Here is a 55,165-nt window from a genome sequence, read left to right as displayed (position 1 = left end):
AGCTTGGCCGAGGTCCGGTACATCGCCTCGGTGTACCAGGTGCCGTGGCCGGCGAAACCCTCGTGCTCGATGCCGATCGACTTGGCGTTGACGTACCAGTTGCCGGCGTGCCAGCCGACGTTCTTCGCCTTGATGTGCTGGGCGATGTAGCCGTCCACCGAGCGCAGCGTGTAGTGCCAGCCGAGGTAGTCGGCCCGCTTGACGAGGTCGACGCTGGGACCGAAGTAGCCCTCGGTGTCGTGGATGATGATGTACTCGATCTTCTGCTGGGCCGGCCGGTTGCCGACGTCGTAGTTGCCGTAGTCGCCCGGGTCCGCGCTGAGCTTCGCGTACGGCGCGGGGATCCACTCGCAGGCCAGCCGGACCGGGCACTCCAGGCCGTCCGGCCGCTCGGCGCGGCGCAGCCCGAGCTTGTGCAGCCCGGACTCGTCCGGCTTCACCGTCGTGGCGGCGAGGGTTACCCGCTGGCCGTCGTCGGTGGTCCGGCTGGCACCCTGGCCGAGCTGGTCGTACACCTCGTCGGCGAAGGCCGCCGCGGCGTCCTCGGTGTCCGCGCCGGAATACCGGGCCACCGCGCCGTACCAGGCCGCCGGGTCGCTGCCCGCGCCGACCGGCCCACCCAGCTCCCGCTGGTACGACGCGAGCAGCGCCGCCCCGCCCCGGATGTTGGCGTCGGCGTCGGTGCGCAGCGTCTCCTTCGACTCGCCGGTGAGGTCGGCGGCGGCGTCGAGGGTCTGCAGCGACGCCTGCGGCAGTGCGTCGCCGCTCGGCTGGGCCGCAATCGCCGGGTCGAGGGAGAGCGGCCGGGACTCGTCGCCCCGGGGGTCCTCGTTTTCGTCGACGTGGGAACTGGACGGCGTCGAGGCGACCTGCGCGGCGTCGGTCAGGTGCATCGGGCCGTAGCCGCCGCTGGTGCTGGGCTGGCCCGGGTGGGTGTCCCAACGGGATTCCAGGTACGAGACGCCGAGCAGCACGCCCTGCGGCACGCCGTACTCGGCTGCCGCTGCGGCGTACTGCTGCTGGCGGTTCTGGCTGTCGCTGTTTCCACCGGCGGGGGGCGCCGCCGCGGTGGGACCGCTGGTCGCGAGAGCGGTGGCCGCCGCGACGGCGGCGGCCAGCAGCATCCGTCTGCGCGACGGCAGGGCTGTGAGGTGCATCGAACCTCCAGATAGAGATCGGGGTCACTGCTGGTTCACCCTCACTCCGTACCTGGGTTCTGGTCAACACCTTTCCGAATAACGATGCGACCCGAAGGAAACCTTCACCGCATCCGATCGTGGTTGGAAATTCGCGTACGGTGTGTCACGGCGTCGCGGGTTGCGGATCGATAACGACGGTCCCTACTCTGGTCAGTCGTCGACCGTAGGTCCACCGTCCAACCCGGGCGGTGACGGTCCGACACCGCCGAGTCGCCTCCGGGCGAGCCGGGGAACCAGGTACCTGGGGTGAATCCGCACCGCGGTGCGGTAGGGCGACTCCCTTCCCGCCCGAACCCGTCAGCTAACCCGGTAGGCGGTCAGGGAAGAAGGAGTACGGAGCCCGGTGGCACACCATGCCCCGCGGCCACCGTCGGTCCGGTCGGTCGACCGGTCGGCGGCTGCGCCGCGTTCACGCTGGTCCCGCTTAACCACCGCCCTCGCCGCACTGGCCGGCACCGCCGTCGTCTTGACCGGTGGCGCCACGGCGGCACACGCCGAACCATCCGTCACCGAGATCGAGCGCCAGATCGACCAGGACTGGAACAAGCTCGAACCGATCATCGAGCAGGTCAACGCCACCCGCGAGGACCTCGCCGCCAAGCGCAAGCAGGCCGCCACGCTGGCCAAGCAGATCGCCCCGTTGCAGGCCCAGGTCGACCAGGCCCTCCGGCAGGTCGGCGGTCTCGCCGCCGACGCGTACAAGGGCGACACCATCTCCACCGTCAACGCGCTGCTGGGCAGCCGGTCGCCCGGTGAGCTGGTCGACAGCCTGGAACTGCTCGACCGCTTCGCGTACCGCCAGCAGCAGCAGGTGCAGGCCGTGGCCGACCTGCGCGACCAGTTGGCCGCGAAGAAGAAGTCGCTGGACGACATGATCGCCCAGCTGGCCCGGACCGAGGCCCAGCTCGCGGCCCGGAAGAAGCAGATCGACGCGGAGATCGCCCGGCTGCAGAAGCTACGGCTCAAGGTGTACGGCAACGGTGGCGGCGGCCCGCTGCGCCCGGCGCCCTGCCCCGCCGGTTACCCGGGTGGCCCCGCCGGGGTGGCGGTCAAGTTCGCCTGCGCCCAGATCGGCAAGATCTACGTCTGGGGGGCCGCCGGCCCCGACCACTACGACTGCTCCGGTCTGACGATGGCGGCCTGGGCCAAGGCCGGCGTCTCACTGCCGCACAACGCCCGGCAGCAGCACGACGTCACCCAGCGGGTCAGCCGCGCCGAGCTGCGCCCCGGTGACCTGGTCTTCTACTACAGCGACATACACCACGTCGCGATGTACGTCGGCGACGGCTGGGTGGTGCACGCCTCCGAGTCGGGCAAACCGATCACGATGAAACGCGTCGACGACGGCCAGATCAACAGCTACGGCCGCCCGGGCTGACCGGTTTGCAGGGGCTCCCGCGTCGCGGGGGCCCCTGCTCGGTGTTCAGCGGGTCGGCCAGGTCCGCCAGTTCTGCCAGGACCGGCTCGGGGTCGGGCCACGCTGCCCCTGGTAGCGCGAGCCGTAGACCGCCGAGCCGTACGGGTGCTCGGCCGGCGAGGAGAGCCGGAAGATGCAGAGCTGGCCGATCTTCATGCCGGGCCAGAGGGTGATCGGCAGGTTCGCCACGTTGGAGAGCTCCAGCGTGACGTGCCCGGAGAAGCCCGGGTCGATGAAGCCGGCGGTCGAGTGGGTGAGCAGCCCGAGCCGCCCGAGCGACGACTTGCCTTCCAGGCGCCCGGCGAGTTGGTCGCCGAGCGAGATCACCTCAAGCGTGGAGGCGAGCACGAACTCGCCCGGGTGCAGCACGAACGGCTCGCCCTCGGGCACCTCCACCATCGAGGTGAGGTCGTCCTGCTGCGCGGCCGGGTCGATATGGGTGTAGAGATGGTTGTTGAAGACCCGGAAGAGCCGGTCCAGGCGTACGTCGATGCTGGACGGCTGCACCAGCGCGGGCTCGAAGGGCTCCAGCGCGAGCGTGCCCGACTCGATCTCGGAGACCAGGTCGCGGTCGGAGAGCAGCATCGGAACACCATAGCGACCGGTACGAGTGACCTGCGTGTCGGACTGCATCCTCGTACACGTGTTCGATAGAATGTCCGCATGGCTTCCTGGTCCGAATTCGCCGCCGACGAGCCCCGACTCGCCGACGAGATCCGCCTTCTCCTGCAGCAGTACGGGCCGGGTTTCGGCTACCTCGCCACGGTCCGCGCCGACGGCGGCCCCCGGGTCCACCCGATCTCCCCGGTCATCACCGACGACGGGCTCTACTGCTTCGTCATCGATTCGCCCAAGCGCCGCGACCTCGAACGCGACGGCCGCTACGCGCTCCACTCGTTCCCGCCCGAGGAGAGCGACGACGAGGCGTACGTCGCTGGCCGCGCCCGGCCGGTGACTGACCCGGCCACCGTGGCCCGGGTGGCCGCGCTCGGTCGGGCCGCGCCCCAGGTCGACTGGCGGCTGTTCGAGTTCAACGTCGACGTGGCGATGCTGACCCGGCGCGACCAGGCGGCCTACCTCGGCGCCGGCCGGCCGCAGGTGCGGGTCTGGCTCGACCCGCAGGCGACCGACCCCGCCCGGCAGGCCGTCACTGTCGTACCTGAGGCCCGGCATGGTCGTCACGGCCTCGACACCCGCCGCCCGGCCGCCTGAGCCCCGCAAGGCCCGGTGCCGGTCCCGTCGGCAAACGGGACCGGCACCGGCACGGGGCAAAAGGCTCGCCGGGGTACCTGGATGCACGACAGCGGTGACCTCAGGTACAGTGGTGCCGCCTGCGGGTGTAGTTCAATGGCAGAACATCAGCTTCCCAAGCTGACAGTGCGGGTTCGATTCCCGTCACCCGCTCCAACGCACAAAAGCCCTGGTCAGGACGAGAGTCCCAACCAGGGCTTCCGCGTTGTCAGGGGAGCTGAAACAGGCCGTGGGCCATTAGCGGGCCATTAGCTCGCCTCGGCGGCCGGCCCGCCACCCTCGGCGGCCCGCCTCGGATTGCGCTTGCTCGGCTTGCGCCTGGCCGCCTTCACCGCCTTGTCGATCGCATCGGCGATCCCTTGATCGGCCTCGCGGTGGCGTGCTGATAGATCAACGCGGCCCGTGGGCTGTCGTGGCCCATCCGGGCCATGATGTCCCGCAGGCTCGCACCCGGTGCCCGCGATGCGAGCGTGTTGCTGGTATGCCGCAGGTCGTGGAAGTGCAGGCCGGGCACGCCCACGTCGGCCACCGCCTCGGACCACTTCACCAGCTTGTTGAAGTTGCCGCGCGAGAGGTTCCGGCCGCTCTCGCCGGTGAACACGAACGCCTTTCCGCCGAGTACACGCTCCTACCGAGCAACGGCTACGCATGTGCCAAGGGACCACCGCAAGATCGATCTGGGTGTACTGTCCGCATCGGATAGACGATCATGCGATGCCCGTCTCGCGTCCACCCCGGTTCAACAGCAAGATCTCAAACGGCGGCTGCCGTACCAAAAAGTTCCGGGGCGGTCACCAACGGGCGTCCAGGAGGGAGCAGGAAAGCATGAATCTCACCCGCAAGGTGCTAGCGTCGGTCGCCGCGCTGGCCGCGTCGTTCGCCACGGTGCAGGTGATCACCGAGGCGCCGTCGCAGGCCGCCATCTCATGTTCGGGGACGATCACCTACCGCAAGGCGTTGCCAGCGAGTAACCCGGTGATGGAGTTGGTCATCTACTACAACAGCACGAACGGCGGCACCAACAGCGCCTGCGTCAACCACCTCGGTGCGACGTATGGGAAGACCGCCCATACCTGGGTGCAGCTAGTCCGTTGCTATGAGACCGTTAAGAATGGGACCTGCACGGGCGCCGCGTCGTCCAAGGTGGACGACAATGACTACTCGTACTACGCCGGCCCGGTCGGCCTCACCGGCACCGCGAACAGCTGCGTGGGGGCGGACGGCGGGCTTGTCTGGAACGGCACTCAGTACCGGATCTACACCAGCGCCCAGGGCTGCTGAGCGGCCGCGGTGACCGCTAAGGGCGGGCACCGCGCGCCGGTGCGGGCGGACGACCCACGGGACGCCGCCCGCACCCGTCAGCTCTTCCCGAGCCGCTGCAGGGGACCCGCCGGAAGGGCTAGCCTGCGACGTGAGGTCGTGTCGACCTGATCGGGACGCGGGTCCGGTCAGGGCCTTCGGTGCTCCCACGGGCTTGACCTTGTATGGACGTACGCCCAGATGAGAAAGCCGCTCGCTTTCCCGGAACGGTGCTCGCCATCATGTCCGGGTGAACTCTCCCGCAGTCACCCTGCGCCCGATGCGTGAAGACGAGTACGAGGACTACACGACGCGACAGGAGGTGGAGTACGTCCAAGCCCTCGCCGAGATCATGCCGGCCGAGGCCGCGACGGAGAAGGCGCGACAGGATCGAGCCCAGTTTCTGCCCGACGGCTTGGCGACGGAACGCCACCGCCTTCTGGTAGCCGAGAACGCCACGGGCCAAGTCGTCGGCTACGCGTGGGTCGGGCTGGACGAGCCACGAACCAGGGCAACCGACACTGCGTGGCTCTACGACATCAGCGTGGAAGAGCGCTACCGGCGATCCGGCTACGGGAGAGCGATCCTCGCGGCCGTAGAGGCGGTGGCACGGGAGGCGGGTGCTACGCGGCTCGGGCTTAACGTATTCGGCCGCAACGATGCTGCGATCTCGCTGTACCAGACCTGCGGCTACGAGGTCATGACCCAACAGATGGCGAAACGCCTGTAGTGAGTTGATCTCGGTCTCAAGGAGGGTGCCCCTCGCCCGCGACACGCCCCGCGCCCGTGGACGTTCAGGTATCCCCAAAGCCTCGGAACACGCCGGAGGCGTCGACGGAGTCTGCGTACTCGGCGAAGTCCATGTTCGCGATGCAGAGATTGGCCGAGACCTCGGCGTACCAGCGGGGTGGTAGCCGGAAGGTGCGGCCCGGCTCGTCGTGCAGGTCGACGGCGAGCAGCAGATGTTCGTCGTCAACCATCGTGGTGGCATCGGCGAGGAACAGGTAGAACACCTTGTCGTCGTCGGCCGCGTTGGCATCCGCCTCGACCAGGGACTGGGTACTCACCCCGTCGTAGCGCGGGTCGCTGACGAAAACCGCGTTGTCGTAAGGGTCGCCCGCGATAATGGCAGCCTTCAGCGCCTCCCAGGCCGCGCCTTCGGCGAAGTCGACACGCAGGACCAGCGACGTCAGGTCGTCGGGTTTGGGCAGAGGGGCCATGTAGCGGGATCCTGCCAGTCGGTGCCGACGCCTTCACCGTTCACGGCCGCCAGGTCACGGACGTGCCGTAGGCCGGGCTGTCCGTCGAGCAACACCTCGCCGACGGGTACGAACCCGGTGCGCCGCAGCACCGCGAGCGAGCCTCGGTTCGCCAGCGCCGCCGACGCGACCAACTGGCGCAGCCTGTACTCGTCGCGGGCCAGGTCGCAGACTCGGCGTACGCCGTCCTGCGCCAAGCCCCGCCCGGTCGCCCGCTCGGCGACCCGATAGCCCAGATCGGCGCTGCCGTCGGCGACGTCGACCAGGTTGAACCGCCCCAGCACGGCACCGTCGTCGTCGATCAGGACATGGAAGTGGCACCCGCCGGCAGCCTGCTCCGCGAGCAGTTCCGCATGGCGGGCGGCGAACCCAGCGAAGTAGCCGTCGCCACGGTCCGGCACGAATCGCGCGAAGTACGCCCGGTTCTCCCGCTCGAAGCGCAGCAGCGCGGGCGCGTGACGGGCGTCGAGCCGCTGCAGTTCGGGCATCACGCCACGCTAGCAACGCCCCCGCCCGCTACGCGTCCTCGGGATACCAGCGCAGCTCGACGGTATTGCCGTCCGGGTCGCGTACGTAGATCGAGGTGGCGTTGCCCCGCGCGCCGAAGCGCGGCACCGGCCCGGTCAACACGGTGAACACCCCGGAGTCGATCACCTGCTGCCAGTCGAGCGGCTCCACCACCAGGCAGAAGTGGTCGACGTTCGATCCGCCCGGCTCGCCGCATACCAGGTCGATGATGGTCTCCGGGCTCACGCGTACCGATGGGAAGGGCGCCTCGCCGGCCCGCCAACGGTCGACCCGCACCGGCGGCAGGCCCAGGGTGCCGCAGTAGAAGTCGAGGGACCGTTCCACGTCGGTGACGGTGAGGACCAGGTGGTCGAAGCCCGTTACCCGCACCGCGCTCATCGCGCCTCCAGGTTGTACGCCTGCCGGAGCCAGCGGGTGAACAGGTCCGGGTCGATCTCGTCGACGGCGCGCAGCTTGACCGAGGCCATCCGCCGCGCGCCCGCTACGAGCCGGCCGGAGGCGTCGTCGACATCCTGCCCCCGCCACAGCCCGAAGGTGACGTACGAGGTGTACGCCTTGACCAGGCAGACCGGCGTGCGCCCGGGGCGGTCCCCAAGGCCCCACACCGGGTGGCCGTGCCACATCGCGGAAGCGGCCTCCGGCAGTGCGGCGTCGATGACGGTGCGGAGTTTCTCGCCGACCTCGCGCAGTGGGGCGTCGAGGCCAGCGAGGTAGTCGGTGACGGCGTCCATCGGGTTCCTTTCCTCAAGGGAGTCGCCTTCCACCCTGGCCTCGGCGCCGCCGCCGACCAAGCCACGATCGGACTACGATCGTTGACCCGGATTCAACGATGGGGGTCGGCGTGCTGGAGCGGTACGAGGTCGAGACGTTCCTGACCCTGGTCGAGGAGCTGCACTTCGGGCGTACCGCCGAACGGTTGCGGGCGACCACCGGGCGGATCAGTCACGTGGTACGCAAGCTGGAACGTCGGATAGGTGCGCCGCTGTTCGAGCGCACCAGCCGGGTCGTCCGGCTCACCCCGATCGGCGTACGCCTCGCCGACGACCTGCGTCCGCTGGTGGCCGGGATGGAGGACGCCGTTCGGCGTGCCGTGGAGGCTGGGCGGGGGCTCGCCGGGGAGTTGCGGGTGGCGTTCGTCGGTGAGTGGACCGTGCCGGTGTTGCTCCGCGCCGTCACCCTGTTTTCCGAGCGCCATCCGGAGTGCGTGGTGCACGTCCAGGAGGCGCCGCTGGCCACCACCCGGTCGAGCCTGCGGGACGGCACGATCGACGTGCTCATCGCGTCGTACCCGTTCGACGGCATGGCGAACGGCCCGGCGCTGCTGAGCGAGCAGCGCGTCCTCGCGGTGGCCGCGGACCATCCGTTGGCCGGCGAGGAGTCGGTGTCGCTGGAGGTGCTGGCCGAGCATCCGGTGGTGCAGTACCCGGCGGTGACCTCGGCGGAGTTCAAACGGGACCGCACTCCGGAGCGGACCCCGTCGGGTCGGCCGGTGCCGAAGGGCCCGGTAGGCAACACGTTCCCCGAGTTGCTGGCACTGGTGGCGCTGGGCCGGGGGGTGCTGCCGGTGGGCGAGCAGACCCGGCGCTACCACCCCCGGCCCGACCTGGCGTACGTGCCGATCCACGACGCGCCGCCGATCCATCGTGGGCCGGTTTGGCTGGCCAGCAACACCACCGCCCGGGTACGCGAGTTCGTCCGCGCCGCGGTCGACGCCAACGGCTCCCCGGCGGCCTGACGCAGCCGTGAACCGCCTTGACCCTGCCCCTGGGACAGGGCCGAGCGTGGTCCGTGCCGGTCGCGGTGACCGGCACGAGGAGCGTGACCGGCACGAGGAGGACGCGTCCGTGGAGCTGCTGACCATCGGGGTGTTCGCCCGCGCGGCGCGACTCACGCCAAAGGCGCTACGGCTCTACGCCGAGCTGGGGTTGCTGTCGCCCGCCGCCGTCGACCCGCACTCGGGCTACCGGTACTACGAGCCGGGTCAGCTCGACCGGGCCCGGCTGATCGCCACGCTGCGCCGGGCCGGGATGCCGCTTGCGGAGATCCGGGCCGTCTGCGGCCTGCCGCCGGGCGCGGCAGCCGAGGCGGTCGATGCCTGGTGGCACCGGGTCAGCGCGGACACGGCGGCCCGTGGTCGCGTCGTCGCGCTCCTCGTCGACCAGCTCGCCGAGAGGAAGTGCACCATGTCCGAGACCATTTTCCGCTACGCCGTCCGCTGCGAGACCGGTGCCGTACGGGACACCAACGAGGACACCGCGTACGCCAGCGCGAACCTGCTCGCCGTGGCCGACGGCATGCGCGGCCCGGGTGGCGCCGCCGCCAGTGCCGCCGCCGTCGAGGCGCTCCGGCCGCTGGAGCTGGCCGACGCGCCGGCCGCCGAGCTGCTCGCCACGCTGGCCGGGGCGGTGACGTCGGCCGACCGCACGGTACGCGCCGCCGCCACCGAGGGGCACCAGCCGGTGACCACTCTCACCGCGATCCTGCGCCGAGGGTCGCAGCTGGCCCTGCTGCACGTCGGGGACACCCGGGCGTACCTGCTGCGTGGGGGCGAGCTGTTCCGGCTGACCCAGGACCACACGTACGTGCAGTCGCTGGTCGACCAGGGCCGGCTCAGCCCGGCCGAGGCGGCCACCCATCCACGGCGAGCCCTGCTGGTGCGGGCGCTCGGGGGCGGTGCCCAGGTCGAGGCCGACCTGGCGCTGCGTACCGCCCTGGTCGGCGACCGCTACCTGCTCTGCTCCGACGGGCTCTCCGCCGTGGTCGGGCAGGAGGCGCTGCACGCCGCGCTCGCCGCCGCCGACCCGGAGACCGCCGTCGGGCGCCTGGTCGACCTCGCGTACGCCGAGGGCGCGCCGGACAATCTCGCCTGTGTGGTGGCCGACGTGGTGTCGGCGTAGCGCGCCGGCCCGGGCCGGCGCGACCGGTCCGGGCCGTACGCTGGCGATCATGCGGATTGGCATCGTGATCCTTCCCGATCAGCGTTGGTCGGACTCGCGGCGGCGCTGGCGGCAGGCGGAAGACTGGGGCTTCGACCACGCCTGGACGTACGACCACCTGGGCTGGCGTGACCTGGTCGACGGTCCCTGGTTCGACTCGATGACCACGTTGACCGCCGCCGCCACGGTCACCTCGCGGATTCGCCTGGGCACGCTGGTCGCCTCGCCCAACTTCCGGCACCCGGCGGCGTTCGCCCGGCAGGTGACCGCGTTGGACGACGTCTCCGACGGCCGGGTGCTGCTCGGCCTCGGCGCGGGCGGCATCGGCTTCGACGCCACGGTGCTGGGCGGGGAGACCCTGCCGCCGAGGCAGCGGGTCGACCGGTTCGCCGAGTTCACCGAGTTGCTGGACCTGATTTTGCGCGAGGACGGGACCACCTGGCGGGGTGAATGGTTCGCCACGGTGGACGCCCGGAACAACCCCGGCTGCGTACAGCGGCCTCGGGTGCCGTTCGTGATGGCCGCGAACGGGCCTCGGTCGATGCGGCTGGCGGCCCGGTTCGGGCAGGGGTGGGTGACTACCGGCCTCGGCGGCGACGACCTGGAGACCTGGTGGTCGTCCGTCGAGGATCTCGCCGCCCGGATGGAGGTGGTCCTGGACCGGGCGGGCCGCGATCCGGCCACCCTGGACCGCTACCTGTCGCTCGACTCAGCGCCGATTTTCTCGCTCACCAGCGTGGACTTCTTCGCCGAGCAGGTCGCGCGGGCCGCCCGGCTCGGCTTCACCGACGTGGTCACGCACTGGCCCCGGGCCAGTAGCTGGTACGCCGGCGACGAGGCGGTGCTGGCGACGGCGGTGGACCTGCTGCCCGAGCTGCGGCGGCTCTGATCCTTAACCTCAGGTGCCGAGGTCGCCGGTGCTGATGCCGCCGTCCCCGGCGGAGACCAGCCGGAACCGGATGCAGACCACCTGCGAGTCGTCGTCGACCGCGAAGCCCACCCGGGCCCAGTAGCTGCGGTGCCCCTCCCGCCACTCCTCGACGGACCGGTCCCCCTCCCCTTCGGAACGGGCGAAGTCCCAGGACACGTCGGCGAGGCGGACCACCTCGACGCCGGTGACCTCGACGACGCCCACCAGCGCGTCGTGGTCGTCGACCAGGACCAGCCGTTCGCCGACGTGCTCCAGCTCCTCGTTCTCCTCGGCGTACTCGTCCGTCAGCAGGCCGGCGGTGGCGGTCTTCACGCCGGCCAGTACGAGGGTGTTGAGGCTGGCGCGCAGCTCGCCGGGCGTGCCGAGGGCGAGGGTGCGCAGTCCTCCGATGCGGGGCCACATCCTGCCGAGGCTAAGCGCCGGCCGCCGTCCCGGCGCGGGATTTCGCCCGCCCCCACACGCTAGGCGTTCCCGCACCGCCACCGGCCTGCGATCCTTCCTCCTTTCACCTGAGTTGGGGTCGGACAATCGGCTACACGTATCAGGGTAAATGCGGGCATAGCACCGTGATCACGTTGACTTCGGAAGTGCTTCTCTCGTTACGGTCCGACCCGGTTTGTTCAGCCGACGAAAGGACCGGGCGGTGGCTAAGCACTTCCGTACCCGCAAGTTCTCCTCGCCCGCCGGCATCGCCGCGACCGCGGCCGTCGGCGTGCTGCTCGCCGTCGGCGGCACCGTTGGCGCGGTTCACCTCACCTCGGGTGAGCCCGCCGCCGAGTCCGCCCTCGCGGAACCCGCCGTCGCGGACTCCCCGCCCGAGACCCTCGCCCCCGAGTTGGCCGCCCCGTCCGCCTCGCCCAGCGCGTCTGTCTCGCCGAGCCTCAGCCCCTCGCCGACGGCCACCCCCAGCCCGAAGGCGACCCGTACCCAGGCGGCGTCCCGCAGCAAGACCCGCACCGCCAGCCCGAAGCCGACCGCGACGGCGACGAAGGCCCCGGCGACGAAGAGCACCCCCGCCCCGAAGGTCGTCGACAGCGGCTCCTGCGGCGCGTCCTTCTACGACGAGGGCCAGATGACCGCGAACGGGGAGAACTTCAACCCCAACGCGCTGACCGCCGCGCACAAGACCCTGCCGTTCAACACCATGGTCCGGGTGACCAACCCGGCCAACGGCAAGTCGGTCGTCGTCCGGATCAACGACCGGGGCCCGTTCATCAGCGGCCGGTGCCTGGACCTCTCCCGGGCCGCCTTCGCGGCGATCGCCTCGACCTCCCTCGGCGCGGTGACCGTCCGGTACGAGGTGCTCGGCTGATCCCGTGACGTGCGGCGATCGGGCCCGTGGAGCGGTCCGGCCGGGCAGAACATGCTCAGACGACGGGCCAGGTTCATTCACCCGTTCACCTCCATCAGGCATGCTGTCCGGTATACGCACACAACCCTTCCAGTTGGGCCGCGGCCCACTGAGCCCCGGATCCCGCGCCGGACTCGGCGCGGCCCTCGCCCTGCTCGCACTCGTGTCCGCGATGGAGCTGGCGGGGCGGGCGTCGTCGCACCGAGCAGGTTCCGACGGCCCGACCTCGCACTACCTCGCACTGATGGCGGCCGCCCCGATTCTGGCCGCCGCGTTGGCCTCCTGGTGGGTCGTGCTGGGGGTGGGTGTCCTCGCCACGGCCGTCGGGGCGGCCTTCGCCCTGGCCGAGCCGGCCACGGCCCTGGTCTCCGCCGTCAACGTCGCCGCCGTCGCGCTGGCCACCGCGATCGCCAGCGCCGTGGCAGCGGTACGCCAGCGCCAGGCCGAGAAGATCGCCGAGCTGTCCCGGCTCGCCTCGGTCGCCCAGCAGGCGGTGCTTCGACCGATCGGGCCGCAGGTGGGCACCCTCGCGGTGGCCGCCCGCTACATCTCCTCGACCGCCCGGGCCGAGATCGGCGGCGACCTGTACGAGGCGATGGACACCCCGTACGGCGTCCGCATGATCATCGGCGACGTGCGGGGCAAGGGGCTGGACGCGGTCCGGCTGGCCAGCATCGTGCTCGGCTCGTACCGGCATGTCGCGTACGAGCGGGCGGACCTGCGCGCGGTGGTGACCGATCTGGACCGGGCGGTGGCCCGCAACGTGGGCGACGAGGACTTCGTCACCGCCGCGTTGGTCGAGGAGCGGGGCGGCACCCTCACCATCGTCAGCTGCGGCCACCCGTCGCCGCTGCTGCTGCGCCGGGGCGCGGTGATCCCGCTGGAACCTCCCGCGCCCGCGCCCCCGTTGGGCTTCATGCCGGTGGTCCGTCCCCGGGTGGAACGGCTCGAACCGGGCGATCGGCTGCTGCTCTTCACCGACGGGCTCGGGGAGGCGCGCCGGGACGGCGAATTCTTCCCGACGGCCGACCGGGCCTGGCGGCTGCTCGGCCACGGCACGGTCGCGGACGGCCTCGCCTCGCTGGAGACCGCCCTGGTCGAGTGGGTGCACGGCCGGCTCGACGACGACATCGCGCTGGTCCTGATGGAGTACGCCGGCCCGCGTACCGGGGTGGCGGCGGCCGTGCCGAGCTGGGAGGTCGGCGCGACGGAGAGTTGACGCTCTCCGGGCGGCTCAGCCGTCCCGCAGGTGTGTAATCGCTGTCACTTTCGCGTCCGGCTTGTCGATGGCTACCGACGGGTAATACAGTCTCAGTTACTGATCGGTAACACCTGTCGGGAAGCGGGGCCAGCGAGCATGACCCACTACAAGAGCAATCTTCGGGACCTTGAGTTCAACCTGTTCGAGGTCTTCGGGGCGGACCGGATGTTCGGCCAGGCGCCGTACACGGATCTGGATGTCGACACCGCCCGCAGCTTCCTTTCCGAGGTCGACCGCCTGGCCCGCGAGGACCTGGCCGCCAGCTACGTGGACAGCGACCGCAATCCGCCGACCTTCGACCCGGCGACGCATACCGCACCGCTGCCCGAGTCGTTCAAGAAGTCGTACCAGGCCTTCATGGATTCGGAGTTCTGGCGGCTGGACCTCCCGGAGGCCCTCGGCGGCACCAGCGCCCCGCGCGCCCTCTGGTGGTCGCTCGCCGAGCTGGTGCTCGGCGCGAACGCCCCGATCTGGATGTACGCCTCCGGCCCGTCCTTCGCGCACGTGGTGCACGTCGAGGGCACCGAGCGGCAGAAGAAGTGGGCCAAGCTCTTCATCGACAAGCAGTGGACCTCGACCATGGTGCTGACCGAGCCGGACGCCGGCTCGGACGTGGGTGCCGGCCGTGCCCGGGCCATTCGGCAGCCGGACGGCTCCTGGCACATCGAGGGCGTCAAGCGCTTCATCACCTCGGGTGAGCACGACCTCGCCGACAACATCGTCCACTACGTCCTGGCCCGCCCGGTCGGCGTCGAGGGCGCCGGCGGCCCGGGCACCAAGGGCCTGTCCCTCTTCGTCGTGCCGAAGTACCACTTCGACGAGGAGGCCGGCGAGCTGGGCGAGCGTAACGGCGTCTTCGCCACCAACGTCGAGCACAAGATGGGCCTGAAGGTCTCCAACACCTGCGAGCTGACCTTCGGCGAGCACGGCGTCCCGGCCAAGGGCTGGCTGCTGGGCGACCGGCACGACGGCATCCGGCAGATGTTCATGATCATCGAGTACGCCCGGATGATGGTCGGCACCAAGGCGATCGCCACCCTCTCCACCGGCTATCTCAACGCGCTGGAATACGCGAAGAACCGGGTGCAGGGGGCCGACCTGATCCAGCAGGCCGACAAGAGTGCCCCCCGGGTCACCATCACCCACCACCCGGACGTACGCCGCTCGCTGCTCATGCAGAAGTCGTACGCCGAGGGCCTGCGCGCGCTCGTCTGCTACACGGCGACCTGGCAGGACAAGGTCGCGATCGCCGAGGCGGCGGGGGATGAGCAGGCCACCAGGCTGGCCAAGCGGGTCAACGACCTGCTGCTGCCGCTGGTCAAGGGCGTCGGCTCGGAGCGGGCGTACGAGCTGCTCGGCCACGAGTCGCTGCAGACCTTCGGCGGCTCCGGCTTCCTGCAGGACTACCCGCTGGAGCAGTACGTCCGGGATGCCAAGATCGATACCCTGTACGAGGGCACCACGGCGATCCAGAGCCTCGACCTGATCTTCCGAAAGATCGTCCGGGACAACGGCAAGGCCCTGCTGGCGGTCGCCGGTGAGATCCAGGAGTTCATCACCTCCGAGGCCGGCAACGGCCAGCTCAAGGAGGAGCGGCAGGCGCTCGGCAAGGCGCTCGCCGAGATCCAGAACATCCTCGGCGTGCTGACCGGCTGGCTCGGCGAGGCCCAGTCCGGCGACGCGCGGGCCCTGTACAAGGTCGGCCTCAGCAGCCGGCGGTTCCTGTTGGCGATCGGCGACCTGGTCGTCGGCTGGCTGCTGCAGAAGCAGGCGGACGTGGCGTTGAAGGCGCTGGCCGGCGAGGTCTCCGGCACCGACCGGGCGTTCTACACCGGCAAGGTGGCCGCTGCCCGGTTCTTCGCCCGCGAGGTGCTGCCCCGCATCGGCGCGGACCGGCGGATCATCGAGGGCGTCGACCTGGAGATCATGGACCTCCCGGAGGAGGCGTTCTGACGCTGCCTGGGGTGATCCGAACGGTTCGACCTTGACGAACGGCGGCCGGCGAGCTAACCGCTCGCCGGCCGCCGTTGTTTCGCCGCCCTGGCCGGTAGGCCGGCCGCCTGACGGGTACCCAGACGGACCACGACAGGACACGCCCAAGAGCCACCGCACGGGGGAGTGCAGCGCACATGGGCATCGGTAGCGGAATCTTTCTCATCGCGCTCGGCGCGATCATGACCTTTGCCGTCCGGGCCAACGTCTGGTGGATCGACCTGCGCGCGGTCGGCTGGGTGTTCATCCTGGCCGGGCTGGCCGTACTGCTCACCACGGTCTGGTTCTGGCAGGACCGGCGCAAGCGGGCACGCACGCTGATCGTGGAGGAGAACCGGCTCTCCCACCCGACGGCGATGATGCCTCCGCCGCCCGACCCCCCACCGCCGACGGCCCCACCGTCCTGACGTCCTTTAGGGGGTGTGGCGGGCGGTGATGGGGGCGGCGGCGGGCGCGAGGGCGGCCCAGCCGGTGGTCGGGCGGTGTACGACCAGGTCGGCGGTGCGCAGCCCGTCCGGATCCGCCCGCTGCGGGTCGAGCAGCCCGGAGAGCAGCGAGATGCCCGGGTTGTGGGCGATCAGCAGCACGGTGCCGGTGTCCGGGGCGACACCCCGGACCAGTTCCAGCAGATCGTCCGGTTGCGCCTCGTACACGGCCGCCTCGTAGCGCACCACCGGCACGGGCCCCGCCGGTCCACCCTCCGGCGGGGATCCCGTCATGCCCAGCGCCACCCCGTGCCAGGTCTGCCGGGTGCGTTCGGCGGTCGAGCAGAGCACCAGGTCGGGCAGGAGGGCGTGCCGGGCCAGCCACGCGCCGGCCGTCGCTGCGTCGGCGTGCCCGCGCGCGGTCAACGGGCGCTCCACGTCCGGTACGTCCTGGGACTGCTCGGCCTTGGCGTGCCGGAGCAGCACCAGAGTCCGCTGCTGGTTCCTGCTGTCCGCCATGGCCACAGTTTGCCTGATTGGCGATCAGAGCGCCTGGGTAAGTCGATGGCTGCCGCTACCTCATCCATGGCCGCGGTGAGTAGGAAACGCCAGCAGACCGCCAAGGAGGCGACGTCATGGGCATCGGTGCCAGCATCTTCCTCATCGCGCTGGGCGCGATCTTCGCGTTCGCCGTCGACGCCAACCTGGGATGGTTGAATGTGAACGTTGTCGGCTGGGTGCTCATGCTCGCCGGCGTGGTCGGCCTGATCATGACGCTCTACTTCTGGAACAGCCGCCGTCGTACGCTGGTCGCCGCCCCGGCGCCCGAGCGGGTCGTCGCCGAGCCCGTGGTGCCGGCCCAGGACGACCGGGTCGTCCGCGAGGAGTACCGCGAGGTGCGCCGGCCGGGCTACCCGGCCTGATCCAACTGTGGTCAGGCGAACAGCGCGAAGTAGATCGCGATGTGGTGGCAGATCGCCGCGACCAGGGTGCAGGCATGGAAGAACTCGTGGTGGCCGAAGACGGTGGGCCACGGGTTCGGCCGGCGCAGCGCGTAGAAGACCGCGCCCACGGTGTAGATCGCACCGCCGACGGTCAGCAGCACCAGGGCGGTGACCCCGCCGGAGCGCAGGATCTGCGGCAGCATCGCCACCGCGACCCAGCCGAGGGCCAGGTAGAGCGGTGCGGAGACCCAGCGCGGCGCGTGCGGCCAGATGAGCTTGAGCGCCACGCCGGCCAGCGCCCCGCCCCACACCAGGCCGAGCATGACGGTCGCGTGCCGGGTGGTCAGCAGCAGCGTGCAGAACGGGGTGTACGTGCCGGCGATGAACACGAAGATCATCGAGTGGTCCAGCCGGCGCATGATCTGGTAGCCGCGCTGCGACCAGACCCGGCGATGGTAGAGCGCGCTGGTGCCGAAGAGGCCGCAGACGGTCAGGCTGTAGACCAGGCAGCTGACCAGGGGTGCCCAGCCGGGCCGGGCGGCCGCGATCGAACAGAGCACGATGCCGCAGACGAGCGCGACGAAGAACGCGTAGGCGTGCAGCCAGCCGCGCATCCGGGGCTTACCGATGTCGACCGGCTTGAGTCGAAGCGGTGCGGAGGTCGTCACACAGATAGGTTACGGCACCGTAGGTTACTTTCAGGTAGGGCGGGTGGCCGCCGGGGTGGTGGACGACGTTTGCCCGCTCGCCCAGGCCGGTCCAGGCACTACGGTGAGGTTTTATGGACCTCAACGCTGACCTCGGCGAGGGATTCGGCAGCTGGCGACTCGGTGACGACGAGGCACTGCTGGACCTGGTCACCTCCGCCAACGTCGCCTGCGGATTCCACGGCGGCGACCCGTCCACGATGCACCGGGTCTGCGCCGGCGCCGCCGCCCGCGGAGTCGCGGTCGGCGCCCAGGTCGGCTATCGCGACCTCGCCGGCTTCGGCCGCCGGCACATCGCGTACGACTTCGCCGAGCTGCGCGACGAGACGATCTACCAGCTCGGCGCGCTCGACGCGTTCTGCCGGCTGTTCCGCGGCCGGGTCCGGTACCTGAAGCCGCACGGCGCGCTCTACCACGCGGCGGCCTGCGACGAGGCCCAGGCCGCCGCGCTGGTCGCCGCCGTCAGCGCGTACGACCACGAGCTGCCCCTGCTCTGCCCGCCCGGTTCCGTGCTCGCCCAGCTCGCCGTCGGCGCCGGGCTGCGGGTGGTCGCCGAGGGCTTCGCCGACCGCAACTACCTGCCCAACGGCTCGCTGGTGCCCCGCAGCGCCGCGAACGCGCTGGTCACCGACCCGGAGGAGGTGGCCGCCCGGGCCGTCCGGATAGCCACCGAGCGGACCATCGTCGCGGTCGACGGCAGCGTCGTCCCGTGCGTGGTCGAGTCGATCTGCCTGCACGGGGACACCCCGGGCGCGGTGCGCTGCGCCGAGCTGGTGCGGGCCGCCCTCATCGACGCCGGCGTAACCCCCGCCCCCTTCACCTGAGCTCCCGCGCCGAGGTTTACGGGGCGATGCGAGGTCAGGCCTCGTCGAGGCCGCGGAGGATCAGGGGGAGCCGGGTGGCGCCGCCGTTGACCACCCGGATCGGGACGCCCCAGTCCTGCCGGGTCAGGTGGCAGGCCGCGTGCTCGACGTCGGCGTCGCAGGTGGCCGCCTGGGCGGTCACCTGGAGCACGCCTTGGGCCACCGCCCCGTCGATCACCAGGCGGCGGGACAGCTCCGTGCCCGTCCCGGCCCCCTCGACCAGCAGCTCGGGCGGAGACGCCGAGACCACCAGCCGGGTCGACGGCCCGTACGTGTCATCCAGCTTCTGCCCCGGCGCCGGCGTGAAGATCACGTCGAGGGTCAGCTCGCCCGCCGCCACGTCGGTCGGCTTGCGCTCCAGCTTGTGTCGGGGGCCGTCCACCGTGCTCGCCCCCGCTGCGGTGAGCGCGCCCGGGGCTAACCGGGTCAGCCGGTGGGCGGCCGACTCGACCACCAACACCTCGCCCTCGGGGGTGAGCACCACGTCGCTCGGCTCGGCCAGCCCGTCCGCCACCGTGGCGACCTGGTCGGTCGCCGGGTCGAAGCGGCGCACCGCCCCGTTGTACGTGTCGGCGATCAGCACCGAGCCGTCGGGCAGCGCGCACACCCCCAGCGGGTGCTGGAGCAGCGCCCGTTTGGCCGAGCCGTCGACGTGACCGAAGTCGAAGAGGCCCTGCCCGACGGCGGTGTGCATCACCCCGGCCTCGACGTACCGGATCGCGCTGGTCTCGCTGTCGGCCACCCAGAGTCGGGTGCCGTCGGCCGAGACGGAGAGGCCGGAGGGCTGGGCCATCCAGACCTCCGCCAGCGGGCCGTCACGCAGCGCCTCGACGGTCGTACCGGCGTACATGCCGGCGGTCCGCTTGATCGGGTCGAACCACCAGAGCTGGTGGATGCCGGCCATGGCGACGACGACCTTGTCGTCGTACCAGGCGACGTCCCACGGGGAGGAGAGGTCGACCGAGCGGGCGTCGTGCGCGTGGTCGTCGACGGTCGAGCGCCATTGCCGCCCGGTTCCGGCCACCGTGACCACCTCGCCGGTGGCGAGCTTCACGCCACGCAGCAGGTGGTTGACGGTGTCCGCGACGATCAGGTCGTACCCGGCCACCTCGGCCACGTGCGCGGGCAGCAGGCAGAGCCCCTGCGGCTCGGAGAAGGTGGCACCTTCCGCCGGGCCGTCCGCGCCGCCGCGGGTGCCCGCGCCGATCCGACGAAGCACCTTCTCGCCGTCGGGGGCCAGCTCGACCAGGGAGTGCCGGGCCGAGTCGGAGACCAGCAGGTTGCCGCCGTCGAGCACCACGGCCTTGCCGGGGAAGCGCAGCGTGGTCTCGGGTTCTGCCGGCGGGACGTACGGGCCGTCACCCCGGTGCAGGGTGCCCTTCGCCTCGTGGGTGGCGATCAGCTCGTCGATCAGCCGGGCCAGCCCCTCGGCGTGCCCCTCGCCGGCCATCGTGGCGACCACGTAGCTCTCGGGATCGATCACCGACAGGGTCGGCCACGCCTTCGCCGCGTACTGCTGCCACATGTCCAGCTCGGGGTCGTCGAGCACCGGGTGGTGCACGCCGTACCGCTCGACGGCCGCCGCCAGCGCGTCCGGGTCCTTCTCGTGCTCGAACTTGGGCGAGTGCACGCCGATGACCACGAGTACGTCGCCGTACTTCTCCTCGAGCGGGCGCAGCTCGTCGAGCACGTGCAGACAGTTGATGCAGCAAAAAGTCCAAAAGTCCAAAATGGCAATTTTGCCCCGCAGGTCGGCCAGGGTGACGGCCTTTCCGCCGGTGTTCAGCCAGCCCCGGCCGCGCAGCTCAGGTGCCCGTACTCGTGCGCTCATGACCCCATCGTGCCGTACCCGTCGGCCGCCGGTCCGGGCGGACCGTCACCGCCGTCCTGGTCGGCCGCCAAGATGCGTGGGTACGCCCGACGGCGCGGCCAGAAGCTCGCCGACGAAGAGCCCGCCTGAACGCGCCGCGACGACGGCGGGGCCACGGATAACCGTGGCCCCGCCGCTGCGAACTGCTACTTTTCGGCCGGCTTGAGACAGAGCAGCCGGTCTCCCTCGACGCCGCTGAGCTCCACGGTCGGCTGCGTCGTGTCGGCGCACTTGTCCTTGCTGTCGACCTTCGAGACGACCGTGAACGCGTCCGGCTCGCCGCAGTCGGCGGCCACCGCGGACGCGCCGGACTGCTTGACGCAGGAGCCCACCGCCGGGTCGAACGCGGCCGGCGTGTTGCCGCCACCGCCGATCTTGCCGAGCAGCGTGAGCAGACCGAGCGGAACGGCCAGGATCAGCACCGCCACGACCAGCACGGCGGCCAGCACCCGACCGTTGCGTACCTTCGGGGTGGGTGCCTCGGCCTGCGGCTCGGCCTCCGGCTTGAACGCGTCGAAGCGGCCCTGTTCCGACTCGCTGGCCGGGCCCTGCGACCAGGCTGGCGGCGCCGGCGGCGGGAACGCGGGTGGGAACGCGGGCGGGACGTTGCCCTGGCCCGGCTCGCCCATCGCGCCCTGCCCAGGTACGGCAACGGACGCGCGACCGCCGGCCGGCCCGCCGAACGGATCCGGACGAGTGCCGGGCGCGCCGAACTGGTCCGGGTGGCCGCCGGGCGGGCCAAACTGGTCCGGGTGGCCGCCGGGCGGGCCGAACGGGTCCGGACGAGTGCCGGGCGTGCCGAACGGATCGCCGGGGCGCTCGTCGCTCGGCGGGTGCACCCCGTTGACCGGCCGGTTGCTGCCTACGGGGTCCACGAAGGTCGGCACGCCGGGCGGGAACGGCGGCGGGCCGGCGGGCGAGGACGGCGCCGGTGGCGCCTCGGCGAAGGCGTTCGGGGCCGCCGAGCGGTCCGGCTCGTCGAACCGGGGCTGCGGGGCGGGCTCGTCAAAGCGTGGACCCTGCTCGGGAAAGCCGTTCGGAGCGTCCTGGCCGGGGAAATCCTCGGATTCGGGGCGGGCTGGCCGGCCGTAGACCCGGGGCTGCGGCGCCGGTACGCCGCCGGCCGGCAGGGACTGGTCGGCCGGCGGCGTCAGCCGGCTGGTCATCGGCACGGAGGCGCTGGCCGAGACGGCACCGGCCGCGCTGGACTCCGGGGAGGTACGCGGGCCGGGCACCATCGGGCCGGCCGGTGACTGCGGTTCCTCATGGGCCGGCTCCACCGCGCCCCAGGCCGCCTGCTCCGGCTCGTACGCCCGGTCGGCGGGCTCGGCGGCGGGGGCGAACTGCGCCGGTGGCAGGTAGTCGGCGGGCAGTGAGGCGGCCAGGGCAGCGCCCGGCACCCGCTGCTCCTGCGGGGGCAGCGGCACAGCATTGGCCGGGGAGATACCCGGGCCCGGGGCGGGCTGGTAGAGCGGCGTCTCCTCGGCCCTGGCCGGCCCCCTGCCGTTCGACGCCGACTCGCCCGGCTCGGTCTCGGCGGGCTGGCCCCACGCCTCGCCCGGCGCCCACGGCTCGGCCTCTGGGAGGGCGGGGTGCTCGGGCGCCCACTGCCCGGAGCTGTCCTGGTTGTCACCCCACGCCGTCGATGATTCGGGGGTCGGCATCGAGACGCTGGCGCGCGCGGGATTCCAGGCACCGGACTCCGGCCGGTCGCCGGCCGTCGGGACGGCGGCGTGGCCTGGGCCGGCCTGCACCGGGGCTTCGGCCTGGCCGGCGGCTCGCCCGGCGGCCCAGCCGCCGGAACGGTCGGGGTTGTCCTGCGCCGGCCAGTTGTCGGCCGGCGGGCCTGGCACGGACACCTTGGCGGAGGCGCGAGCGGTCGCTTCGGCCGGCGCCCACGCCGGCGCGCTCGCCGCGCCCTGTTGGCCCCAGGCCGGCTGGTCGTCGATCTGCTGGCCGTTCTGCCAGCCGCCGGCGGGGTCGGCCCCGTCCTGCTGGCCGGTGGCCCATGACTCGTTCGGCACGACGGCGGGCGCGGGGACGGGTGCGGCGGCGCGGGCGCTCGACTCACCGGGCTGCGCCCAGGCGGGCTGCTCGCCGTGCCCGGTGTTCCACCCGGGGCCGTTCTGCTCGGTGGGTGCCGGCCAGGCGGGCGGGCCCGGTTCGGCGGAAACGTTGGTCGGGGCGGCGGCCCACGCGGGCGGCGCCGGCTCCCCGAACGATGCCGGTGGGGCGGCGGCCCAGGCGGGTGCCTCCTGCTCCGGCGCGCCCCAGGCTGCTCCGGCCTGCTCGGGCGGGGTCCATGCGGGCTGCGGGGAACCGCCCCAGGCACCCGGATCGCCAGGCGGCACCTGCGCGGCGGCTCGTCCGGCGACGGGCTGGTCGCCCGGCTGACCCCATGCGGGGGCCGGCTGAGTGGGCGCGCCGGCCGGCGGCGGCGGGGCCCAGCCGAGGTCGGCAGCGCCGGGGTACCCGTTGTCCTGCTGCGCCGGGCGGTCGCCGTACGGCGCCGGTCCGCCGGCTCCCGGTGACACCTCGCCCGGCTCGTGGCCAGGGCGGTGCGGGGCCTCGGACGTCATGGGTGCGCCTCCTCCATCACATGTCGGCCGCCGATGCCGATCGGGACCGTCGGCCTGCTGGCCGGCGACGCCGGCAAGTACCGGCCTGCGGGCTCCCCGCACCGTATCGGGTGGCCGCCGGGAGGCGTCCGGGGGAGCACCGGCCGTCACTCGCCGTCACCAGATGCTGCCGATCGGTTTTGAGTGGGGGCGATCGGTCCGGAGGCGGGCGGGTGGCGACCGAGCCCCACCGTACCGGGCGGCGCGGCGAGGTGGAATCCCGGTGTCAATCGACGCGGAACGCCGAAGACCCGCCCGGTTGCACCGGGCGGGTCTTCGGACTGGAGGAGGTGAAGAAGGTAGGGGGGCGTCAGCTGAGGTGACGCTGGGCGATGGCGAGGAGCTCCTCGCGGACCGCGGGGGAGTTGGCGGAACGCAACGCGTGCTCGATGGCGCGGGCGCGGCGGTTGGCGTCGCGGCGGTTGCGGATTCGCTCGATCATGCTCATCTGGGTCTTCTCCTGGCTATTCGGTTGTCAGCCCCTTGATGTCTCTATTGAAGCGCACCGCGCGCCGAACGTCCATCGATTATTAGGTGAGCTGAACCACGTACCTAAGGATCGTAAGTTGCCGCCCTTGTCGCGCCGAAGATTTCTTCCACCAATGGCAACGGCCGGTGTGCCGGGCGTTCACCCGTGGCACACCGGCCGTCGCCGGATTCGTGACCCGTCAGGTCCAGGCGAGCAGCGCCGCCTCCGGATCGGCCAGGAAGTCCCCCACGTCGCGGAGGAACTTCGAGCCGAGCTCACCGTCGATGATCCGGTGGTCGAAGGAGAGGCCCAGGGTGGTGACCAGGCGGGGCTTGACCTTGCCCTTGTGCACCCACGGCATCTCCCGGACCGCGCCGAAGGCCAGGATCGCGGACTCGCCCGGGGGCAGGATCGGCGTACCGGTGTCGACGCCGAAGACCCCGACGTTGGTGATCGTCAGCGTGCCGCCGGACATGTCCGCCGGGGAGGTGCGGCCGGTCTTCGCCGTCTGCACCAGCTCGGTCATCGCGTCCGCCAGCTCGCGCAGCGAGAGCCGGCCGGCGTCCTTGATGTTCGGCACGATCAGGCCGCGCTCGGTGGCCGCCGCGATGCCCAGGTTGACGTAGTCCTTGACCACGATCTCGTCGCCGGCCCAGGTCGAGTTGACCATCGGGTGGCGCTTGACCGCCAGCAGCACCGCCTTGGCGACCAGCAGCAGCGGGGAGACGCGTACCTCACGCCACTCGCGCCGCCCGCGGAGCCGATCCAGGGCCTTCATCGCCCGGGTCACGTCGACGGTCAGGAACTCCGTCACGTGCGGGGCGGTGAACGCCGAGCGGACCATGTTCTCGGCGGTGAGCTTGCGTACCCCCTTGACCGGGATGCGCTGCTCGCGGTCCGCGCCGAAGCTCGCGGGCGCCGCGGCCAGCGTCGCGACCGTCAGCGGCTCGGCCGCCGCCGGCGCCGAGGCCGCCCGCTGTACGTCCTCCCTGGTGATCGAGCCCAGCGGACCCGAGCCGGTCAGCGCGGTCAGGTCGACGCCGAGGTCCCTGGCGAGCTTGCGGACCGGCGGCTTGGCCAGTACGAGCCCACCGGACCGGCCGTTCACCGCCGGCGCGGGCGACACCGGGGCGACCGGCGTGGCCTGTACCGGCACGGCCGGAGCGACCGGGGTGGCCTGTACCGGCACGGCCGGAGCGACCGGGGTGGCCTGTACCGGCACGGCCGGCGCGGCCGGTGCCGGGGTGCCGCCCTTGCGCGGGCGACGCTTGGCCGCCGTGGTCCGCGGGCCGTAGCCGACCAGCACGGCGGTACGCCCACCCGGGGCGGGACCGCCGATCAGGCCCGGCTCGACCGCGCCCTCCTCGGGCGCGACCTCGACGGCGGCCAGCGCGGCCGCCGACGGGGTGGGCCGGGAGGCCTCCTCGATCGGCCCGGCCCCCGGGTCGGTGTCGATCGCGATGATCGGGGTGCCGACCTCGACGGTGGTGCCCTCCGGGTGGAAGATTGCCTGCACCTGGCCGGCCCACTTCGCCGGGATCTCGACCGCCGCCTTGGCGGTCTCCACCTCGACGATCGGCTGGTTCAGCTCGATGACGTCACCGACCTTGACCAGCCAGGCGAGGATCTCGCCCTCGGTCAGGCCCTCGCCCAGGTCGGGGAGGTTGAACTCCTTGATCCGCGACATGCCGGTCACCAGCCGAAGGTGCGGTCGACGGCGTCGAGCACCCGGTCGAGGTCGGGCAGGTACTCCTCCTCGACCCGGGCGGCCGGGTAGGGGGTGTCGTAGCCGGTGACCCGGAGCACCGGGGACTCCAGGGAGTAGAAGCACTCCTCGGTGATCCGGGCCGCGATCTCGGAGCCGAGGCCCAGGTTGCCCGGGGCCTCGTGGACGACCACGCAGCGGCCGGTGCGCCGCACCGACTCGTACGCGGCGGACAGGTCCAGCGGGGAGAGCGTACGCAGGTCGATGACCTCCAGCTCCCGGCCGTCCTCGGCGGCGGCGGTGGCCGCGTCCAGGGCGGTCCGCACCATCGGGCCGTACGCCAGCACGGTGGCGTCGGCACCCGGCCGGGCGACCCGGGCGGTGTGCAGCGGGTGCGCCGCGGACAGCGGGGCGTCCAGCTCGACCGGGCCCTTCTCCCAGTAGCGCCGCTTGGGCTCCAGGAACACGATCGGGTCGTCCGAGGCGATGGCCTGCTGGATCATGGTGTACGCGTCCTGCGGGTTCGCGCAGGTCACCACCTTCAGGCCGGCGGTGTGCGCGAAGTACGCCTCGGGCGACTCCGAGTGGTGCTCGACCGCGCCGATGCCGCCGCCGTACGGAATCCGAATGACCATCGGGATCCGCACCTTGCCCTGCGAGCGGTAGTGCATCTTCGCCACCTGCGACACGATCTGGTCGTACGCCGGGTAGACGAAGCCGTCGAACTGGATCTCGCAGACCGGCCGGTAGCCCCGGATGGCCAGGCCGACCGCGGTGCCGATGATGCCGGACTCGGCGAGCGGGGTGTCGATCACCCGCTGTTCGCCGAAGTCCTTCTGGAGGCCGTCGGTGATCCGGAACACGCCGCCGAGCTTGCCGACGTCCTCGCCCATGATGACGACCTTCGGGTCGTTCTCCATGGCCTTGCGCAGACCGGTGTTGAGGGCCTTGCCGAGGGTAAGCGTCTCCGTGGCCATCAGTGCGCGCTCCCCTCGAACGATGCCAGGTACTTGTTGAACTGCTCCCGCTGCTCGTCGAGCTCGGGCGACCCGTTCGGGTAGACGTGGTCGAACATCGTCACCGGCGCGGGGTCGGGCATGGCGAGCACGCGCTCGCGCAGGTGCACCGACTCGGTGCGGGCCTGCTCGTCGACCTCGGCGAAGAAGTCCGTGTCGACGATCTGCTGCTTCTCCAGGAACGCCTTCATGCGGGCGATCGGGTCCTTGGCCTGCCAGGCCTCGACCTCGCTGGCGATCCGGTAGCGGGTGGGGTCGTCGGAGGTGGTGTGCGCACCCATCCGGTAGGTGTACGCCTCGATCATGCTCGGCCCCTGGCCGTGCCGGGCGTTGTCCAGCGCGTGCCGGGTCACCGCGTACGACGCGAGCACGTCGTTGCCGTCCACCCGGACGCCGGGGAAGCCGAAGCCGCCCGCCCGCTTGTACAGCGGGACCCGGGTCTGCCGCTCCAGCGGCTCCGAGATGGCGTACTGGTTGTTCTGGCAGAAGAAGACCAGCGGGGCGTTGAAGACGCTGGCCCAGACGAACGACTCGTTGACGTCGCCCTGGCTGGTGGCGCCGTCACCGAAGAAGGCGATCACCGCCTCGCCGTCGTCACCACCGGTCTTGCCGTCCATGGCGACACCCATGGCGTACCCGGCCGCGTGCAGGGTCTGCGCCCCGATGACGATCGTGTACATGTTGAACTTGAACTCGTTCGGGTCCCAGCCGCCCTGGTCGACGCCGCGGAACAGGCCGAGCGGCATGATCGGGTCGATGCCCCGGCAGTAGAGGACGCCGTGCTCCCGGTAGGTCGGGAAGGCCATGTCCTGGGCGCGCAGCGCCCGGCCGGCACCGACCTGCGCCGCCTCCTGGCCCAGCAGGCTGGCCCAGAGGCCCAGTTCGCCCTGGCGCTGCAGCGCCGTGGCCTCGGCGTCGAGCTTGCGGACCAGCACGAGGTCGCGGTAGAGCCCGCGGTACTCCTCGTCGGTGAAGTCGACGCGGTACTCGGTCCCGTCCGGGCCGAGCGCCGTCTCGATCCGCTCGCCCTCCGGCGTGAGCAGCTGTACGAGTTCCGGCTCGCCTGCTTCGGCGGCACGCTTGGAACGGGGTGCGGCCCGCCGGCCGCGGGTGGTGACCCCAGGGTCGCCCTTTGCCATCCGTCTCTCCCTGTCTGGTCTGCGCCGGCGCCGGGGGGTGACCCGTGCCGCGCACATCCTGCGCCGCCCGGCTCGAGCCGGGCTGGTTTCTGGCGGCCGCGCCTAGCCCCGGTGGGGGTTGCTGCGCGGCGTGAGCCGGGTTGTGGAGCAACCCGGCCCCGGAGCGCCGGCGCCCTTCCGCACCAGCCGCAGGATGTGCGGAGGTGGCGGCTGCACTGCCGTCGTGCCTGAATGATTGCAGAGGAGGTGAGGGGTCCCACAATATGGTCTCCATCCCCCGCGAACTTCGGCGTGGTTCACCGCGCATCGAGGGCTTTGTCGCGCTTGGGTCGCGGCCAGCCGACGGACAACTGGTGTGTCGACACGCTGTGGCGCCTGGTGAACTGAGGGTCACTGGGTCAAGCTGACTGGGTGTCCGACTAAGCGGTCTCCGTCCCGCTTCGCGGCAAATGCCAGGGCAGCCGTCGTCGACGTACGAGGAGCGTGTGCCGGTGTCCGAGCCAGCAGGAGGTCCCGGCGCGCCCTTCCTCCGTCGCCCCCATGCGGCATCCGGAAGCGACTACCGCCGGGTGATCGGCACCCACCGGGCACCCGCCTCGGGCGGCCCGAGCCGCGGTTACCTCCTCACGGTCGCGCTGCTCGCCGGCACCGCGTCCATGCCGATCCTGGCCGCGATCAGCGCCGGGTCGGCCACCATGGGCAACAGCGCCCCACCGGACGCCAGCACCCGGTTCATTCCGACCCCCTCGGTCGGCCCGGTGGTGCTGCCACTGCCCGACGGGACCCAGCCCCCCGCCCTGCCCAGCCGGACCCCCGCCACCACCGACCCGCCGGGGCCCGCGCTGGCACCGGCAGTCCCGGCGCTACCCGACGACTGGGACCTCGGTTCGCACCGACGGTCCCGGCCGGCGGTGTCGGCGCCCACCATCAACCCCGTACGCCCCACACCGCCCGCGTCGCCGAGCCCGCCCCGGCCCCCCACGCCGTCACCGCCGGCCACCGAACCGGCCACGCCGGACCCGTGGCCGAGCCCTCCGGTCGAGCCGACCAGCACGTTCTCCGAGCCGGCAACCGACCCCCCGGTCACCTCCCACCCGGAGCCCACCGCGACCGACTCCGCCGGCCCATCGCCGCCAGCCGGCGTGCCGACAGAGCCGCCCGCGTCGACCTGCAGCCCGACCGCCGGCCGGGAGCCGAGCGCCACCATGCCGGCCGCCGCGGCCCTTGGGTGAGGCGGGCTCAGGCCGGGTCGTCGGTGAGGCGGTGCCGGTTGGCCTCGATCCAGGCGTCCAGCGCGGCCGGGTCGTCCGGGTCGACGCCGTCAGCCATCAACTGGGCGACCGCCGCCGTAGCCGGGCTGCGCCGCTCGCCCGTGCTGTAGAGCCGGGCGAACTCGGGGACCATCTCCTCGATCGCCTCGTCCGTCCGGCGGGCGGCCGCCGCCGGCAGCCCCCGCTGGCGGGCCGCGTACGCCACCCAGCCGCGCAGCGCCCGGGGCAGCAGCGCGGCGTCGTCCATGTCGAGCACGGCCCGACGGTGCACCCAGTCGAGCAGGAACAACTCGGCGACCGTCGGGCTCCAGCGCATCGGGTCGGCGTCCGGGAAGCTCGCCGCGTGGTCGAGCAGCAGGCCAAGGCAGAAGTGCAGCGAGGCCAGTTCCGCGTCGGGCACGCTGTCCAGGCCGAACCGGGCCGCCTCCGGCGAACCGAGGAACGCCCGGACCAGCCGGGTCCGCTCCTCGTCCGTCGGCGGTGGGACGTCCCGGGCCCCGGCGGCGACGGCCCGGCCGGGCAGCACGGCCAGCCGCGCGCCGACCAACGCCCGGTCGGTGGCCAGTGAACCCTGGGCGGGCAGCTCACCGAGGTCGTCGGTGACCCCCAGGTGGCGGCTCACCTCCGCGTGCATCCGGGCCGGATTCTCGGCCCGGAACCAGGTGAACTCGTCCTCGGTGCAGATCTGGCGGGCCTGCTCGACGATCCGTTCGGCCGGCCCGCCGACGAAGACGTCCTTGGTGATGCCGATGTTGTGGTCGACCAGGGCCACCACGGCGTGCTCCGGCCCACCCTCGGCGTCGTCGTAGGCGAAGGTAGCCAGGTAGGAGGTCTGGTCGCCGTAGACGTCCCCGTACGCCCAGGCGCCGGTGAGGTGCACCCGCCCGAGCTGCCCGGCCCAGGCCGGGGCGTACGCGCCGGGGCGGACCCGGGCGGCGCCCTCGGCGTCCGGGACCAGCGCGGCGAAGACGGCGCGGATGGTGGTCGCGGCGGCGCTACGTCGGCGGGACGTGGCGGCGAGGAACCCGGCCACGAACTCGCGGACGGCGTTCTCCCGGTCGGTCTCCGCGACGGCGTAGACGCTGCCCAACAGCGCGGCGCCGAGCATCTCCGCGTCGAGGGCGGAGTCGAGCCTCGTCACGTCGCGAGCGGCGTGCAGCACCGCCTCGTACGGGGTCTGTGGCGTGGCCATGCCCCGACCCTACGCCGCTCGATCCGCCCCGGCACCGGTCGGCACCCCCGGCTCAGCGCGCGGCGTCCCGCAGCGCCTCCCGGGCCTCGGCGTAGCGGGCCAGCACCGCCCAGACCGGATCCAGCACGTACGTATCGCCGACGCTGCCCACCGAGGCCGTCAGCCGGCGTTCGGCCCGCTGCCCGGCGCGCCGGGCAGCCCAGCGGGTCACCGGCCGGGTCAGCGCCGCGACCAGCAGCCCGGCGAGCAGGCCGCCGAGGAGCAGCACGGTCGGCCAGGGCACCTCGCCGAGCCGCGGATTCTCCAGCGCCGGCAGACCGAGCGCGCGCAGCACGTAGCCGAGCACCAGCCAGCCCAGCCCGGCCGCCGCGGCGACCGTGACCAGCCACTGGAGGACGCCGACCACCCGCCACCACGCCGGCCGCCGCGTCATGCCCAGGTCAGTGGTGGCCACCGCGTGGTCCAGCGCGTCCGGCAGGTCGGCCAGCCGGGACCGGGCCGCGGCGGCCACCGCGACCGGCCAGGGCGCCGGCAGGTCGGCGGCGCAGCGGTCGGCCACCGTGCGGATGGCCAGGTTGAGCGCCGAACGCTGCGCGGCGGTGGGATCGGGTACGGAGGTCGCCGCGACCAGGCTCTCCGCCGACGCGTCGGCGCCCCCACCGGGCAGGTGCAGCCGGCGCAGCGGATCCGGTCGGAGTTTCCGCCAGCCCCGGACCACCGGCCAGCCGGTCGTCCCGCCGGCCCGGTGCCGGTACGCGGCCTCGACCGCCTCGACCACAGCCGGCACCCCGGCCGCCCCGGCCAGGGCCGTGGTGAGTTCCCGTGCCGACGCGTCATCCGGCCCGGTGCCGGCGGCCTCCGGCCCGACCAGGGGCGTCAGCCCGGCCACCACGGCGTCCACGTCGCCGGCCAGCCGGCGCACGGCGGCCTGCCGCTCGGTGACCGTACGCTCCAGCTCGGCGCGGAGCCCGTCCAGCCCGGCCGGGTCCACCGCGACGGTGGGCAGCAGCGGCACCCCCGCCAACCCGTCGGCGTCGAGCAGCCGGCGCAGGTCGCCGAGGACCCGGGGCAGCTCGGCCGGGGGCAGCCGGTCGGCCTGGTTGAGCACGACCACCGTCACGTCCTGGTGCCGGTGGAACTCGCGTAGGTAATTGGTGTGGATCACGCGGTCGGCGTACTTCTGCGGGTCGACCACCCAGACGACCAGGTCGACCAGGCCGAGCAGCCGGTCCACCTCCAACCGGTGACCGCGCTGCACCGAGTCGAAGTCGGGCAGGTCCAGCAGGACCAGGCCGTGCAGCGTCGACTCGTCGTCGCCGTCGAGCGCGCTCTCCCGGACGAACCGGTGCCGGGGCAGCACCCCGATCCAGTCGAGCAGCCGGGACGCGCCGTCCAGCGGCCCCCACACGCAGGCGTACGCCACGCCGGTCGTCGGCCGGCGTACGCCGACCGGCGAGAGGTCCAGCCGGGCCAGGGCGTTGAACAGGCTCGACTTGCCACTGCCGGTCGCCCCGGCCAGCGCCACGACGGTGTGGTGCCCGGAGAGCGCGAGCCGGGTGCCGGCCCGCTCGACCACGGTGTGCGCGGTGACCAGGTGGGCGTCGGGCACCTGGCCGTCCACCGCCGCGAGGAAGCGCCGGACCGCCTGCAGGCGCGCGACCAGGGCGTCCGCGTCGCTCACCGCGGCCCTCCTGAAGGAAAGAGCCCCCTGTGGCGCGGTCATCGGCAGCCACCCTGGTCGGGGGCCGGCAGCACCGGGCCGTCCGTGCGGGCCAGGCCGCAGCGGTGCCGGGCCGTCTCCACCTCGGTGGCCGCCCGGCGCAGGTCGGCGCCGGTGTCGGCGGCCGGGCGGGCGGCCCCGGTGCGGGCGAGGAACCGTTCGGCCTCCTCCGTCAGCAGCCTGCCGATCCGGTCGAGCAGATCCCCCCGGGCCTTGTTGGCGAGGCTCCGGACCGCCTGGTCCCCGAAGATCGCCTGGAGAACCGCCTGCCCGGCGACCGCGGTGCCGGCGCCGGTGGCGACCTCCAGCCCGGTCGGGATCAAGGCGGTGGACGCGAAGACCGCGATCATGACCGCCAGCCCGGTGGCGTTGACCGCGTACGCGGCCGTGCGGGCCGCGAAGCGGCGGCCACCGCCCTCGGTGCGGACCAGTTCCAGTACGCCCCGCTGCCAGTCGCGGACCAGCCGCTCGGCGCGTGCGGGCAGGTCGTCCGAGGCGTGGGCGAGCTCCGGTTCGAGCAGCTCCGCGCCGGCCGGGTGCGCCTTCCACCCGGTGTACGCGTGCTCCGCCGCCTCGGCGGCCACCGCGCGTAGCAGCGTCACGAGCTGGGACTCGATCGCCGTACGCAGCTCCGCGGCGGGAGCCGGACGCCCGGTGACCTTGGCGACCAGCCGGTCGCGCAGCCGGCCGACCCGCGCCTCCAGAGTGCGGAAGAGCTCGCCGGTGCCGACGAACTCCTGCCAGCGGGCCAGCACCTCGCCGCGGAGCAGCCGGCCGTCCGTGAGCCCCTGGTCGACGGTCCGCTCCGCCGCCCGGTATGCCGCCCCTACCCGCTCGTCCAGCCCGTCGGCGGCGGCCAGCTGCTCGTTGGCGGCCTCGGCCAGCCCCTCCACCGCCGGATGCAGGGCGGCCAGTGCGCCGTCGAGGGTCTGTCGGACCACGGCGGACCGGGCCTCGGCATCCGCGGCGAGCCGGGCGAACCAGGCGCTCAGCGGGGCGGTGACCCGGTCGGGCAGCAGCCCCTGCCCGTCGACCCGGGTCTCTGGCAGCACGAACAGCGGCGCGGCGGCCAGGTCCTGGGCGGCCAGCATCTCGGACAGGTGGGCGGCGATCTCGTCGGCCGCCTCCGGGGGCACCCGGTCCAGGACCATGGCGATCACGGTGCCGCGGGCCCGGGCGCCGTGCAGCAGCTCCCAGGGGACCGCGTCGGCGTAGCGGGCGGCCGTGGTGACGAAGAGCCAGAGGTCGGCGGCGGCCAGCAGTTGCCCGGCGAGCGCCCGGTTGGCATCGACCACCGAGTCGATGTCGGGCGCGTCGAGGAAGGCCAGCCCGGCCGGTAGCGCGGGGGCGGTGACCAGGTGCAGGGCACCCGGGTCCTCGCTCGGCTCGTTCGTCCGGGTCAGGCCGGGCAGTAAATCGCCCTGGCGGAACCAGGCGGCGTCGGCCGGGTTGCAGACCAGCACCGGCGAGCGGGTGGTGGGGCGTAGCACCCCGGCGGCGCTGACTCGCGCTTGGACCAGGCTGTTGACCAGCGTGGACTTGCCCGCGCCGGTCGATCCGCCGACCACCACGAGCAGCGGGGCGTCGAGGCGGGCGAGCCGGGGCAGCAGGTAGTCGTCGAGCTGGTGGGTGAGGCCGGCGGCGGCGCGCCGGGCCGGCTCGGCCGAGGGCAGGGCCAGTGGGAACCGGGCCGCCCCGATCGCGGCCCGCAGGCCGTCGAGCGCGGCGGGCAGGCCCTCCGCGTTGCCGGCGAGCGGGTTGTCGCCTCCGGCGTCGGGTCCGGTGCGGGCTGCGACGGCGGGCGCGCCGAAATGGGTGGCGGAATCGCCATGCGTCGTCACGGCTAAAGCCTGCCCGACCGACGCAAGCAAAGACAACCACACGGTAATTGCGCGTCAGGTTGCGTCGGGTCGACTCAACTATGACTTGCGGTTTGGCGTGGGCATGGCACTATTGAGTCAAGTTCACTCAACTTGTGGTGCGGTCGCTGCGGGCGACCCGCCGGGCAGGCCCGTTGACCTGCTCACCCGTTACGAAGCGAGGAAGCGAATATGGCACGTGCGGTCGGCATCGACCTCGGCACGACGAACTCCTGCGTCAGCGTTCTCGAGGGCGGTGAGCCCACCGTCATCGCCAACGCCGAGGGCTCGCGGACGACTCCCTCGATCGTCGCGTTCGCCCGCAACGGCGAGGTGCTCGTCGGTGAGGTCGCCAAGCGCCAGGCGGTGACGAACCCGGACCGGACCATCCGCTCGGTCAAGCGGGAGGTCGGCAGCAACTGGACCGTCGACATCGACGGCAAGAAGTACACCCCGCAGGAGATCTCGGCTCGCACGCTGATGAAGCTCAAGCGGGACGCCGAGGCGTACCTGGGCGAGCAGATCACCGACGCGGTGATCACCGTCCCCGCCTACTTCAACGACAGCCAGCGCCAGGCCACCAAGGAGGCCGGTGAGATCGCCGGCTTCAACGTGCTGCGGATCGTCAACGAGCCGACCGCGGCCGCCCTGGCGTACGGCCTCGACAAGGGCTCCAAGGAGCAGACCGTCCTGGTCTTCGACCTGGGTGGCGGCACGTTCGACGTGTCCCTGCTCGAGCTGGCCGAGGGCGTCATCGAGGTCAAGTCCACCAGCGGTGACAACCACCTCGGCGGTGACGACTGGGACCAGCGGGTCATCGACCACCTGGTGAAGACCTTCCGCGGCGAGCACGGCATCGACCTGTCGCAGGACAAGATGGCCATGCAGCGGCTCAAGGAGGCGGCCGAGAAGGCCAAGATCGAGCTGTCCGCCGCCGCCACCACCAACATCAACCTGCCGTACATCACCGCCGGCTCGGCGGGTCCGCTGCACCTCGACGTCAACCTGACCCGCGCCGAGTTCCAGCGGATGACGCAGGACCTGCTGGACCGCTGCAAGGTCCCGTTCGAGCAGGCCGTGAAGGACGCCGGGATCAAGATCTCGGACGTCGAGCACGTCATTCTGGTCGGTGGCTCGACCCGGATGCCGGCCGTGACCGACCTGGTCAAGCAGCTCATCGGCAAGGAGCCCAACAAGGGCGTGAACCCGGACGAGGTCGTGGCCGTCGGTGCCGCCCTCCAGGCCGGTGTGCTCAAGGGCGAGGTCAAGGACGTCCTGCTGCTCGACGTGACCCCGCTGAGCCTGGGCATCGAGACCAAGGGCGGCATCTTCACCAAGCTCATCGAGCGCAACACCACCATCCCGACCAAGCGTTCCGAGGTCTTCACCACGGCCGACGACAACCAGCCGTCGGTGCTGATCCAGGTGTTCCAGGGCGAGCGGGAGATCGCGGCCTACAACAAGAAGCTCGGCACCTTCGAGCTGACCGGCCTCCCGCCGGCGCCGCGCGGCGTGCCGCAGATCGAGGTCACGTTCGACATCGACGCCAACGGCATCGTCAACGTGCACGCCAAGGACCTGGGCACCGGCAAGGAACAGAAGATGACGATCACCGGCGGCTCGTCGTTGCCGAAGGACGACATCGAGCGGATGCGCCGGGACGCCGAGGAGCACGCCGAGGAGGACAAGCGCCGCCGCGACGAGGCGGAGACCCGCAACGTGGCCGAGGCACTCCAGTGGCAGACCGAGAAGTTCCTCGCCGAGAGCGGCGACAAGCTGCCCAGCGAGAACCGCGACCAGCTCAACGAGGCCCTCGGCGAGCTGCGCAGCGCGCTCGGCGGCCAGGACATCGACAAGATCAAGGCCGCGCACGAGAAGCTGGCGCAGGTCTCCCAGCAGGCCGGCTCGCTCCTCTACTCGCAGCAGCAGGGCGAGCAGGCCGAGCCGGGCGCGGCCGGGCCGGGCACGGGTGCGACCGGTGGCAAGCCGGCCGGCGGCGCCGACGACGTGGTCGACGCGGAGATCGTGGACGAGGACAAGAAGTGACTGAGAAGCCACGAGCAGCCGACCCGGGTGCCACCGGGTCGGCGCCGGGTGGGTCCGCCGGCGCCGAGCAGGGCGCCGCCGAGGAGCCGCGGGTCGTCATCCGTGACAAACGCAAGATCGGCAAGACCGGCGACCGGACCGCGGCCGCCGCCGCGGCGGCCGACGCCGCAGCCGACGCGCCGGCCGAGGGGCTGGTCGAGGAGACCGAGGTCGTGGTCGACGAGATCGAGGCCGAGGCCCCGGTCTCCGGCCCACCCGTGGTCGACGCGCCGGCCGAGCCGACCGAGGAGTCGGCCCAGCCGGAGGCACCGCTCGGCGCCGAGCTGGAGGCGGTCCGGTCCGAGCTCGACGAGCGGACCCGGGACCTGCAGCGGGTGACGGCCGAATACGCCAACTACCGCAAGCGGGTCGAGCGGGACCGCGTCCTGGTCCAGGAGCAGGCGACCGGCGCGGTGCTCACCGCGCTGCTGCCGATCCTCGACGACCTCGACCGGGCCCGCGAGCACGGCGACCTGGTGGGCGGGTTCGGCTCGGTGGCCGAGCAGCTCATCACCACGCTGGGCAAGCTTGGCCTGAATGCGTTCGGCGAGCAGGGCGACCCGTTCGACCCGACCCGGCACGAGGCGGTGGCCCACCAGACCTCCGCCGACGTCACCGAACCGACCTGCGTGCAGGTCATGCGCCGGGGTTACCAGCTCGGCGATCGGCTGCTGCGGCCGGCCATGGTCGCGGTCGCCGACCCGGAGTAGTGCCGACCCGTGACGTCCCGCCCGCCCGCACCGGGCGGGCGGGACGACCGGGGTGCGTCCCGTGGAAGGGGGTGGACCGGTGAGTTCCAAGGACTGGATCGAGAAGGACTACTACGCCGCGCTGGGCGTGGAGAAGTCCGCCTCCTCGGACGAGATCAAGAAGTCGTACCGGAAGCTGGCCCGGGAGTCGCACCCGGACCACAACCCCGACGACCCGAAGGCCGAGGAGCGGTTCAAGACCGTCTCCGAGGCGTACGCCGTGCTCGGCGACGAGAAGAAGCGCCGCGAGTACGACGAGATGCGGTCGTTGTTCGGCTCGGGCGCGTTCCGCCGCAACGCTCGCGGTGGGGGGCAACCGGGCGGCGCGCCGTTCGACGTCTCCGACCTGTTCGGTGGGGCGGCCGGCGGCGATGCCCGCTTCGGCGGCGGGGGGCTGGGCGACCTGTTCAGCTCGATCTTCACCGGCGGTGGCACCGGCGGGGCGACCCGCCCCCGCGGCCCGGCCCGCGGCCGGGACGTCGAGGCCGAGGTGGCGCTCGACTTCTCCGACGCCGTACGCGGGGTGACCCTACCGCTGACGCTGCGCGCGCCCGGCGTCTGCGACACCTGCCACGGCAGCGGAGCCAAGCCCGGCACCCAGCCGGTGGCCTGCTCGGTCTGCCACGGCGCCGGGGTGACCACCCGCAACCAGGGGTCGTTCAGCTTCTCCGAGCCGTGCCGCAACTGCCAGGGCGTCGGCACGGTCGTCGAGGAGAAGTGCCCGGAGTGCCACGGCAGCGGCGGGGTCACCAAGACCCGCACCCTGAACGTCCGCTTCCCCGCCGGGGTGGCCGACGGCCAGCGCATCCGGCTGGCCGGCCGGGGTGAGCCCGGTGAGCGGGGCGGGCCGGCGGGTGACCTGTTCGTGCACGTGAAGGTCCGCCCGGACGAACTGTTCGGGCGCACCGGGGACGACCTGACCCTGACCGTGCCGATCACTTTCGCGGAGGCGGTGCTCGGCACCGACCTGCGGGTGCCGACCCTGGACGGCACGGTGACCCTCCGGGTGCCACCGGGCACGCCGAGCGGTCGGGTGCTGCGGGCCCGGGGCAAGGGCGTCGTACGCAAGGACGGTCGCGTCGGTGACCTGCTGGTCACCCTCGACGTGGTGGTCCCGGCGAAGCTGTCGGACGAGGCCCGGGTGGCGCTGGAGGCGTTCGCGGAGCAGACCCCGCCCGCCGCGCGGGAACATCTCGACGCACGGGTGCGTCGATTCAGTTGACCCGGTGAAATGGCAGCGGAGGTGAGCGGGGATGTCGGACGAGTTCGTCGGCTCGGGTGACCCGGCCTACGAGGCCAAGGTCCTGATGATCTCGGTGGCGGCGCGGATGGCGGGAATGCACCCGCAGACGCTCCGTCAGTACGACCGGCTCGGCCTGGTGCAGGCGGGCCGGGCGGCCGGGGGTGGCCGCCGGTACAGCGTCCGGGACGTGGTGCTGCTCCGCGAGGTGCAGCGACTCAGCCAGGACGACGGGATCAACCTGGCCGGGGTCAAGCGAATCATCGGCCTGGAACGGCTGCTGGAGGAGGCCCAGCAGCGGGTGGCCCGGCTGGAGGCGGAACTGGATGCCGCCTATCGCCGGATCGCCGAGTTGGAGTCGCTCGGCCGCTTCTCCCGCGGCGACCTCGTACCCACCAACCGCACCTCGACGGCGCTGGTCGTCTGGCGACCCCGCCGCACCGAACGCTGATCCCGTCTCCGCCGCCACTGACATGGGCCGGCGCGTGCCCTCGTGGGCCGCGCCGGCCTGCCCTCCTCCCGCGCCACTCATGGCGGCCTTGCGCTGCGACGGTTCGAGGAATTTCGGGCGCGAGCCGGGCCTGATTCGCTAACCTCTGAATCAGGTCCGACCAGCTCAATCCGGACGCCAACCTGGCAGGGGGAGCCATGGCGGAATCGGCAGAGAAGGTGGCGAAACAGGCGGAGGATCGGCTGAACAAGGTGGCCGAGAGCGTCCGCGAGCGGTTCACCCGGATCATTGAGACTCGGTTCACCGACAGGATCAAGGATGGTCTCTTCCTCGACCAGGTGGACCATGGCATCGACCGGGCCAGAGCCGACGAACGGCGCCGAAAGCAGGGCGGATCGCCGCAGTGACGATCCGTCGACGAACGGGCCGGGATCCACGGGGGATCCCGGCCCGTTCTCGTCGAGGGACGTGCGAGCCGGGGCGCGGCGAGCCTAGAGTCGTCGGTTTTCTCGGACGAGGCCGCCCTCGCACCAGTCGGGGTAGGTGAAGAGGTCCGGCCGGGCGACCAGCACCCGGCTGTTGTGCGCCCAGTTGCGCATCAGCTCGTCGCCGGCCCGTTCGGCCTGCTCGACCAGCTTCCTGAAGCGGCGCTTCGGGTGGGCGCGGAACTTCGTCCGGATGCCGTCGGCGGCGTAGATGTAGAGGCAGTGCAGGGCGAACCGGCGGGCCGGACAGGCCGGATCCATGGCCAGCTCGAAGAGCGTCCCCACCAGGTGGTCACCGGACACCAGCAGGTCCCAGTCCGGGGGCATGGAGGTCAGCGGTACCGAGTTCGGCTGGTAGGCCCACGTTCGCAGCTCCGCCGGCGACGGATCGACCGGGTTGGCGAAGCCGCGGAACGTCTCCTCCTGCACGCTCACCGGCCAACCTTTCGTTTCCGCTGGCGGGGGCACCGGCCACCCGTGGATCCTGGGCTGCTGGGGCGACACCGTAACGCGGTTCCGCGCGCCGGCGGTAGCCCTTCCCGGAACCAATTCGGCAACCGTTGGCCGGGCCGGGGCGACCGTTAGGCCGACCCGGCCCGGGCAGACTCAATCGGAGGCCGGCACCGGTGCGGGTGGCCGGGCGGCGGCACGCCGGCGCAACCAGCGCTTGAACCAGGCCATGTCGGGCAAACGGGCCAGGATCGGCCCGGCTACCACGGTGATCAACACGTACGCGGTGGCGAGCCCTGCCAGCTTGGGTTCCACCGGCTGCGCGGCCGCGACGGCGAGCCCCGCGATGACGATGGAGAACTCGCCGCGCGGGGTGAGCGCGAAACCGGCCCGCCATCGACCAGGCTCGGCGATCCCGGCCCGCCGGGCAGCCAGGTAACCGGTGAGCAGCTTCGTGCCCATGGTCACCACGGCCAGCGCCAGCGCCGGCAGCAGCACCGGGGGCATGTCCTTCGGGTTGGTGACCAGCCCGAAGAACAGGAAGAAGACCGCGGCAAAGAGATCCCGCAGCGGCGACAACAGTTCGGTGGCGTGGTGCGCCACCGGCCCGGAGAGGGCGATGCCGACCAGGAATGCCCCGACCGCCGCGGAGACCTGAAGCCTGGCCGCGACGCCGGCGACCAGCAGGGTCAGGCCGAGCACCCCGAGCAGCAGCGCCTCTGGGTCCTTCGCGGAGAACGCCGCGGAAATCAGATTCCCGTACCGGATGGCGACGAACAGCACGGCGACCACGGTGAACACCGCGACGCCGAGCGCCATGCCGCCCTTGATCACGCCGATCCCGGCGAGCAGCGCGGTGAGCAGCGGCAGGTAGAGGGCCATCGCCAGGTCCTCGATCACCAGGACGGAGAGGATCACCGGGGTCTCCCGGTTACCGACCCGGCCAAGGTCGGCGAGGACCTTGGCAATCACCCCGGACGAGGAGACCCAGGTGACGCCGGCGAGCACCACGGCGGCCAGCCAGCCCCAGCCGAGCAGCAGCGCGAAGGCGAAGCCGGGCAGCGCGTTGAGCAGCGCGTCGATCAGGCCGGCCGGGGCTGCCGAACGGAGGTTGCCCACCAGTTCGCCGGCGCTGTATTCCAGGCCGAGCATGACCAGCAGCAGGATCACGCCGATCTCTGCGCCGATGGCGAAGAATTCTTCACTGGCGTTGAGCGGCAGTATGCCGCCGGTGCCGAAGGCGACGCCGGCGAGCAGATAGAGGGGGATGGGCGAGACGCCGAAGCGGCGGCTGAGCCGGCCGAGCAGGCCGAGCAGGAACAGCAGCGCGCCGACCTCGATAAGTAAAGTCGTGGTTTCGTGCATCCGCGCCTCAGCCGTCCGGGTCCGCTTCGGCAAGGATCGCGGTCACCCCGTCGAGGCCCTGCCGGGTACCGACCACGACCACCACGTCACCGGCGTCGAAGCGGAAGGTGGGCTCCGGCGAGACGATCACCTCGCCGTGGCGCAGCACGGCGACGATCGAAGCGCCGGTGCGGGTACGCGCCTGCGTGTCGCCCAGTTGCCGGTTGACGTACTTGGTGCCGGCGGGGATGGCGATCTGCTCGGTGAGCAGCCCGGCGGCCTGCTCGCGCAGCCCGGAGAGCTGGCTGAGCATCAGGGACGCACCGAGGATGTCGGCGAGCGCCTCCGCCTCGTCGTCGGTCAGCGGAATATCCGCCTGGCAGGAGTCCGGATCGTCCGGATCGTAGAGGACGAGGTCACGACGGCCGTTGCGGTGGGAGACCACGCCGACCCGGCGGCCGGATTCCGTCACCAGATCGTGACGTACACCGATTCCCGGGAGGGCAATCTGTTCAACACGTACTCGCACGCGGGCGAGGCTACCCTGCATTGGCGGTGTGATGAAACAGCGAGTGGCCTGCATGGCGACACTATTCCTGGCATTGGCGGCGCTGGGGGCCTGTTCGATCGGAGACGTCCGGCGTCCGCCGCCGAACCGGGCGTCCGCGTCGCCCGCGCCGATCGCCACCGCGCCGGCCGGGTCGCCGGTCGCCGACGTGCACGAGGTACGCCTCGTCCGGGTCGCCGTGCCGGACCGGTACGACCCGCCGTTCATCGAGTTCGTCGACGCCGAGCAGGCGTACGCCCTCTTCGCCCGCTGCGACGGCCAGCCACCCGGCCGGGACTGCCCGGCGCTGCTCTTCGCCACCGGCGATGGTGGCCGGTCCTGGCAGGCGTTGCCGCACCCTCAGCCGGTCGCCGAGAACCAGCAGCTCTACGCCCTGCCGGGGCTGTTGGTGCTCCTATCGGAGTCGTACGGCTGGTACACGTCGACCGATCGCGGCGTCACCTTCACCCACCACCCGGGGGCCGAGCCGCCGCCCGCGCTGGGCGGCGCCAACGGTCGGTTCCAGGTGACCGAGAAGAGCGGCAAGGTGGCCCGCTGGGACGGTCGCCGGCTGCGCCCGTTGGCCGTCCAGCCCGGACTGCCGATGATCAATTCGGTGCGCGAGACCGAGGGCATGCTGGTGGCGGCCGGTGTGGCCGACGGGCGACCGTACGCGGCAATCTCAACGGACCAGGGACGGAGCTGGCAGCGGACGGCGGTGCCGGCTCCCGACGGCGAGTTGAGCATCCTGTGGGTGAGGGCCGCCCCCGACGGCGAGATCTGGCTGATCGGGGATCAGCCGGAACGGCTGACCTTCCCGGTGCTCTGGATTTATCGGGGCAACTGGCAGCTGGTGCAGGCCGCCGGCCACCCCGAAAAGATGTCCTCGGTGGCGCCGGTGGGTGCCGGGCGGGTGGCGGTGACCGGGCCGGACGGCGTGGGTGTGGTGGCAAACGGCCGGTATGAGCGGGTCAGCTGGCCGATCGGCCCCGAGCACTACCTTCACCTGCTCGACGACGGCACGCTCGTGGCCAGTGCCTCGGGCGAGGTCATCCTCGCGGTCGGCCCGGTGGGCGCCCGCCAGTGGATCAGTGTGGCCCTGGTCGGCGACTGACGGCCGGCCCTGCCGTGGTTCGGCGTGCTGTCGCGTGCTGTGCTCCGGCGACCGGCACCGGAGCTGGACTTTCTCCATTCGACGACGCGGTCTGGACCCGGTCGAGGTCGCTGCCTTCCTCGACCGGGTGGCCAGCGACCTCGCCGCTGCAGAGGCCGAGGTGGTCCGCGGCAGGGCGGAAACGGCCCGGATCAAGGACGCGCTCCGCGAGTGGCAGTCCCGGCAGGCCCCCACCATGCGCGACCTGGCCCGGCTGCCGTGACCGGCCACTACGTCATCCACCTGCCGGTCAGTGCGCCCGACCTGGCTCGGGCGAAGATGCTCGGCCGGACGGCGGGTCGGTCGCTGGCCTTCCTGGCCGCCGTCGACCTGGGTGGGATCACCGTCTCGACCGAGGACAACCAGTGCGTACGACACTGGGTTTTCTGCGACCGCAAGCTCGACGGCGGCCGGCGTTGCGTCCTGCGCGCTGATCATGAAACCCCGTGCACGGCTCGCCTGCCCCGCTCCCGCTAGCGCGAGTGAGTGATCCAGCTCACATTGTTAGAGTTGAGCGGAATAGACTCAACTCTGGTTGGGTCGCTCCTAGTGGACACGTCGATCCGGGGGAGCCCATGAACACGGAACGTCTCACCACCAAGAGCCGCGAGACCATCACCGGTGCCGTCGCGCTGGCGAACCAGCGCGGTCACGCCACCGTGGAGCCCTGGCACCTGCTGCTGTCGCTGCTGGACACCGAGGGTTCGACCGCCGCGGGCCTGCTGCGCGCCGTTGGGGCCGACCCCGCCGAGCTGCGCCGGGTCGCCCAGCGCTCGGTCGACGCCCTGCCCGCCGCGCGTGGCTCCAGCATCGCCGAGCCCACCCTGGCCCGCGAGTTCGTCAACGCCATCGGCGCCGCCGAGCAGATCGCCCGGCCGCTGGGCGACGAATACACCTCGACCGAGCACCTGCTCGCCGGGCTGGCCCGAGTGGGCGGCGGGGTCTCCGTCGCGCTCAAGAACGCCGGGGCCACCGAGGAGAGCCTGGTCGCCGCCTTCCCGACCGTACGCGGCGGGGACCGGCGAGTCACCACGGCCGACCCGGAGCAGACCTACCAGGCCCTCGCCAAGTACGGCGTGGACCTGACCGCCAGCGCCCGCGAGGGGAAGATCGACCCGGTCATCGGCCGGGACTCCGAGATCCGCCGGGTGATCCAGGTGCTGTCCCGGCGTACCAAGAACAACCCGGTGCTGATCGGTGAGCCCGGTGTCGGCAAGACCGCCATCGTCGAGGGCCTGGCCCAGCGGATCGTCGCCGGTGACGTGCCCGAGTCGCTGCGGGACAAGAAGCTGGTCTCGCTCGACCTCGGCGCGATGGTGGCCGGCGCGCAGTACCGCGGCCAGTTCGAGGAGCGACTGAAGTCGGTGCTGGAGGAGATCAAGAACTCCAACGGCCAGGTCATCACGTTCCTCGACGAGCTGCACACCGTCGTCGGCGCCGGCAAGGGCGAGGGCTCGATGGACGCCGGCAACATGCTCAAGCCGATGCTGGCCCGTGGCGAGCTGCGGATGGTCGGCGCGACCACCCTGGACGAATACCGCGAGCACATCGAGAAGGACCCGGCGTTGGAGCGCCGCTTCCAGCCGGTGGTGGTCGGCGAGCCGACCATCGAGGACACCATCGGCATCCTGCGCGGGCTCAAGGAACGCTACGAGGTGCACCACGGCGTACGCATCACCGACGCCGCGCTGGTCGCCGCCGCCGCGCTGTCCGACCGCTACATCACCGACCGGTTCCTGCCCGACAAGGCGATCGACCTGGTCGACGAGTCCGCGTCCCGGCTCCGGATGGAGATCGACTCCCGGCCGGTCGAGGTCGACGAGATCGAGCGGGCGGTGCGCCGGCTGGAGATCGAGGAGATGGCGCTGGCCAAGGAGCCGGACGCGGCCTCCGCCGAACGCCTCGAACGGCTGCGCAAGGAGCTGGCCGACAAGCGCGAGCAGCTCACCGTCCTCTCCGAGCGGTGGCAGCTGGAGAAGAGCCACATCACCAAGCTCTCCACGGCCAAGGAGGAGCTGGAGCGGCTCGGCGGCGAGGCCGAGCGGGCCGAGCGTGACGGCGAGCTGGAACGCGCCGCCGAGCTGCGATACGGCCGGATTCCCGCGCTCAAGGCCGAGCTGAAGCAGGCCGAGGAGGAGCTGGCCCGGCTCCAGGCCGAGGGCGCGATGCTCAAGGAGGAGGTCGGCGCGGACGACATCGCCGCCGTGGTCGCCTCCTGGACCGGCATCCCTGCCGGCCGGCTGCTGGAAGGCGAGACGGCCAAGCTGCTGCGCATGGAGGAGTCGCTGAGCGGCCGCGTGGTCGGTCAGTCCGAGGCGGTCACCGCAGTCGCCGACGCGGTCCGCCGAGCCCGGGCCGGCATCGCCGACCCGGACCGCCCGACCGGCAGCTTCCTCTTCCTCGGCCCGACCGGCGTCGGCAAGACCGAGCTGGCCAAGGCGCTCGCCGAGTTCCTCTTCGACGACGAGCGGGCCATGGTCCGCATCGACATGAGCGAGTACGGCGAGAAGCACTCGGTCGCCCGCCTGGTCGGTGCCCCGCCCGGCTACGTCGGCTACGAGGAGGGCGGGCAGCTCACCGAGGCGGTGCGCCGCCGGCCGTACTCGGTGGTGCTGCTGGACGAGGTGGAGAAGGCCCACCCGGACGTCTTCGACGTGCTGCTCCAGGTGCTCGACGACGGTCGGCTCACCGACGGCCAGGGCCGTACGGTGGACTTCCGCAACGCGATCCTGATCCTCACCTCGAACCTGGGCTCGTCGCTGATCAGTGACCTGATGCTGACCGACGACCAGCGCCGCGAGGCGGTTCTCGCGGTGGTCCGGTCGCACTTCAAGCCGGAGTTTCTCAACCGCCTCGACGACATCGTGGTGTTCGCCGCCCTGCAGGGCGAGGATCTACGGGCCATCGTCGACATCCAGCTGGCGCGGATGCGCAAGCGTCTTGCGGACCGCCGGTTGGCGCTGGTCATCAGCGACGCCGCCCGGATGTGGCTCGCCGAGCACGGGTACGACCCGATCTACGGCGCTCGCCCGCTGCGCCGCTTGGTGCAGTCGGCAATCGGCGACCAACTCGCCAAGGCGTTGCTCGCCGGCCAGATCCGCGACGGCGACACGGTCCGCGTCGACCTAGCCGAAACCAAGGACTCCCTCACCATCACCACCCCCTGACCCACTCCCTCCCCCCTCCATCCCGCGTGATCATGAAGTTGTTGCCTGACCGCCCGATGCGGCGGGCAACAACTTCATGATCAAGGAGTGGGGAGGGAGTGGGGTGTGGGGGGAGGATGGGGGCATGGTGGGGATTGGGGAGAGTGCGGGGCGGGGGCTGGACGCGGCCGTTCGGGAGCTGGCGGGGGCGGACACGCTCGCCTTCGGCGGGGTGGGGATCGCCGGCACGCTGCTGCCGGCCACGGAGGCGTACCGGCAGGTGGAGCGGGCGCTGGCGGAGCATCCGGCGGAGGTCCGGCAGCAGGTCGACCGGCTGCTGGAGCACGGCTCGCCGGCCGGAAAGGCGTACGCCGCCGCGTTGCTGGACACCGTCGACCGGGAGACGGGCCGAGCGGCCTGGACCCGGCTGCGCGACGACGCGGGCGAGCTGACCACGTTCACCGGCTGCCTGATGGACCAGACCACGCTGGGCGCGTACGCCGCAGTGCGGCTCGCCGAGGAGTAATGCGGCACTGGCCGGCGGTCCGGCTGACCCGCCTCCCTCCGCGGCGGGTCTCGCTTTCGTGCCGTGCTCACCCGGCCCGGGCTCGTTACGGTAGTCGTGTGATCTAGGGAAGGAGAATCATGGTCGATGCCCCGGGGACGCCGCCCCGCGCCCGCCCGGGCGTGGTGACGACGTCCAGTTGGCTGCTCATCCTCGTCGCCGCCATCCAGGTGGTGAATCTGATTCTGACGCTGTCCACCATCGGCACGCTCCGTGAGGTGCTGCAGGACGCCTACCGTGGCACCGTCGCCGAGCAGGCGGCCGATGTTGCCTACGCCGTCGGCATCGGCGGGGCCGTGCTCTCGCTGCTGCTCGCGATCGGGCTCGTCGTCCTCGCCCTGCTGAACAACCGGGGCATGAACGGCGCCCGGATCACCACCTGGGTGCTGGGTGGCCTCTTGCTCTGCTGCACCGGCGGCAGCCTGGTGAACAATGTGGCCGGCGGCCTGACCAACGGCTCGACCAGCGGCAACATGCCGAGCAGCCAGGAAGTTCAGCGCCGGCTGGAGGAGGCCCTGCCGTCCTGGTACGGCCCGCTCTCCACCGCGCTCGGCCTGCTGGACCTGCTCGCCCTGCTGGCTGCCCTGATCCTGCTGGCCCTGCCGAAGGCGAACGAGTTCTTCCGCAAGCCGCAGCCGATCTGGGAGCCTCCGGCGCCGGGCGCCATCTACCCGAGCTACCCGCCGGCACCGGGCTACCCGCCGGCACCGGGCTACCCGCCGGCACCGGGCTACCCGCCGGCACCGGGCTACCCGCCGGCACCGGGCTACCCGCCAGTTCAGGGCCAGCCCGGTCAGCCTCCGGTCCCGGGCCAGCCGGGTCAGCCGCCGGCGCCGGAGCAGCCCGGCCAGTCGCCGCAGCCCCGCGAGCCTGAACCGCCCTCGGCAAGTTGACGCTCCGATAACAGCGACGCCGACGATCCCTCCGAGTAGGTTGCAAGCCGACGCCTACCGGAGGGATATGTCGTGTCGCATCCCGTTCAGGCCCCGCCTCGCCGCCCGTGGCCGGTCGTCTCGGCGGCGGCGGTGCTGCTGCTGATGGCGGCCGGCGCCGTGGCGTACGCGGTCGCCAACCTGCTCATCACGGGCGGCACGGTGGACCGGTTCCGGGCGGCTGCGGCCGGAAGCGGCGCCAGCGGTGGCGAGATCGACACGATGGTGTCGCTGCTGCGCGCCTCCACGGTGCTGTCGGCCGTGCTCGGCGTGCTCATGGCGCTGGTGCTCGTCGGGCTCGCCCTCGGCCTGCTGTCCGGTCGCCCCGGCGCCCGGATGTTCACCTGGGTTGTTGCCGGGCTGGGCCTGTTCTGCGGCTGCTGTGGTCTGGCGGTGCTGGTCGGTCAGCGGGCCGCCCCGCTGCGCCTCGGCGCCGGCGAGCAGGTCACCGCCGACCTGCTCGGTCTCGTCGGCGACGCGTACCCGGCCTGGTGGATTCCGTTGAACGCGGCCGTGTCGGTGGCGCAGGTTCTCGGGTACCTGCTGGTGGCCGTGCTGCTGATCCTGCCCGGTGCCGCTGCCTTCTACCGCCGTCCCTCGCCTACCGGCCCGCCGCCCCCGGCCGGGCCCAGGCCTCCGGCCGGGCCAGCCCCCGGTCCCGGCCCGGCCTACGGTCCGCCGCCTGCTTCGGCTCCACCGGTCTACGGCCCGTCGTCCTGGGCGCCGCCGCCCGGCCCGCCGATTCCCACGCCGCCCGCGTCAGCCCCACCCGCGTCAGCCCCGCCCGGGCCGAATCCGCTCCACGAGGACCGTCCGTGACCGAGGAGACCAGCCCCTCTCCGCGCCGCGCGCTGATCACCGGCGCCACCCTGGGCATCGGCGAGGCGTTCGCCCGTCGGCTCGCCGCCGACGGGTGGGACCTGGTCCTGGTGGCCCGGGACGCCGGCCGGCTCGACGCCACCGCCACTGAGCTGATTCGCCGATACGACTGCCGGATCGAGATTATGTCCGCCGATCTGTCCACCGACGACGGCTGTGCGGTTGTCGAACGCCGACTCGGCGACGAGCCGCCGGTCGGGCTGTTGGTGAACAACGCAGGGATGAGTCTCAACACCCCGTTCGTCCGATCGCCCATCGGGGACGAGGCCAGATTGATCCGGCTGAACGTGCTGGCGGTTCTGCGGCTGACCCATGCGGCCCTGGGACCAATGGTCAAAAGGAGAAAAGGGACAGTGATAAATGTCTCTTCCGTTGCCGGTTTCGGCGTCCCGATGCCGGGCTCGACGTACTCGGCCAGCAAGGCGTGGGTGACGAATTTCAGTGAGTCGATCGGCCAGTCGGTGGCGCCGTTCGGCGTACGGGTGATGGCACTCTGCCCTGGCTACACCCGTACCGGGTACCACGAGCGGGCCGGCATCAACATGTCGCGTATTCCGGCCTGGCTGTGGCTGCGGCCCGACGACGTGGTCGACGAAGGGCTGCGTGACCTGCGGAAAGGCAGGTTGGTCAGCGTGCCGAGCTGGAAGTACAAGTTGGCCGTGGCGGGCCTGCGGCACGCGCCCCGACGGCTGCTGCGCGGTGTCTCCCGGGACACCCGCGGTCGGATCGCACCCGGCGCTGACTGACCACGCGGGGGTCGGTGGGCGTCCCGGAGACGGGATCCGCGCTCCCGACCGGGATGGACGGTGGCACAGCGTAGCCGGACATCGCCACCCGTCGGTCGCCCGCAGGGTTGACCCGGGAGGGCCCGACACACGCCTCCCAGACTTGCGCAGTACCCTCTATCGCCATGGGGGACCACGACGACCTGCGTAAATTCATCACCGACCTGGCTGTGGTCCATGGCCGGGTGGTGCTCTCGTCCGGCCTTGAGGCGGACTGGTATGTCGATCTGCGTCGCGTCACGCTCCATCACCGGGCGGCACCCTTGGTGGGTCGGGTGATGCGGGATCTCACCGCCGACTGGGAGTACGACGCGGTCGGTGGACTGACTCTCGGGGCCGATCCGGTCGCCGCGGCGATGCTGCACGCGTCGGCCGAGACCGACCGGCCGCTGGACGCGTTCGTGGTCCGCAAGGCGGGCAAGGCGCACGGTCTCCAGCGGCGCATCGAGGGGCCGGACATCGCCGGTCGTCGGGTCCTGGCGGTCGAGGACACTTCGACCACGGGTGGCAGTGTGCTGGCCGCGGTGGAGGCTTTGCGTGAGGCCGGGGCCGAGGTGGTCGGTGTGGCGGTTATTGTTGATCGAGGCGCTGGCGACGCGGTACGAGCCGCCGGACTGCCGTATCGGGCGGCCTATACGTTGGCTGACCTCGGCCTTGTGGCGTAAAAATTTGCCGATTCGGATTTGCTGATATGCAGGCGGATCGATGCTGCTGGTGGAAGGATGGAATACGTGGGAACTGCGTTGGCTGAAATGACGATGCCTCAGATCTCGCCGCTCGCCGGCGAGCCGATCGAACGTGCCGATGCCGAGCGGCTCGCGGGGGTGCTGAAGGCCCTTGCTGACCCTGCTCGGCTGCGGCTGCTCAGTCTGATCCAGTCGGCCCCCGAGGGGGAGGCGTGCGTGTGTGACCTCACCGCGCCGCTCGGCCTCTCGCAGCCGACGGTCAGTCACCACCTGCGTATCCTCACCGAGGCCGGCTTGCTGGAGCGGGAGAAGCGCGGTGTCTGGGCGTACTACCGGCTGGTGCCGACCGCGATCGCCACGATCGCGGATCTGCTCACCCCGCCGCGGAAGCGGGCCACCAAGAAGGCCCGCTGAACCTGACATGTCCGAGTCCGGGTGGCCAACAGGCCGCCTCGCTTGAGCGTGGCGACGGGTGGCGTGGCGGGGGCGACGCCACCACCGGACGGTGACGGCTGCCCGGCATCCGCACCACCCGTAGCTCGACAGGTCTACGCCGATGGCCGGTCCCCATCAGGGGGCCGGCCATCGGCGTACTACCCGAAAGTCAGCGGCGGTGCTGGCCGCGCCGGCCGTGCCCCGGGTCGTCGTCGCCCTCGGCCTCCCGCCGAAGCGCATCGACGGCACCGGCCCCGCTGGCGGCGGCGACCACGGTGACGGCCTCGCCGCGCTTACGTGCCCGCCGGTCGCGGAGGAACTCGAAGAAGATCGGCAGCACCGAGATCAGGATGACCAGCGCGACCACCGGCAGGATGTACCGGTCGATCTTGTCGCCGATCGCGTTGTAGATCTGGGCGGCCAGCAGGTAGCCGACCAGCAGGATGCCGTCCACCCAGAGGATCGCGCCGACCACGTTCCAGAGGAAGAACTGGCGAGCCGGCATGCCGAGCACCCCGGCCACCGGGTTGAGGAAGGTCCGCACGATCGGGATGAAACGGGCCAGCACCACGGCCTTCGCCGGGCCGAACTTCTGGAAGTAGTACTCGGCCTTCTCCACGTACTCCCGCTTGAAGAGGCGGGAGTTGGGGCGCTCGAACATCCGCCGGCCGTACCGGGAGCCGAGCCAGTGCCCGAACTGAGCGCCGGCGATCGCGCAGAGCGGCCCGCCGATTAGCAGCGCGACCAGGTTCAGGCGGGTGCCGGCGCCGAAGATCGCGTCCGCCACCGACGAGGAGGCCACTCCGGCCAGGAAGAGCAACGAGTCGCCGGGGAAGAAGAAGCCGACCAGCAGGCCGGTCTCGGCGAAGAGGATCACCCAGATGCCGACCACGCCGAAGGTGTGAATCATCTCCTTCGGGTCAAGCGGGTTCAAGGCGATGCTCTCCGAGAGCATCCGGGTCTTTTCTGCTGTGTCCACGGCCACAAAGGGTACCCAAGCCCGGTCCGGCCAACTGCCGGACCGGACGTAGAGGTCAGAGGCGGGGGTCGACCGGCTCGGACTCGCAGGCGAGGATCGCGAAGACCAGCTCGTGCCGTCGCCAGAGTGGAACGTCCTCGGCCAGCGCGTCCAGCGCGGCCAGGCCGAGCCCGTGCTCACGCAGGGCCAGCCCCCGCTTACGCCCCAGCGCGCGTCGGCGCAGCGCGGCGAGCTGCCCCGGCTCGGTGTATCCGGGGCCGTAGATGATCCGCAGGTATTCCCGGCCCCGGCACTTGATGCCCGGCTGGAGCAGCGCGCCCTTCGGCGAGCGGGCGGCCAGGCCGGCGTACGGCTTGACCACCATGCCCTCGCCGCCGGCCGCGGTGAGCGCCAGCCACCAGTCGGTCGCCTCCGCCACCGCCGCCGCGTCGGTCAGGTCGACCAGCTGCCGCCGGGTCGGGGTGAAGAACTCCGGGTCCGCCGCGCAGAGCCGGTCCGCCAGTGTCAGGTGCCAGCCGTGGTCCCGGTCGGCGTAGCTGGCCCCGGCACCGGCCAGCATCGCGAACGGCGCCAGCGTCACCCCACGTAGCCCGTCGGTCGGCCCGACGTACGCCCGGTACGCCGCCGAGTACGCCCGTACCTCGGACTCCCGGTCGGCCATCCGGCCGCGCAGCTCCCCGACCGGCAGCCCTCGCCCGGCGGCGGCGTCGAGTATGGCGAGCGTCGCCGGTAGGGCCGCCCGGCCGGCGGCGCCGACCCCGGCGTACTGCTCGCGGATCAACCCGCCCGCCTTCGCCGACCAGGGCAGCAGCTCGCAGTCGAGCAGCAGCCAGTCGGTGTCCAACTCGGCCCAGAGCCCGGCCGTGGTGACCGCCGCGCGGACCCGGGCCAGCAGCTCGTCGTCGAGCGGCGGCCCGAAGAACGGCCGACCGGTACGGGTGTGCACCGCCCCGCCGGCGAACCGGCCCGGCTCCCGCTCCACCAGCACCACCGCCCGCGAGCCCATGTGCTTCTCCTCGCAGACCACCCGCTCGACGCCGGTCGCGCGGTAGTCGGCGAACGCCTGCTCCGGGTGCTCCAGGAACCCCTCGACCGTCGACGTCGAACAGGGCGCCATGGTCGGCGGCAGCCAGGCCAGCCGGCCCGGGTCCACCGCGTACCGGCTCATCACCTCCAGCGCGGCGGCGGCGTTCTCCGCCGGCACGGTCAGCGTCCCGTACTGGTGGGTGAGGTGCCGCCGCCCGGTGACGTCGGCCAGATCCAGCACCGTGTCCGGGCGGACCGGCGCGGGTGCGACCAGCGGGCGGGCCGGGGCGTACCACTCCTTCGCCGCCGGGACGGAGACCAGCTCCTTCTCGGGGTAGCGCAGCGCGGTGAGCTTGCCACCGAAGACGCAGCCGGTGTCGATGCAGATGGTGTTGTTCACCCACTCCGGCTCCGGGGTGGGGGTGTGGCCGTACACGACCATGGCCGAGCCCCGGTATTCGCGGGCCCACGGGTAGCGCACCGGGAGGCCGTACTCGTCGGTCTCGCCGGTGGTCTCCCCGAACAGCGCGAAGGCGCGGACCCGGCCCGACGCCCGGCCCTGGTACGCCTCCTTCAGGCCGGCGTGTGCCACCACCAGCCGTCCGCCGTCCAGCACGTAGTGGCTGACCAGGCCGTCGACGAAGGTCGCCACGTCCGCGACGAACTCCGCCGGCTCGGTTTCCAACTGGGCCATCGTCTCGGCCAGGCCGTGGGTGAGCCGCACGTCGCGGCCGCGCAGCTTGCGCAGCAGCTTCTGCTCGTGGTTGCCGGGCACGCAGATCGCGCGGCCAGCCGCCACCATGCCCATCACCAGACGCAGCACGCCGGGGGAGTCCGGGCCGCGGTCCACCAGGTCACCGACGAAGACCGGGGTACGCCCGGCCGGGTGCACCGCGTCCACCGGGCGGCCCACGTCGTCGTGGCGCAGTGCGTAGCCGAGCCGGAGCAGCAACGCCTCCAGCTCCTCCCGGCAGCCGTGCACGTCGCCGACGATGTCGAACGGCCCGGTCAGCTCGCGCCGGTCGTTGAACAGCTTCTCGTAGCGGATCTCGGCGGCGTCGATCTCCTCGACCCCGCGCAGCACGTGCACCTTGCGGAAGCCCTCCCGGGCCAGCCGCCCGTACGACTGCCGCAGGTCCCGCTGCATCCGGGCGAGCACCTGCCGGCCGTGCGTCCGGTCGGCCCGGCCCTGCGTACGCTCCCAGGCCAGCGCCTCCGGCACGTCCAGCACGATCGCCACCGGCAGTACGTCGTGCTCGCGGGCCACCCTGACCAGGGCGGCGCGGGCGTGCGGCTGGAGGTTGGTCGCGTCGACCACGGTGAGGCGGCCCCGGCGCAGCCGGAGCCCGGCCACGTGGTGCAGCGCGTCGAACGCGTCGCCGGAGGCGGACTGGTCGTTCTCGTCGTCGGCCACCAAGCCGCGGAAGGTGTCCGAGGAGAGCACCTGGCTGGGGAGGAAGTGCCGCAGGGCGAAGGTGGACTTGCCGGATCCGGAGACGCCGACCAGCGCCACCAGGGCGAGTTCGGGAATGTCCAGGGTGGTCATGCGGTGGTCTCCTCCTTCCGGGTCAGCACGGCGAGCTGGGTCGGGCTGCCCACCTCGGGGTCGTCGTCGCCGATCCCATCGATCGTGGCGGTGTAGCCGTGGGCCGTCGTCACCCGGTCGACCCAGGCGGCGAACTCGGCCCGGGTCCACTCGAACCGGTGGTCGGCGTGCCGGAACCGGCCTGCGCCGAGCCCGTCGTAGCGGACGTTGCACTCGACGTTCGGGGTGGTCACCACCACCGTGCCGGGCCGGGCGTGCCCGAACACGGCGTCCTCCAGCGCCGGCAGGCGGGGCGGGTCGACATGCTCGATCACCTCCATCAGCACCGCCGCGTCGTACCCGCGCAGCCGGTCGTCCCGGTAGGTCAGGGCCGACTGCCACAGCTTGATCCGGTCCCGCTGCCGCTCCGGCAGCCGGTCCAGCCGCAGCCGTCGGGCGGCCAGGGTGAGCGCCTGGCTGGACACGTCGGTGCCGACGACCTCGGTGAACCGCCGGTCGGCGACCAGCGCGGCGAGCAGCGCCCCGGGCCCGCAGCCCAGGTCCAGCACCCGGCCGGCGCCGCTGGCCCGCAGCGCCGCCAGCACCGACTCGCGTCGGCGTACGGCCAGCGAGGCGCGGGGTGTCTCGTGCGGCTGGTCGCTCTCGACGCTGTCGTCCACGGGTGCCTCGTCGCTGAGACGCAGCTCGGCCAGGCGGGCCAGCGCCTCGCCCGCGAGGGCCCGGCGGTGGGCCAGGTAACGACGGGTGATCAGGGCTCGCTCCGGATGGTCGGCCAGCCAGCCGGCGCCGGCCCGGAGCAGCTTGTCCACCTCGTCCGGCGCCACCCAGTAGTGCTTGGCGTCGTCCAGCACAGGCAGCAGCACGTACAGGTGGTTGAGCGCGTCGGCAACCCGCAGCAGGCCGGTGAGCGTCAGGTCGACGTAGCGGCTGTCGCCCCACTCCGGGTACGCCTCGTCCAGCGGGATCGGGGTCGCGGCCACCGTCCAGCCCAGCGGGGCGAAGACCCGTTCGGCCAGCCCGGCGCCGCCCCGGCAGCGCAGCACCGGCACCCGCACCTCCAGCGGGATCGCGGTGGCGGCCAGCTCCGGCCGGTCGCGGGACTCGCCGCGCAGCGCCGACCGGAACACCCGGGCCAGCGCCGAGGAGATCAGGCTGGACGCGGCGTACGGCCGGTCGTTGACGTACTGCCCGAGGGTGAAGGTGTCCGGCGTTGCCGGCTGCTTGCGGCCCCGACCGCCGCCCAGCTTGAGCGGGTCGACCTCGATCAGTAGCGCCGCCGTGCACCGCTGCTCGTCCGCCTCGGGGTAGAGCACGTGCGCGGTGCCCGCCGGCAGGTCGAAGCTCTGCACGCGCTCCGGGTGCTTGACGAGGAGATGCCCGAGGTCGGTCGCGGGGCGGTGGGTCGTGGTCAGGGTCAGCAGCACGGTTTTGATGATCTCAGGGGTGTCGATTCCTTTTCGCCGTCGACCGCCCCGCCCGTCACGTCAGCGGTATTCGTCCTCGTCGGCGGCGACCACCCGGGCCTGTTCCATCGCGTCCCAGTCGCCGACCTCCAGCCCGCGGTGCGGCTCGGTCTCGCCGTCCTCGGGGTTGATCATCGCCGCCTGCTCGACCGCGTCGGCCGGCTCCGCCTCCAGGTCCCGCTCCTCCGGAGCGAGGTGGTCGCTCGGGGCGAAGTCCTCGTCGGGCTGACCCATCGTCCCTCCCTGGATCTCGGTACGGACGGTCACCACCACACCGTACGGGCTGGCTCCGCTCCCCGCTCGGTGCCGGGCCGGAGTCGGCGGATTGTCCCTCCCGCCGAGGTGGCCGGTGCCAGGATGGGGACGTGGCCTTCCTGATCCGACTGGCGATCACCGCGATCGCGCTGTGGATCACCACTCTGATCGTGCCCGGAGTGAAGGTGACCGGCCGCACCGCTACGGACACCGCGCTCACCCTGCTCGTGGTGGCGCTGATCTTCGGCGTGGTCAACGCGGTGCTCAAACCGGTCATCAAGGTGCTCGGCTGCGTGTTCTACCTGCTCACCCTCGGACTGTTCGCGCTCGTGGTCAATGCCCTGCTGTTCCTGCTCACCGACTGGATCGCCCGGGGGCTGCACCTGCCGTTCCACGTCGACGGCTTCTGGTCCGCCTTCTGGGGGGCCATCGTGGTGGCCGTGGTCAGCTGGGTGATCAGCATCGTGGTGCCGGACCGTCGGGAGTTCCGGTGAGTCGGGCCGGTTGTGCCCGTCGCCGCCGGCTACGGGATACTGCCCGCGATGGACAGCGCGGTCCGGCGGACCCAAGGAAGACAGCGGCCTGCACGGGCCGAGAGCGGTAAGTAAGGAGCGTTCGACATGCCCATCGCTTCCCCCGAGGCTTACGCGGAGATGCTGGACCGGGCCAAGGCCGGCCGGTTCGCGTACCCCGCGATCAACGTGACCTCCTCGCAGACGCTGAACGCGGCGCTCAAGGGCTT

At 72.1% G+C, this 55,165-nt stretch carries 55 protein-coding genes, 1 tRNA gene, 2 pseudogenes and 1 riboswitch (2 of these 59 only partly in view); of the genes and pseudogenes, 32 read left to right on the top strand and 26 right to left on the bottom strand.

Going from position 1 to position 55,165, the window contains the following annotated elements:
- Nucleotides 1-1,157 carry the 5' portion of an N-acetylmuramoyl-L-alanine amidase gene (locus tag AB0C02_RS03090; protein ID WP_357540498.1) on the bottom strand. The gene continues 880 nt to the left of window position 1, outside the view, so only the first 1,157 of its 2,037 coding nucleotides appear in the window; it begins with the start codon at nt 1,155-1,157; its stop codon lies off the left edge, out of view.
- Between the two features lie 235 nt (nt 1,158-1,392).
- Nucleotides 1,393-1,530, top strand: a riboswitch (cyclic di-AMP (ydaO/yuaA leader).
- A gap of 135 nt (nt 1,531-1,665) precedes the next feature.
- Between AB0C02_RS03090 and AB0C02_RS03085 the strand changes: the two genes are divergently transcribed.
- Nucleotides 1,666-2,577, top strand: a complete 912-nt coding sequence (locus tag AB0C02_RS03085) for an NlpC/P60 family protein (protein WP_357540496.1) — start codon at nt 1,666-1,668, stop codon at nt 2,575-2,577.
- Nucleotides 2,578-2,622: 45 nt separating this feature from the next.
- On the opposite strand, the gene dcd is transcribed toward AB0C02_RS03085, so the two are convergent.
- A complete protein-coding gene (dcd, locus tag AB0C02_RS03080; RefSeq protein ID WP_357540494.1) occupies nt 2,623-3,201 on the bottom strand; it encodes a dCTP deaminase in 579 nt (192 codons plus the stop codon).
- A 78-nt stretch (nt 3,202-3,279) separates the two neighbouring features.
- Between dcd and AB0C02_RS03075 the strand changes: the two genes are divergently transcribed.
- The gene (locus tag AB0C02_RS03075; RefSeq protein ID WP_357540492.1) at nt 3,280-3,828 is read left to right on the top strand and encodes a pyridoxamine 5'-phosphate oxidase family protein; all 549 of its coding nucleotides are present in this window, start codon (nt 3,280-3,282) and stop codon (nt 3,826-3,828) included.
- 121 nt (nt 3,829-3,949) lie between these two features.
- Nucleotides 3,950-4,023: transfer RNA gene (locus tag AB0C02_RS03070), tRNA-Gly, on the top strand.
- A 92-nt stretch (nt 4,024-4,115) separates the two neighbouring features.
- On the opposite strand, the pseudogene AB0C02_RS03065 reads toward AB0C02_RS03070, so the two are convergent.
- Nucleotides 4,116-4,477: pseudogene (locus AB0C02_RS03065) on the bottom strand (tyrosine-type recombinase/integrase); the annotation flags it as partial.
- Between the two features lie 215 nt (nt 4,478-4,692).
- Here AB0C02_RS03065 and AB0C02_RS03060 point away from each other — a divergent pair.
- Complete coding sequence (locus tag AB0C02_RS03060; RefSeq protein WP_357540490.1) at nt 4,693-5,148, top strand: hypothetical protein; 456 nt, start codon at nt 4,693-4,695, stop codon at nt 5,146-5,148.
- 268 nt (nt 5,149-5,416) lie between these two features.
- Nucleotides 5,417-5,896, top strand: a complete 480-nt coding sequence (locus AB0C02_RS03055; RefSeq protein ID WP_357540489.1) for a GNAT family N-acetyltransferase — start codon at nt 5,417-5,419, stop codon at nt 5,894-5,896.
- Nucleotides 5,897-5,960: 64 nt separating this feature from the next.
- Here the strand turns inward: AB0C02_RS03055 and AB0C02_RS03050 are convergent, their stop codons facing one another.
- The 4 genes from AB0C02_RS03050 to AB0C02_RS03035 are packed head-to-tail and all read right to left on the bottom strand — an operon-like array spanning nt 5,961 to nt 7,684.
- Nucleotides 5,961-6,386 (bottom strand): hypothetical protein, encoded by a 426-nt coding sequence (locus AB0C02_RS03050; RefSeq protein WP_357540487.1) that lies wholly within the window; start codon nt 6,384-6,386, stop codon nt 5,961-5,963.
- Nucleotides 6,356-6,913, bottom strand: coding sequence for a GNAT family N-acetyltransferase (locus tag AB0C02_RS03045; RefSeq protein WP_357540485.1), 558 nt, complete (start codon nt 6,911-6,913; stop codon nt 6,356-6,358). The genes AB0C02_RS03050 and AB0C02_RS03045 overlap by 31 nt, the downstream gene beginning before the upstream one ends.
- A 28-nt stretch (nt 6,914-6,941) precedes the next feature.
- A complete protein-coding gene (locus AB0C02_RS03040; protein WP_357540483.1) occupies nt 6,942-7,331 on the bottom strand; it encodes a VOC family protein in 390 nt (129 codons plus the stop codon).
- Entirely contained in the window at nt 7,328-7,684 is a 357-nt protein-coding gene (locus AB0C02_RS03035) for a DUF1801 domain-containing protein (protein ID WP_357540481.1), read from the bottom strand. Before AB0C02_RS03035 ends, AB0C02_RS03040 begins: the two co-directional genes overlap by 4 nt.
- A 110-nt stretch (nt 7,685-7,794) precedes the next feature.
- On the opposite strand from AB0C02_RS03035, the gene AB0C02_RS03030 reads away from it, so the two are divergent.
- The 3 genes from AB0C02_RS03030 to AB0C02_RS03020 all read left to right on the top strand — a co-directional run bounded on the left by AB0C02_RS03030 (nt 7,795) and on the right by AB0C02_RS03020 (nt 10,778).
- Entirely contained in the window at nt 7,795-8,688 is an 894-nt protein-coding gene (locus AB0C02_RS03030) for a LysR family transcriptional regulator (protein ID WP_357541012.1), read from the top strand.
- 109 nt (nt 8,689-8,797) lie between these two features.
- Nucleotides 8,798-9,850 (top strand): MerR family transcriptional regulator, encoded by a 1,053-nt coding sequence (locus AB0C02_RS03025; RefSeq protein WP_357541010.1) that lies wholly within the window; start codon nt 8,798-8,800, stop codon nt 9,848-9,850.
- A 49-nt stretch (nt 9,851-9,899) separates the two neighbouring features.
- Nucleotides 9,900-10,778 (top strand): LLM class flavin-dependent oxidoreductase, encoded by an 879-nt coding sequence (locus tag AB0C02_RS03020; protein WP_357540479.1) that lies wholly within the window; start codon nt 9,900-9,902, stop codon nt 10,776-10,778.
- A gap of 9 nt (nt 10,779-10,787) precedes the next feature.
- On the opposite strand, the gene AB0C02_RS03015 is transcribed toward AB0C02_RS03020, so the two are convergent.
- The gene (locus AB0C02_RS03015; protein WP_357540477.1) at nt 10,788-11,222 is read right to left on the bottom strand and encodes an ASCH domain-containing protein; all 435 of its coding nucleotides are present in this window, start codon (nt 11,220-11,222) and stop codon (nt 10,788-10,790) included.
- Nucleotides 11,223-11,463: 241 nt separating this feature from the next.
- Between AB0C02_RS03015 and AB0C02_RS03010 the strand changes: the two genes are divergently transcribed.
- The 4 genes from AB0C02_RS03010 (at nt 11,464) to AB0C02_RS02995 (ending at nt 15,831) form a co-directional block, all read left to right on the top strand.
- Nucleotides 11,464-12,132, top strand: coding sequence for a septal ring lytic transglycosylase RlpA family protein (locus AB0C02_RS03010; protein WP_357540475.1), 669 nt, complete (start codon nt 11,464-11,466; stop codon nt 12,130-12,132).
- Nucleotides 12,133-12,232: 100 nt separating this feature from the next.
- A complete protein-coding gene (locus tag AB0C02_RS03005) occupies nt 12,233-13,390 on the top strand; it encodes a PP2C family protein-serine/threonine phosphatase (RefSeq protein ID WP_357540473.1) in 1,158 nt (385 codons plus the stop codon).
- Between the two features lie 138 nt (nt 13,391-13,528).
- Nucleotides 13,529-15,385 carry an acyl-CoA dehydrogenase gene (locus AB0C02_RS03000; protein WP_357540471.1) on the top strand — a complete coding sequence of 619 codons (1,857 nt, stop codon included), beginning with the start codon at nt 13,529-13,531 and terminating at the stop codon, nt 15,383-15,385.
- Nucleotides 15,386-15,561: 176 nt separating this feature from the next.
- Entirely contained in the window at nt 15,562-15,831 is a 270-nt protein-coding gene (locus AB0C02_RS02995; RefSeq protein WP_357540469.1) for a DUF6458 family protein, read from the top strand.
- A gap of 6 nt (nt 15,832-15,837) precedes the next feature.
- On the opposite strand, the gene AB0C02_RS02990 is transcribed toward AB0C02_RS02995, so the two are convergent.
- On the bottom strand, nt 15,838-16,368 hold the full coding sequence (locus tag AB0C02_RS02990) for a histidine phosphatase family protein (protein ID WP_357540467.1): 531 nt from the start codon (nt 16,366-16,368) through the stop codon (nt 15,838-15,840).
- A gap of 116 nt (nt 16,369-16,484) precedes the next feature.
- Here AB0C02_RS02990 and AB0C02_RS02985 point away from each other — a divergent pair, with 116 nt between their 5' ends.
- Nucleotides 16,485-16,772, top strand: coding sequence for a DUF6458 family protein (locus tag AB0C02_RS02985; RefSeq protein ID WP_357540465.1), 288 nt, complete (start codon nt 16,485-16,487; stop codon nt 16,770-16,772).
- 11 nt (nt 16,773-16,783) lie between these two features.
- Here the strand turns inward: AB0C02_RS02985 and AB0C02_RS02980 are convergent, their stop codons facing one another.
- Nucleotides 16,784-17,461, bottom strand: a complete 678-nt coding sequence (locus tag AB0C02_RS02980; RefSeq protein WP_357540463.1) for a hemolysin III family protein — start codon at nt 17,459-17,461, stop codon at nt 16,784-16,786.
- A 113-nt stretch (nt 17,462-17,574) separates the two neighbouring features.
- On the opposite strand from AB0C02_RS02980, the gene AB0C02_RS02975 reads away from it, so the two are divergent.
- On the top strand, nt 17,575-18,324 hold the full coding sequence (locus tag AB0C02_RS02975) for a 5-oxoprolinase subunit PxpA (protein ID WP_357540461.1): 750 nt from the start codon (nt 17,575-17,577) through the stop codon (nt 18,322-18,324).
- Nucleotides 18,325-18,358: 34 nt separating this feature from the next.
- Here the strand turns inward: AB0C02_RS02975 and AB0C02_RS02970 are convergent, their stop codons facing one another.
- The 6 genes from AB0C02_RS02970 to pdhA all read right to left on the bottom strand — a co-directional run bounded on the left by AB0C02_RS02970 (nt 18,359) and on the right by pdhA (nt 27,180).
- Nucleotides 18,359-20,194 (bottom strand): NHL domain-containing thioredoxin family protein, encoded by a 1,836-nt coding sequence (locus AB0C02_RS02970; protein ID WP_357540459.1) that lies wholly within the window; start codon nt 20,192-20,194, stop codon nt 18,359-18,361.
- 185 nt (nt 20,195-20,379) lie between these two features.
- Nucleotides 20,380-22,812, bottom strand: coding sequence for a hypothetical protein (locus AB0C02_RS02965; RefSeq protein ID WP_357540457.1), 2,433 nt, complete (start codon nt 22,810-22,812; stop codon nt 20,380-20,382).
- A gap of 349 nt (nt 22,813-23,161) precedes the next feature.
- Complete coding sequence (locus AB0C02_RS02960; RefSeq protein WP_262283549.1) at nt 23,162-23,299, bottom strand: hypothetical protein; 138 nt, start codon at nt 23,297-23,299, stop codon at nt 23,162-23,164.
- Between the two features lie 220 nt (nt 23,300-23,519).
- Nucleotides 23,520-25,007: a dihydrolipoamide acetyltransferase family protein gene (locus tag AB0C02_RS02955; RefSeq protein WP_357541008.1), complete on the bottom strand. Its 1,488-nt coding sequence runs from the start codon at nt 25,005-25,007 to the stop codon at nt 23,520-23,522.
- Nucleotides 25,008-25,012: 5 nt separating this feature from the next.
- Nucleotides 25,013-26,002, bottom strand: coding sequence for an alpha-ketoacid dehydrogenase subunit beta (locus tag AB0C02_RS02950; RefSeq protein WP_357540454.1), 990 nt, complete (start codon nt 26,000-26,002; stop codon nt 25,013-25,015).
- A complete protein-coding gene (gene pdhA, locus AB0C02_RS02945) occupies nt 26,002-27,180 on the bottom strand; it encodes a pyruvate dehydrogenase (acetyl-transferring) E1 component subunit alpha (RefSeq protein ID WP_357540452.1) in 1,179 nt (392 codons plus the stop codon). Before pdhA ends, AB0C02_RS02950 begins: the two co-directional genes overlap by 1 nt.
- 569 nt (nt 27,181-27,749) lie before the next feature.
- Here pdhA and AB0C02_RS02940 point away from each other — a divergent pair.
- Nucleotides 27,750-28,412, top strand: a complete 663-nt coding sequence (locus tag AB0C02_RS02940; RefSeq protein WP_357540450.1) for a hypothetical protein — start codon at nt 27,750-27,752, stop codon at nt 28,410-28,412.
- Nucleotides 28,413-28,419: 7 nt separating this feature from the next.
- On the opposite strand, the gene AB0C02_RS02935 is transcribed toward AB0C02_RS02940, so the two are convergent.
- The 3 genes from AB0C02_RS02935 to AB0C02_RS02925 are packed head-to-tail and all read right to left on the bottom strand — an operon-like array spanning nt 28,420 to nt 33,204.
- Nucleotides 28,420-29,643 (bottom strand): hypothetical protein, encoded by a 1,224-nt coding sequence (locus AB0C02_RS02935; protein ID WP_357540449.1) that lies wholly within the window; start codon nt 29,641-29,643, stop codon nt 28,420-28,422.
- Between the two features lie 52 nt (nt 29,644-29,695).
- A complete protein-coding gene (locus AB0C02_RS02930) occupies nt 29,696-31,324 on the bottom strand; it encodes a GTPase (protein WP_357540447.1) in 1,629 nt (542 codons plus the stop codon).
- 38 nt (nt 31,325-31,362) lie between these two features.
- The gene (locus AB0C02_RS02925; protein ID WP_357540445.1) at nt 31,363-33,204 is read right to left on the bottom strand and encodes a GTPase domain-containing protein; all 1,842 of its coding nucleotides are present in this window, start codon (nt 33,202-33,204) and stop codon (nt 31,363-31,365) included.
- A gap of 210 nt (nt 33,205-33,414) precedes the next feature.
- Here AB0C02_RS02925 and dnaK point away from each other — a divergent pair, with 210 nt between their 5' ends.
- The 5 genes from dnaK to AB0C02_RS02900 all read left to right on the top strand — a co-directional run bounded on the left by dnaK (nt 33,415) and on the right by AB0C02_RS02900 (nt 38,154).
- Nucleotides 33,415-35,268: a molecular chaperone DnaK gene (gene dnaK, locus AB0C02_RS02920; RefSeq protein WP_357540443.1), complete on the top strand. Its 1,854-nt coding sequence runs from the start codon at nt 33,415-33,417 to the stop codon at nt 35,266-35,268.
- Nucleotides 35,265-36,017, top strand: coding sequence for a nucleotide exchange factor GrpE (gene grpE, locus AB0C02_RS02915; RefSeq protein WP_357540441.1), 753 nt, complete (start codon nt 35,265-35,267; stop codon nt 36,015-36,017). The genes dnaK and grpE overlap by 4 nt, the downstream gene beginning before the upstream one ends.
- A 79-nt stretch (nt 36,018-36,096) precedes the next feature.
- Nucleotides 36,097-37,278, top strand: a complete 1,182-nt coding sequence (gene dnaJ, locus AB0C02_RS02910; protein ID WP_357540439.1) for a molecular chaperone DnaJ — start codon at nt 36,097-36,099, stop codon at nt 37,276-37,278.
- A gap of 31 nt (nt 37,279-37,309) precedes the next feature.
- Entirely contained in the window at nt 37,310-37,747 is a 438-nt protein-coding gene (locus AB0C02_RS02905) for a MerR family transcriptional regulator (protein WP_357540437.1), read from the top strand.
- Between the two features lie 197 nt (nt 37,748-37,944).
- The gene (locus tag AB0C02_RS02900; protein WP_357540435.1) at nt 37,945-38,154 is read left to right on the top strand and encodes a hypothetical protein; all 210 of its coding nucleotides are present in this window, start codon (nt 37,945-37,947) and stop codon (nt 38,152-38,154) included.
- Nucleotides 38,155-38,238: 84 nt separating this feature from the next.
- Here the strand turns inward: AB0C02_RS02900 and AB0C02_RS02895 are convergent, their stop codons facing one another.
- The 3 genes from AB0C02_RS02895 to AB0C02_RS02885 form a co-directional block, all read right to left on the bottom strand.
- Nucleotides 38,239-38,667, bottom strand: a complete 429-nt coding sequence (locus tag AB0C02_RS02895; RefSeq protein WP_357540433.1) for a hypothetical protein — start codon at nt 38,665-38,667, stop codon at nt 38,239-38,241.
- 171 nt (nt 38,668-38,838) lie between these two features.
- Complete coding sequence (locus AB0C02_RS02890; protein WP_357540431.1) at nt 38,839-40,047, bottom strand: cation:proton antiporter; 1,209 nt, start codon at nt 40,045-40,047, stop codon at nt 38,839-38,841.
- Nucleotides 40,048-40,054: 7 nt separating this feature from the next.
- A complete protein-coding gene (locus tag AB0C02_RS02885; protein WP_357540429.1) occupies nt 40,055-40,555 on the bottom strand; it encodes a cation:proton antiporter regulatory subunit in 501 nt (166 codons plus the stop codon).
- Between the two features lie 52 nt (nt 40,556-40,607).
- Here AB0C02_RS02885 and AB0C02_RS02880 point away from each other — a divergent pair, with 52 nt between their 5' ends.
- The 10 genes and pseudogenes from AB0C02_RS02880 to AB0C02_RS02835 all read left to right on the top strand — a co-directional run bounded on the left by AB0C02_RS02880 (nt 40,608) and on the right by AB0C02_RS02835 (nt 49,133).
- Nucleotides 40,608-41,687 carry a hypothetical protein gene (locus AB0C02_RS02880; protein ID WP_357540427.1) on the top strand — a complete coding sequence of 360 codons (1,080 nt, stop codon included), beginning with the start codon at nt 40,608-40,610 and terminating at the stop codon, nt 41,685-41,687.
- Nucleotides 41,688-41,763: 76 nt separating this feature from the next.
- Nucleotides 41,764-41,949, top strand: a pseudogene (locus AB0C02_RS02875) (DivIVA domain-containing protein); the annotation flags it as partial.
- The gene (locus AB0C02_RS02870) at nt 41,946-42,203 is read left to right on the top strand and encodes a hypothetical protein (RefSeq protein ID WP_357540425.1); all 258 of its coding nucleotides are present in this window, start codon (nt 41,946-41,948) and stop codon (nt 42,201-42,203) included. The pseudogene AB0C02_RS02875 and the gene AB0C02_RS02870, both read left to right, overlap by 4 nt.
- Nucleotides 42,204-42,301: 98 nt before the next feature.
- Nucleotides 42,302-44,893 (top strand): ATP-dependent chaperone ClpB, encoded by a 2,592-nt coding sequence (gene clpB / locus AB0C02_RS02865; RefSeq protein ID WP_357540423.1) that lies wholly within the window; start codon nt 42,302-42,304, stop codon nt 44,891-44,893.
- A 124-nt stretch (nt 44,894-45,017) separates the two neighbouring features.
- Nucleotides 45,018-45,398 carry a hypothetical protein gene (locus tag AB0C02_RS02860; protein WP_357540421.1) on the top strand — a complete coding sequence of 127 codons (381 nt, stop codon included), beginning with the start codon at nt 45,018-45,020 and terminating at the stop codon, nt 45,396-45,398.
- A 119-nt stretch (nt 45,399-45,517) separates the two neighbouring features.
- A complete protein-coding gene (locus AB0C02_RS02855; protein ID WP_357540420.1) occupies nt 45,518-46,330 on the top strand; it encodes a hypothetical protein in 813 nt (270 codons plus the stop codon).
- Between the two features lie 72 nt (nt 46,331-46,402).
- Nucleotides 46,403-47,188 carry a hypothetical protein gene (locus AB0C02_RS02850; protein WP_357540418.1) on the top strand — a complete coding sequence of 262 codons (786 nt, stop codon included), beginning with the start codon at nt 46,403-46,405 and terminating at the stop codon, nt 47,186-47,188.
- Nucleotides 47,185-47,994, top strand: coding sequence for an SDR family oxidoreductase (locus AB0C02_RS02845; protein WP_357540416.1), 810 nt, complete (start codon nt 47,185-47,187; stop codon nt 47,992-47,994). The genes AB0C02_RS02850 and AB0C02_RS02845 overlap by 4 nt, the downstream gene beginning before the upstream one ends.
- Before the next feature lie 164 nt (nt 47,995-48,158).
- Entirely contained in the window at nt 48,159-48,698 is a 540-nt protein-coding gene (gene pyrE, locus AB0C02_RS02840) for an orotate phosphoribosyltransferase (protein WP_357540414.1), read from the top strand.
- A 57-nt stretch (nt 48,699-48,755) separates the two neighbouring features.
- Nucleotides 48,756-49,133: a metalloregulator ArsR/SmtB family transcription factor gene (locus tag AB0C02_RS02835; protein ID WP_007073957.1), complete on the top strand. Its 378-nt coding sequence runs from the start codon at nt 48,756-48,758 to the stop codon at nt 49,131-49,133.
- A 190-nt stretch (nt 49,134-49,323) separates the two neighbouring features.
- Here AB0C02_RS02835 and AB0C02_RS02830 read toward each other — a convergent pair whose 3' ends face one another.
- From AB0C02_RS02830 to AB0C02_RS02815, 4 genes are all read right to left on the bottom strand, one after another.
- Entirely contained in the window at nt 49,324-50,109 is a 786-nt protein-coding gene (locus AB0C02_RS02830) for a VTT domain-containing protein (RefSeq protein WP_357541006.1), read from the bottom strand.
- Between the two features lie 79 nt (nt 50,110-50,188).
- On the bottom strand, nt 50,189-52,705 hold the full coding sequence (locus AB0C02_RS02825) for a polynucleotide kinase-phosphatase (RefSeq protein ID WP_357540412.1): 2,517 nt from the start codon (nt 52,703-52,705) through the stop codon (nt 50,189-50,191).
- On the bottom strand, nt 52,702-54,129 hold the full coding sequence (locus tag AB0C02_RS02820; RefSeq protein ID WP_357540410.1) for a 3' terminal RNA ribose 2'-O-methyltransferase Hen1: 1,428 nt from the start codon (nt 54,127-54,129) through the stop codon (nt 52,702-52,704). The genes AB0C02_RS02825 and AB0C02_RS02820 overlap by 4 nt, the downstream gene beginning before the upstream one ends.
- Nucleotides 54,130-54,189: 60 nt before the next feature.
- Nucleotides 54,190-54,402 (bottom strand): hypothetical protein, encoded by a 213-nt coding sequence (locus tag AB0C02_RS02815; RefSeq protein ID WP_357541004.1) that lies wholly within the window; start codon nt 54,400-54,402, stop codon nt 54,190-54,192.
- Between the two features lie 131 nt (nt 54,403-54,533).
- On the opposite strand from AB0C02_RS02815, the gene AB0C02_RS02810 reads away from it, so the two are divergent.
- A complete protein-coding gene (locus tag AB0C02_RS02810) occupies nt 54,534-54,917 on the top strand; it encodes a phage holin family protein (protein ID WP_357540408.1) in 384 nt (127 codons plus the stop codon).
- Nucleotides 54,918-55,043: 126 nt separating this feature from the next.
- Nucleotides 55,044-55,165 carry the start of a class II fructose-bisphosphate aldolase gene (gene fbaA, locus AB0C02_RS02805; protein ID WP_357540406.1) on the top strand. Its footprint extends 901 nt past the window's final position, so 122 of the gene's 1,023 nt are visible here — the first part of the coding sequence; the start codon lies at nt 55,044-55,046; its stop codon lies off the right edge, out of view.

Origin of the sequence: Micromonospora sp. NPDC048999, assembly GCF_040649295.1 — a bacterium.
GTDB lineage: Bacteria > Actinomycetota > Actinomycetes > Mycobacteriales > Micromonosporaceae > Micromonospora.
This window is presented reverse-complemented; position numbering and strand designations above follow the sequence as displayed.

Excerpts from the sequence above, each read along its gene's own strand:
- dcd (WP_357540494.1), bottom strand. The coding sequence starts at position 3,201 with ATGCTGCTCTCCGACCGCGACCTGGTCTCCGAGATCGAGTCGGGCACG.
- AB0C02_RS03075 (WP_357540492.1), top strand. The coding sequence starts at position 3,280 with ATGGCTTCCTGGTCCGAATTCGCCGCCGACGAGCCCCGACTCGCCGAC.
- AB0C02_RS03060 (WP_357540490.1), top strand. The coding sequence starts at position 4,693 with ATGAATCTCACCCGCAAGGTGCTAGCGTCGGTCGCCGCGCTGGCCGCG.
- AB0C02_RS03050 (WP_357540487.1), bottom strand. The coding sequence starts at position 6,386 with ATGGCCCCTCTGCCCAAACCCGACGACCTGACGTCGCTGGTCCTGCGT.
- AB0C02_RS03045 (WP_357540485.1), bottom strand. The coding sequence starts at position 6,913 with ATGCCCGAACTGCAGCGGCTCGACGCCCGTCACGCGCCCGCGCTGCTG.
- AB0C02_RS03040 (WP_357540483.1), bottom strand. The coding sequence starts at position 7,331 with ATGAGCGCGGTGCGGGTAACGGGCTTCGACCACCTGGTCCTCACCGTC.
- AB0C02_RS03035 (WP_357540481.1), bottom strand. The coding sequence starts at position 7,684 with ATGGACGCCGTCACCGACTACCTCGCTGGCCTCGACGCCCCACTGCGC.
- AB0C02_RS03020 (WP_357540479.1), top strand. The coding sequence starts at position 9,900 with ATGCGGATTGGCATCGTGATCCTTCCCGATCAGCGTTGGTCGGACTCG.
- AB0C02_RS03015 (WP_357540477.1), bottom strand. The coding sequence starts at position 11,222 with ATGTGGCCCCGCATCGGAGGACTGCGCACCCTCGCCCTCGGCACGCCC.
- AB0C02_RS03005 (WP_357540473.1), top strand. The coding sequence starts at position 12,233 with ATGCTGTCCGGTATACGCACACAACCCTTCCAGTTGGGCCGCGGCCCA.
- AB0C02_RS03000 (WP_357540471.1), top strand. The coding sequence starts at position 13,529 with ATGACCCACTACAAGAGCAATCTTCGGGACCTTGAGTTCAACCTGTTC.
- AB0C02_RS02995 (WP_357540469.1), top strand. The coding sequence starts at position 15,562 with ATGGGCATCGGTAGCGGAATCTTTCTCATCGCGCTCGGCGCGATCATG.
- AB0C02_RS02990 (WP_357540467.1), bottom strand. The coding sequence starts at position 16,368 with ATGGCGGACAGCAGGAACCAGCAGCGGACTCTGGTGCTGCTCCGGCAC.
- AB0C02_RS02985 (WP_357540465.1), top strand. The coding sequence starts at position 16,485 with ATGGGCATCGGTGCCAGCATCTTCCTCATCGCGCTGGGCGCGATCTTC.
- AB0C02_RS02975 (WP_357540461.1), top strand. The coding sequence starts at position 17,575 with ATGGACCTCAACGCTGACCTCGGCGAGGGATTCGGCAGCTGGCGACTC.
- AB0C02_RS02970 (WP_357540459.1), bottom strand. The coding sequence starts at position 20,194 with ATGAGCGCACGAGTACGGGCACCTGAGCTGCGCGGCCGGGGCTGGCTG.
- AB0C02_RS02965 (WP_357540457.1), bottom strand. The coding sequence starts at position 22,812 with ATGACGTCCGAGGCCCCGCACCGCCCTGGCCACGAGCCGGGCGAGGTG.
- AB0C02_RS02960 (WP_262283549.1), bottom strand. The coding sequence starts at position 23,299 with ATGAGCATGATCGAGCGAATCCGCAACCGCCGCGACGCCAACCGCCGC.
- AB0C02_RS02955 (WP_357541008.1), bottom strand. The coding sequence starts at position 25,007 with ATGTCGCGGATCAAGGAGTTCAACCTCCCCGACCTGGGCGAGGGCCTG.
- AB0C02_RS02950 (WP_357540454.1), bottom strand. The coding sequence starts at position 26,002 with ATGGCCACGGAGACGCTTACCCTCGGCAAGGCCCTCAACACCGGTCTG.
- pdhA (WP_357540452.1), bottom strand. The coding sequence starts at position 27,180 with ATGGCAAAGGGCGACCCTGGGGTCACCACCCGCGGCCGGCGGGCCGCA.
- AB0C02_RS02935 (WP_357540449.1), bottom strand. The coding sequence starts at position 29,643 with ATGGCCACGCCACAGACCCCGTACGAGGCGGTGCTGCACGCCGCTCGC.
- dnaK (WP_357540443.1), top strand. The coding sequence starts at position 33,415 with ATGGCACGTGCGGTCGGCATCGACCTCGGCACGACGAACTCCTGCGTC.
- AB0C02_RS02905 (WP_357540437.1), top strand. The coding sequence starts at position 37,310 with ATGTCGGACGAGTTCGTCGGCTCGGGTGACCCGGCCTACGAGGCCAAG.
- AB0C02_RS02900 (WP_357540435.1), top strand. The coding sequence starts at position 37,945 with ATGGCGGAATCGGCAGAGAAGGTGGCGAAACAGGCGGAGGATCGGCTG.
- AB0C02_RS02890 (WP_357540431.1), bottom strand. The coding sequence starts at position 40,047 with ATGCACGAAACCACGACTTTACTTATCGAGGTCGGCGCGCTGCTGTTC.
- AB0C02_RS02880 (WP_357540427.1), top strand. The coding sequence starts at position 40,608 with ATGGCGACACTATTCCTGGCATTGGCGGCGCTGGGGGCCTGTTCGATC.
- clpB (WP_357540423.1), top strand. The coding sequence starts at position 42,302 with ATGAACACGGAACGTCTCACCACCAAGAGCCGCGAGACCATCACCGGT.
- AB0C02_RS02860 (WP_357540421.1), top strand. The coding sequence starts at position 45,018 with ATGGTGGGGATTGGGGAGAGTGCGGGGCGGGGGCTGGACGCGGCCGTT.
- AB0C02_RS02855 (WP_357540420.1), top strand. The coding sequence starts at position 45,518 with ATGGTCGATGCCCCGGGGACGCCGCCCCGCGCCCGCCCGGGCGTGGTG.
- pyrE (WP_357540414.1), top strand. The coding sequence starts at position 48,159 with ATGGGGGACCACGACGACCTGCGTAAATTCATCACCGACCTGGCTGTG.
- AB0C02_RS02835 (WP_007073957.1), top strand. The coding sequence starts at position 48,756 with ATGGAATACGTGGGAACTGCGTTGGCTGAAATGACGATGCCTCAGATC.
- AB0C02_RS02830 (WP_357541006.1), bottom strand. The coding sequence starts at position 50,109 with ATGCTCTCGGAGAGCATCGCCTTGAACCCGCTTGACCCGAAGGAGATG.
- AB0C02_RS02825 (WP_357540412.1), bottom strand. The coding sequence starts at position 52,705 with ATGACCACCCTGGACATTCCCGAACTCGCCCTGGTGGCGCTGGTCGGC.
- AB0C02_RS02815 (WP_357541004.1), bottom strand. The coding sequence starts at position 54,402 with ATGGGTCAGCCCGACGAGGACTTCGCCCCGAGCGACCACCTCGCTCCG.